The organism is Arthrobacter sp. NicSoilB11, from assembly GCF_019977375.1.
Lineage (GTDB): Bacteria > Actinomycetota > Actinomycetes > Actinomycetales > Micrococcaceae > Arthrobacter.
Map to the genome: position 1 here is coordinate 2,516,264 of NZ_AP024657.1, position 55,527 is coordinate 2,571,790.

A 55,527-nucleotide genomic window follows, 5' to 3' on the forward strand; every position below is an offset into this window, starting at 1 on the left:
GACCGCGATTTTTTCGATCCTGCGGACGTGGCGCTCGTCATTGCTGAACGGCTCGGACAGGAACGCCTCGACCAGCGCGGTGGCTTCTTCGAACGTGTGCTGCCGCCCACCCAGGGCAACCACGTTGGCGTTGTTGTGCTCGCGGGCCAGGGTGGCGGTGGAGAGGTTCCATGCGAGGGCCGCGCGGATGCCCTTGACCTTGTTGGCGGCGATCTGCTCGCCGTTGCCGGAGCCGCCCAGCACGATGCCAAGGGCGTGGACGCCTGCCTGCTGGTCGGCAACGACGGCAAGGGCAGCGTTGATGCAGAAGGACGGGTAGTCGTCCTGGGCGTCGTAGACCTGGGGCCCGTGGTCCACCACCTCGTATCCCTTGCCGGTCAGGTGGGACACCAGGTGGGCGCTGAGCTCCATGCCTGCGTGGTCGGTGGCGATGTGGACCCGCGGGTAGGCAGGGGAAGTGGTCACGTGCAAAGTCCGTTCGGTTGTGGGGCTGGCGGGTCGCCGGTGGAGGCCGGAATGACACCGATAAGGATACTAGGACTGCCCGCCCTCCGGGTGCTGGCCCCCGGCCGGCGGCCCTCCGCCGCGCCGGGCCCTCGCGGCCACGCGCGTGAGGACTTCGGCCAGCCGCGCCGCGGAGGCCTGGCTTCCGCCGCTGACGGCCAGGCGCTGGCCGTCAGTCTTGCTCACGACGACGGCGGGCCCGCTGCTGACCAGCATGGCCGCGGTTCCGCCGTGGTGCCGGTAGCCCCACCCGCCATAGTCGGCGGCTTTGACGTCCTCGGCGCTGGCATCGGAGATGGCGCCGGCCGGCACATTCATGACCGGCACCACCCCGGCCAGCAGGACCTTCAGCCCGCGCCGGTCCGCCCGGATGCGGGCAAAGAGGAACGCGGCACCCACGAGGGCCAGGACAACGAGCAGGATGCCCAGCCACGGCACCACCACGGCGATAAGGGCTGCCGGGAACAGGGAGGCGATGGCGATCATGACAAAGACCGAACTCCTGGCGTGGACCCAGAGCCGGACGGTGTCCAGGGCAAGGTCGGGGTCCAGTTCCCTGGTGATGGCGGCCTGCAGCGCACGGTCGTCATCGGGCGACCATTGCCGGTCGGCTTTGTACACCATGGCCATGGCGACGCCGAGCGACACTGCCGCACCGCTGCCGAGGGCAAGGACGGTCATGTCCACCCGCGACTGCCGGGCGTCGGCCAGCCCGGTTTGGCCGATGAGCCCCGCGGCCAGGGCGGAGGTGATGAAGAGGCTGAGGAACAGCCCGGCCCCCATCATGATCCTGCGCATCATCACCGGCCTGCTGAGGGGCACCGCCTGCAGCAGGACCAGCCATCCGGCGATGACGATGATCGCCGCGCCCACGCCCACGTAGGCGCCGAAAGGCGCAAAGGCGGCACCGCCGTCGTCCGTCCACCGGACGGCGACCGGCTCCGGAAGGTCCGGGCGCAGCAGCGACGCGCAGTAGGCGAAGGCAGCGGCCAGGACGACCGGGAACCCCACGGCGAACCTGAGTGCCTTGGTATCCACCGAATCCAGCAGCTTTCCCATGCAATTAACGCTACCCCTGCGGCCGCCCGGCCAACCGCCCAGGCGGCAACGGCCGGCCGCTGTGAGCTGCGCAACTTGCCAAGGATCCCAAGGATGGAAGAATGCAACACAGTGCCGGACCCGGGACCACCGGCCGGCAGCCGAAAACTTCTCTGGAGGACCTCCTTTGCCAGGCATGAACCTGACGCGCGCCGAAGCCCGTGAGCGCGCCGAACTGATCACCGTCGAGTCCTACGATGTCAGCCTGGACCTGACGCGCGGCGGAGAGGTCTTCGGCAGCACCACCACCGTGAAGTTCACGGCGTCGCCGGGATCGTCCAGCTTCATTGATGCGGTCACCCGCACCGTGCACAGCGTGACCCTGAACGGCCGCAGCCTTGACCCCGCCACCGTGTCCGACGGCGTCCGGATCCAGCTGCCGGACCTGCAGGAGCACAACGAACTGACCGTCGTGGCCGACCTGCCGTACATGAACACGGGTGAGGGCCTGCACCGGTTCGTGGACCCGGTGGACAGCGAGGTCTACCTGTACACGCAGTTCGAGGTTCCGGACTCGCGCAGGATGTTCGCCGTCTTCGAACAGCCGGACCTGAAGGCAACCTTCGCCTTCACCGTCACGGCGCCGTCCCACTGGGACGTTGTCTCCAACTCCCCCACCCCCCACCCCGTGGAGGCGCCTCCCGCGGAAGGCGGCACGGCCAGGTCCGTATGGGCGTTCGCGCCCACGCCGCGCCTGTCCTCCTACGTCACGGCCCTGATCGCGGGCCCTTACCAGTCCGTCCGCAGCGAGGTCACCAGCTCGGACGGCCGCATCATCCCCCTTGGTGTCTTCGCCCGGAAGTCGCTGATGCAGTACCTGGATGCGGACAACATCTTCGAACTGACGCGGCAGGGCTTCGGGTTCTTTGAGGCGCAGTTCGGCTGCCCGTACCCGTTCGAGAAATACGACCAGCTGTTCGTTCCGGAGTTCAACGCCGGTGCCATGGAGAATGCCGGTGCCGTGACCATCCTGGAAGGCTACGTCTTCCGCAGCAAGGTCACCGGGGCCCAGATCGAGCGGCGCGCCATCACGGTCCTCCATGAACTCGCCCACATGTGGTTCGGTGACCTGGTGACCATGCGCTGGTGGAACGATCTGTGGCTCAACGAGTCCTTCGCGGAGTACATGTCGCACCTGGCGGCGGTGGAGGCCACGTCCTTCACCAGCGCCTGGACCACGTTCGCTTCCGTGGAGAAGTCGTGGGCCTACCGCCAGGACCAGCTGCCCACCACGCATCCGATCTTCGCCGAGATCAACGACCTCCAGGACGTGGAGGTCAACTTCGACGGCATCACCTATGCCAAGGGCGCCTCGGTGCTGCGGCAGCTGGTGGCCTGGGTTGGCCCCGACCAGTTCATGGCCGGTGTCCGGGAGTATTTCGCCAAGCACTCCTGGCAGAACACTGAACTCCGCGACCTGCTGGTGGAGCTCGAAAAGGCCAGCGGCCGCGACCTGGATGACTGGGGCCGGCAGTGGCTGGAGACCGCAGGCGTCAACACACTGAGCCCGGAGCTGGACGTGGATGCGGACGGGAAGCTGCGTTCCTTCGCCATCCTGCAGTCCGCGGTCCCGGAATGGCCCACTATCCGCCCGCACCGCCTGGCCGTGGGCTTCTACAACCTGAACAGCGCCGGAAAGCTCGAGCGGGTGCACCGCGAAGAGCTGGATGTGGACGGTGACCGCACAGAGGTGCCGGGAGTGGCCGGCATGGACCAGCCGGACCTGATCCTTATCAATGACGACGACCTGGCGTATGCCAAGGTACGGCTGGATCCCAAGTCGCTGGCCACCGCCACCGCCCACCTCAAGGATTTTGGCGGCAGCCTGCCCCGGACCCTGGTCTGGAATTCCGCATGGGACGCTGCCCGTGACGGCGAAACGCCGGCCCGGAAGTACGTGGAGCTGATCCTGTCCAACGTCGCGGCGGAAACGGACTCCTCCGTGATCCTGGTCCAGCTCCGCCAGCTGGCCACCACCCTCAATTTCTATGTGGCCGAGGAACACCGCGAAGCCACAGCGGTTGCGGCGGTGGACCGGCTGTGGGACCTGGCCTCGGACGTCCCGGGCGGCTCCGATGCGCAGCTGCAGTTCATCAAGTCCTTTGCCCTCCTGGCCCGCAGTGCGTCCCAGCTGGACCGGGTGGCCGGCCTCCTGGACGGGTCGGTTGTCCTGGACGGGCTGGCGGTGGACCAGGACCTGCGCTGGGAGCTCGTGGAGTCCCTGGTGGCCGGAGGCCGGATGGGACAGGAAGGCATCGACGCCGAGCTGGAGCGGGACAACACCTCCAGCGGACAGAATGCTGCGGCCTTGGCCAAGGCCGCCATCCCCACCCCGGAGGCGAAGGCCGCGGCCTGGGAATCGATCGTGGTCAAGGGGGAGCTGTCCAATGCGCTGCAGGGATCGGCCGTAACGGGCTTCATGCGCGTGCTGGACCGTTCGCTGCTGGAACCGTACGCCGAAAAGTACTTCGCGGCTGTGCCGGGCATCGTGGCCACCCGGACCCACGCACTCGCCCAGCAGATCGTCGTCGGCCTCTACCCGGCGCTGCTGACCACGCAGGCCACCATTGACCGGACGGACGCATTCCTGGCGTCGCTGCCGGCGGAAAGCGCCGCGCTGCGGCGGATGATGCTGGAGAACCGCGACGGCGTTGCCCGCGCCCTGCGTGCCCGCGCCGCCGACGTGCTTCCGGACGGCAGTCCCCAGTGAGTCTTGATGAACACCGGTATTCACTGGCAGTCCAGTGGACCGGCAACCGGGGGGACGGCACCTCGTCCTACCGGGGCTACTCACGGGACCACGACGTGCTCATCCCCGGCCTGCCGGTCCTCAAAGGCTCGGCGGATCCGACGTTCCATGGGGACCGCGGGCGCTACAACCCCGAGCAGCTCCTGCTGGCCGCGCTGGCGCAGTGCCACATGCTGTCCTACCTGCACGTGGCGGTGAAGAACGGGGTGGTGGTCACGGACTACCGGGACGAGGCCACCGGGCTGATGCGGCTCAACAGGGACGGCAGCGGGCAGTTCGAGCGGGTGGTCCTGCACCCGCGCGTGACGGTGGCCGACGCCGGACAGGCCGAACTGGCGGCCGGCCTCCACCACGAGGCGAACCGGCTCTGCTTCATTGCCCGCAGCGTGAATTTTCCGGTGGAGCACCAGCCGGTGACGGTGGCGGGTTAGGCCCTGCCGGATCCGCGTCAGGCCCGGCTTTCGCCCTGGAGCATCGCCACCAGGCGCTGTTCCGTTGCCGGTGAGAGGCCTGCTTTCCGCTGCCGGTCCAGTCCGCGGAGGCGTTCATCGGCCAACGTGGCGGCCAGCGTTTCCTGCCAGGGCCGCAGGACCATTCCCGCGGCCCTGGCAGCCTGGTTGCTGCGGGCCATGAAGCCGTCGTGGCCGGGCGGAAGCCAGAGCGGAAGGGAGTCCGGCCCGGACCAGTAGTTCACGCCCTGGTCCACCAGCCACTCCCCGCCGGCGGTAATCGTGGTGCTGCTGGAGGCGGACGCTTCGTGGCAGGCGCTGATGAGTTCCGCAAACGGCACCTGGTCACCAAGGGCGTTCAAGGTTCCGCTGATCCCCTTCCCCGCGGCGAGCAGGATCCAGGCCGCAAGGTCCCGGACATCCATGACCTGCGTGGGGTTCTCCCCGATGTCCGGAACCAGCACAGGTCCGGAGTTCCTGGCAATGCGGGCGGGCCAATAGCCGTAGCGGTCGGTGGGGTCGCCGGGGCCGCTGAGCAGGCCTGCCCGGCACAGGTGGGCCTTGCCGGCAGCGGCCTCCAGGGTCGCTTCTTCGATGGCCACCTTTGACTCGCCGTAGGTTTCCGGCGTGGACTGCACCCCCGGCGGCAGCGCCGGCAGCAGCGCCGCGTCTTCCGCCGCTCCCGGGACGGAATGGCCGGCGTAGGCCGAGCAGCTGGAAACAAAGGTCCAGTGGCCGGCCCTGCCGGCAAGGCCGGCGAGAGCCTGCCGGGCGGGCCCGGGGTCCCGGGCCACCTCGATCACGGCATCCCAGTCGCCCACCAGGCCCGAATATGCAGCCGGTCCCGTCGCGCGGTCCGCCCTGACCCAGTGGGCGCCCGGCGGCGGCTCACCCGATATTCCCCGCGCCAGGCACGTCACGTCATGCCCCGCGGCAACCGCCTGCCCGGCGATTTCCCTGGAGAGGAAGGCGGTTCCGCCGAGGATGAGAATGCGCATGGCCCCACGCTACGGGGGCTAGTGTTGAAAGAGAACCAAGCAATATCCCAAGGAGCTACTTCCACCCATGGTCAGCATGTTGTCCATCCTTCCCAACGCCACAACACAGCCCGATGGCGTGAGCGTCCCGGGCATCGTCATCAGCCTGGGCATCGGCGTCGCCGTCTGGCTCGTGGCCACGTTCGTCATTTCGCGCATCACCAAACGGGTGGCGGCGGGAAGCAACTTTTTCAAGAAGCCCACGTTTAGGTGGGCGGCCCCGGCCTTCCGGGCCCTGGACCACGAACGGCGCGTGCAGCGCGCGGAAACCATCGGCTCGCTGCTGAACAGCATTGTGGGCGTGCTGGTGGTGGTCATCACCGGCATGTACGTCCTGCAGAACCTGGACATCAACATCGCCCCGCTGCTCACCAGCGTGGGTATCCTGGGTGTGGCCATCGGCTTCGGCGCCCAGCAGCTGATCCGCGACTTCCTGGCCGGGATTTTCATTACCATTGAAGACCAGTACGGAATCGGTGACGTCATCGAAACCAGCGAAGTGGTGGGCGTAGTGGAGTCCATGGGTCTGCGGATCACCCGCGTCCGCTCCGACGACGGCGCCATTTGGTACCTGCGCAACGGTGAGATCCTCCGCGTGGGCAACCGCTCGCAGGGACGGTACGTTCCGCTGCACGAGTCCGACGACGGGACCACCGACCAGGGGTCGGCCCATGTTGAGACGAAGAAGACTGACCAGAAAGCCGGGGAATAGCATGTCGCTTCCGATTGAACCGCGCCCTGTTGAGCCCCAACCTGCCAAAGCAGGACCCGACCGGCAGCAGCGGCCCCAGTTGATGCAGAACGATCCCTTCAGCAAGCCGGCCTACACAGACAGCTTTTACGATGCGGTGGGCGGCCACGAGACCTTCGTTAAGCTCATCGATGTCTTTTACGACGGCGTTGCCACCGATCCGCTGCTGCGGCCCATGTACCCCGAGGAGGACCTTGCCCCGGCAAAACGCCGGTTCCTGATGTTCCTTGAGCAGTACTGGGGCGGGCCCACAACGTATGGCGAGGAGCGCGGCCACCCGCGCCTGCGCATGCGGCACATGCCGTTCAAGGTGACCCACGAGGCGAAGGACCGGTGGTTGTTCCACATGCGCACCGCCGTAGACGCCCTGGAACTGCCGCCGCTCTACGAAGGCACGCTGTGGGAGTACATGGAGCGGGCGGCGCTGTCCATGGTGAACAGCGCTTCCGAGGCCTGACGCCTGCCGACCGGAACCTGGAAGGGGCCCGGGCCGCCTTCAGCTACAGCAGGCCGCTGCCGGTCCGCGCCAGCACATGGCCGCGCGGACCGGTCAGCCGGAACCAGCGGCCGGCGCGGTAGAGCTTCTGGTCGCCGTCGGCGAGGAAGCCCAGGGCGAACGCTGCGAAGGCCGCTCCGGCGGGCAGGCCTGACGCGTCCAGTTCCCGTCCCCAGACAGCCGCCCGGGCGTTGTTGACAATCAGGGCACCCGGTTTGTCCGGCACGATGCCCGCCACCTCCGCCATGCCTGCTTCGGCCGCGGCCTTCAGGCCGGCGTCGCTGACAGCGCCCAGCAGCTCCCATCCGCCCCTTGGGGCGCCCACTCCTGTCCAGGATTCGGTGACGGTGCTGGGCGGAACCGGCAATTCGACGTCGTCCTCCCCTGCGCGTGCCAGCCGGTCCAGGACGGCGGACAGGGCAACAGTGACATCTGTTCCGGACGGTTCGGCGAGCGCCATGGTCCGCAGGCCCAGGATGGTGGGGGTGGCTTCGCCCAGGAGCCTGGGCCGCAGGACGCACACGTACGCGGCCAGGACGGAACCGGCTGCCTGCAGCCGGATGGCGCCGTCATCGATGGCTTTGGCCCTGGTGGCAAACGTCTTCAGGTCGGCGAGATCCCGGGGATCGGCGAAACGGAAGGACGAGGTGAGAAGTTCAGACACACCTAAACACTACCGGCTGCGCTCCGGTTGAGTGGCTCCCCGGGCGCCGTCTAGAGTCGGACCATGACTGAAGCCGAAGCCGGACTCCTGGCCCCGCCAAGCGGAGACCCCACCTCATCACTGATCGAACTGCTGGACCTCGGTGAACTTGAGGGCGCCCGGACGGACGAGGACATCTTCCTGGGGCCCTCACAGCGGCAGCCACACCACAGGGTGTTCGGCGGACAGGTGCTGGCGCAGTCACTCGTGGCGTCCATTCGAACGGTGGATCCTGAACGGTTTGTGCATTCCATGCACGGCTACTTCCTGCGGCCCGGTGACGCCAACAAGCCCATTACCTTTGGTGTGCAGCGGCTGCGTGACGGCCGGTCGTTTTCCGCCCGGCGCGTCCACGCCTACCAGGACGGTGTTCCCATCCTGTCCATGATTGCCTCTTTCCAGGGTGAGGACGAAGGGATCGAGCACGCGTCGGCGATGCCGGCGGGCATCCCGGACCCCGAATCGCTGCCCAGCACGGCGGACCTGCTGAGCAAGTTCGACCATCCTGTGGCCCGGCACTGGGCGTATGAGCGGCCTTTCGACATCCGGCACGTCGATCCGCCGCTGTACGTTACCGCGACCGGCCCGCGGGAGGCCCGCAACGCGGTCTGGATGAAGACGTTCGGGCCGATGCCCGACAACTCCAACCTGCACCGCGCCGCCCTGGCCTACGCCAGCGACTACACCCTGCTCGAATCCATCCTTCGGCGGCACGGCCTCAGCTGGATCACCCCGGGCATGAATGTTGCCAGCCTTGACCACGCGATGTGGTGGCACCGCCCGGCGCGCGTGGATGAATGGCTGCTCTACGTCCAGGAGTCCCCCAGCGCGCAGGGCGCACGCGGCCTGGCCACCGGCAAAATCTTCAACCGGGACGGCCAGCACGTGGCTTCCGTGGCGCAGGAGGGCATGGTGCGCGTTCCCGCCGAGGCGTCGCACACGTAGGATCCGCACACGTCTGCGATCCGGCGCTGGTGCGCCGGGCATGGGAAAGGCCGGCATCCGGGGAGCAATTCAGCCCGGGTGCCGGCCTTCCGTTTTCCTGCAAACGGGCCCGCAGGCGTCCTGTTGACGAGCCCTTGGGCCCGGCAGGTCAGTCGCGGGTCAGGCGCCGGTGGGTGACGCGGTGCGGCTTGGCCGCGTCGGGGCCCAGCCGCTGGACCTTGTTCTCCTCGTAGGATTCGAAGTTGCCCTCGAACCAGTACCACTTGGAGGGGTTCTCGTCGTCACCTTCGTAGGCAAGGATGTGCGTGGCCACGCGGTCCAGGAACCAGCGGTCGTGCGAGACCACCACGGCGCAGCCGGGGAACTCGAGCAGCGCGTTTTCCAGGCTGCTGAGGGTTTCGACATCGAGGTCGTTGGTGGGCTCGTCGAGGAGCAGCAGGTTTCCACCCTGCTTCAGGGTCAGTGCCAGGTTCAGGCGGTTCCGCTCACCACCTGACAGGACACCTGCCTTCTTCTGCTGGTCCGGGCCCTTGAAACCGAAAGCGGCCACATAGGCACGGGACGGCATCTCAACATTGCCCACCTGGATGAAGTCGAGTCCGTCGGAGACAACCTCCCACAGGGTCTTGTTGGGGTCGATGCCGCCGCGGCTCTGGTCAGCGTAGGAAATCTTGACCGAGTCACCGATCTTGAGCTCGCCGCCGTCCAGCGGTTCCAGGCCGACGATGGTCTTGAAGAGGGTGGACTTGCCCACACCGTTGGGGCCGATGACCCCCACGATGCCGTTGCGGGGCAGGGTGAAGGACAGCCCATCGATCAGGACACGCTCATCGAAGCCCTTCTGGAGGTTCCTGGCCTCCAGGACCAGGCCACCCAGGCGGGGTCCCGGCGGGATCTGGATTTCCTCGAAGTCAAGCTTGCGGGTGCGGTCGGCCTCGGCGGCCATTTCCTCGTAACGGGCCAGGCGGGCTTTGGACTTGGTCTGGCGGCCCTTGGCGTTGGACCGGACCCACTCGAGTTCCTCGGAGAGGCGCTTGGCCTGCTTGGCGTCCTTCTTGCCCTGGATCTCGAGGCGGGCGCGCTTCTTCTCCAGGTAGGTGGAGTAGTTGCCTTCGTACGGGTAGAGGTGGCCGCGGTCCACTTCCGCGATCCATTCCGCCACGTGGTCCAGGAAGTACCGGTCGTGGGTGACGGCGAGGACGGCGCCGGGGTAGCTGGAGAGGTGCTGCTCGAGCCAAAGCACGCTTTCGGCGTCCAGGTGGTTGGTGGGTTCGTCGAGGAGCAGCAGGTCGGGCTTCTGCAGGAGGAGCTTGCAGAGTGCCACGCGGCGCCGCTCACCGCCGGAAAGGTTGGTGACATCGGCATCGGCCGGCGGGCACCGGAGGGCGTCCATGGCCTGTTCCAGCTGGGAATCGAGGTCCCAGGCGTCGGCGGCGTCGATGGCCTCCTGCAGCTTGCCCATCTCTTCGAGGAGGGTGTCATAGTCAGCATCGGGGCTGGCCATTTCCTCGGAGATTTCGTTGAAGCGCTGGATCTTGCCGTAGATCTCGCCAACGCCTTCCTGGACGTTGCCCAGGACAGTCTTTTCTTCGTTAAGCGGCGGTTCCTGGAGCAGGATGCCCACGCTGTAGCCGGGGCTGAGCCTGGCCTCGCCGTTGGAGGGCGTGTCCAGCCCGGCCATGATTTTGAGGATGGTGGACTTACCGGCACCGTTTGGGCCCACAACACCAATCTTGGCGCCCGGGAAGAAGGACATGCTTACGTCATCAAGAATGAGTTTTTCGCCAACGGCCTTGCGGGCCTTGGTCATTGTGTAGATAAATTCCGCCATGGTCTCAAATCTAGTGGGTTGGCGGGCAGATCTCACATTTGCGGCGGACAGCTCAGCCGGATCAGGAGCCCACGAAGCATTTGCCGCTGGCAAGTACCGGAAGGACTGTGACGGTCACCGCACCTTCGCGAACCTGCCCGATGACGCAGTCCTTGCCCTGCAGCACGGCGGCTTCGATGGCGTCCGCCTCCAGCCCGGTGGGTGTGCGGCTTTGCGAGACCTGAAGCGCGGCCGGCGCGATGCCGGCCCCGGTCAGGGCGTCGCTGACCTGGGCAGTGGCAGGTTTCGGCGTTCCCGTGGCCAGTTTGGTCAGGGTATCCGTAACCGTCCGTTTCACCGTTTCGGTGGCGGCGGCAGCTGCGGCCGAAACCGCGCCGCCGGACGTGTTGGCCAGCGGTTCCCCGCCGGCATTACTGCCCGGCGTCGCGGAGTCCTTGGCCTGGACCGGTTGTCCGTCCGCACCGGGACCGGCAGCCGGGGCCGCCGGTGAGGGCTGGTTGCCGCTGCCACCGGCTGCAGGTCCGGTTCCGGACGGAGCAGCGGTGCACCCGGACAGGAGGCAGGCCAGCACTGCACATGCCAGGGCTGCGCCGGCGCGGTTGTACTGCCGTTTACGGGGGATGGGACGCATGGTGTCATTCTGCCATGGGTGATGGGACGGCCCGGCCCGGAAAACGGGCAGTGCACCAGAGCTCCCCTGGGACGCAGTGTCCGTCAAGGGCCTGCGGATGTGGGATGTTGGCGGGCGGACGGGTGTTGGCGGGCGGACGGAGGGCGGCCGGGGGGTGCCGCCATTCCGTCCGCCCGGGACTGGATGGGCAACGCTGATACCTGATACGTGGTTCCTAGATTTCGGCGAGTTCCCCCGTTTCCAGGTCAAGGGAGGCGAGACCGCCGTCGCTGTCCTCAATGACGACGGCGGGGTGGCCGGGATCCCCGGGGTGTTCATCTTCGCGGTCCTCCGGCTCGTCCGGGTCCTGGTCCAGCCCGGGGACGTCATCGGGGGCCGGCGGCTGCTCCACGAGGGAGAGCGCCGGCCTGGAAGCGGTGCGGATAAAGTTTGCCGACCCAAAGGAGAGGTCGTGCCCCACGGCATCGGCGTCAATGATGGCGGAGTGGTACACCCGCCCGTCCTTTTCCCACGTGCGGATCTTCAGTTTGCCCACCACGATGACCGGCTGGCCCTTCCTGATGCTGCACCCCAGGGTTCCCGCCAGCTGGCGGTAGCCCTGCACGGTGAACCAGTTGGTGTGCCCGTCGCCCCAGGTCCTGGATTCGCGGTCGAAGCGGCGGGTGGTGGAACCGATGCGGAAGGAAGCTGTTGCCACTCCCCCTGGCGTGGTGGAACTGGTTATCTCGGTGGCCACGAAGCCCCGGATGGTGATGGTTTCGCTCATGTCTACGTCCTGTCTGGATGGTGGCGCCTTTAGCAGGCATGACCAGCATCGCGCCGGACCACGTCGGGCAGGAGGGACGGGTTTGCCTATGTGGACAACGTCCGGGGGAAAGGCCGGTGTGGAGGATGAGTGGCGGCTGGATGACACCGCCGGCAGCCGGGCAATGTAAACTTTTTGAGGCGCCGGCCTGCAGGCCGGAAGCCAACGCCTCAGTAGCTCAGGGGATAGAGCAGCGGCCTTCTAATCCGCCGGTCGGGGGTTCGATTCCCTCCTGGGGCACCGCAGTGGATGGCGCCCCGGTCTTCGGACCGGGGCGTTGTGCGTGGCGCTACGCGTGCAGCCGGTGCGGCGCTTCCATCAGGGAGCGGATCACGCTTCCGGCTGCCCCCAAAAGGGCGCCCGACTCGCCAACGGCGGACATCGTCACCTGGCTGGATGCATATTTCCCTGGCGCATATTTGTCCAGGCTCGCCAGCAACGGGGCACGCAGCCATGGTTCGAGGACCGCGAAGTGGCCCCCAAGGACCACAGATTCGATGTTGACCACCCGCGCCGTCGAGGCGAGTGCTATCCCCAGGCAGCGTCCCGCACGTTCGACGGCGGAAACAGTTCGGGGCTCCCCGGCCCGCAGCGCCTGCAGCAGGGCGGACATGTCCGCGGAGCGGGAACCCCGGTCCAGGGCCAGGCCGGCCGCGGCAAAAATGGCGTCCTGGCCGGCAACGGTCTCCAGGCAGCCGGTCCCGCCGCATGAACAATGCCCGCCGTCGGGGTCAACCACAATGTGCCCCACCTCGCCCGCGTGGCCGTGCGGACCGGTGAATAGCTCTGATCCGATGACTATCCCGCCACCGACGCCCACCTCGCCGGAGACGAAGAGGAAGTCCGACGCCCCGTCCGGCCGGTGCCGCAGTTCGGCGAGGGCTGCGGCGTTGGCTTCATTGAACAGCGCCACCCCAAGGGGAGCTTCGGGCAGCAGCGCCTCCAGGTCCAGGTCCGCATTGACCCAGCCCAGGTTCGGAGCGGTGAGCACCCGCGCCAGGGCCGGGTCAACGAGCCCGGGCACGGCAAGTCCGCCACCCAGGACCTCGACGCCGTGCTCCCCCGCCGTGCTCCTGACCCGGGCGGCCAGGGCTGCGAGCGCGGACAGCACCGGCCCGTCCGGGCTGTTGCGGTTGTCGCGTTCCTCTTCCTCCCGGACGAGGACGGTTCCGGCGAGGTCCACCACTGCCGCGGAGATGTAGTCGACGTTGATTTCCATCCCCATGACCGCCCGGCTGGGGCTGAGTTCCAGACCCACGCCGGGACGGCCCCGCCCCTGCGGGTTGAGGCCGATTTCGCGGACGATCCCTGCGTCAAGGAGGTCCAGCACCAGGCTGGACACTGATGCCTTGGTCAGTCCGGTGGCTCCGGCCAGCTGGGCGCGGCTGGGATGGACGCCTGGCGGAAACTCGGCGATTGCGCCAAGGACCAGTGCCAGGTTGCTGCGCCGGACATCCGCCACGCTTCCGGGGGCAGCGCCTCCGGGTCCCGCCACTGCAGGCGCCGGCATCACCATCACAAACCTCCCCGTCCAAGTTCCGACAGATTTTCCGGCTGTTTTCCAGCCGGGACTCTTGACCCAACCCTACGACGGCTCATATAGTTCAGGCAATAAACTAAAGCTTCGCACCTCCGCGGAGCCCGATCGCAAGGACGCATCATGACTCTTACGCCCACCCCCGCCGACAAATTCACTTTTGGTCTCTGGACCGTCGGCTGGACCGGCGCCGATCCGTTCGGCGTCGCCACCCGTGCCGCGCTGGACCCGGTGGAGGCCGTGCACCGCCTGGCAGAACTGGGCGCGTACGGCATCACGTTCCACGACAACGACCTTGTCCCGTTTGATGCCTCCGCCTCGGAGCGGGACCTGATCCTGAAGAACTTCCGCGCGGCCCTGTCCGAGACCGGGCTGAAAGTTCCCATGGTGACCACCAACCTGTTCAGCCACCCTGTCTTCAAGGACGGCGGCTTCACCTCGAATGACCGCTCGATCCGCCGCTTCGCCCTCTCCAAGGTCCTGCGCAACATCGACCTCGCCGCCGAACTCGGCGCCGAAACCTTTGTCATGTGGGGCGGCCGGGAAGGCAGCGAATACGACGGCTCCAAGGACCTGGCCGCCGCCCTGGACCGGATGAAGGAAGGCGTGGACACCGCCGCCGGCTACATCAAGGACAAGGGCTACAACCTGCGGATCGCGCTCGAGCCCAAGCCCAACGAACCCCGCGGCGACATCTTCCTGCCCACCGTGGGCCACGGCCTGGCCTTCATCGCCCAGCTCGAGCACGGCGACATCGTGGGCTTGAACCCCGAAACCGGCCACGAGCAGATGGCCGGGCTGAACTTCACCCACGGCATCGCCCAGGCCCTGTGGGCCGGCAAGCTCTTCCACATCGACCTCAACGGCCAGCGCGGCATCAAGTACGACCAGGACCTCGTCTTCGGACACGGGGACCTGACCAGCGCCTTCTTCACCGTGGACCTGCTCGAGAACGGCTTCCCCGGCGGCGGCCCTACCTATGACGGCCCCCGGCACTTCGACTACAAGCCCTCCCGCACCGATGGCTACGACGGCGTGTGGGAGTCGGCCAAGGCCAACATGTCCATGTACCTGCTGCTGAAGGAACGCGCCCTGGCCTTCCGCGCCGACCCGCAGGTACAGGAAGCCCTCAAGACCTCCGGCGTCTTCGAACTCGGCGAACCCACCCTCAACGCCGGCGAAACCACCGCCGACCTGCTGGCCGACGCCGCAGCATTCCAGGACTTCGACGCCGCCAAGGCAGCCGAACGCTCCTTTGCCTTCGTCCGCCTCAACCAGCTCGCCATCGAACACCTCCTCGGCGCCCACTAGGCCATGGTGCTCGTCGCAGGCATCGACAGCTCCACCCAGTCCTGCAAGGTGGTGATCCGCGACGCGGATACCGGAGCACTCGTCCGCCAGGGCCGGGCCACGCACCCTGCCGGCAGCGAGGTTCATCCGGACCATTGGTGGACTGCCCTTCAAAAGGCGGCGGCCGACGCCGGCGGGCTGGATGACGTCAGCGCCGTCTCGGTGGGCGGGCAGCAGCACGGCATGGTCTGCCTGGACAGCGACGGTGCCGTCATCCGCCCGGCGCTGCTGTGGAACGACACCCGCAGCGCCGGCGCGGCCGTGGAGCTCATCAAGGATGCCGGCGGCGGCGATCCCGCCGCCGGCGCCGAGTATTGGGCCCGCACCACCGGAACTGTCCCCGTTGCTTCCCTCACGGTGACCAAGCTGCACTGGCTGGCGGAAAACGAACCGGAGAATGCGGCAAAGGTGGCCGCTGTCTGCCTTCCGCACGACTGGCTGACGTGGCGGCTCGCCGGCTTCGGCCCGGGCAGCGGCGCCGAAGGGCTTGCCGCCTTGGCCACAGACCGCTCCGACGCATCAGGCACGGGGTACTACTCGACGGCGGAGGACAACTACCTTCCGGACGTCCTGTCCGCGGCGCTCGGCCACGTTCCTGCCGTCCCCAGGGTTCTTGGCCCGTTGGAGGCGGCCGGACGGACTCCCGCAGGCAGCGTCCTGGCAGCGGGTGCCGGGGACAACGCGGCCGCCGCGCTTGGCGCAGGGGCGGGGTTGGGCGACGTCGTGATGTCCCTGGGCACATCCGGCACCGTTTTCGCCGTCTCGGAAACACCGGCGGCAGATCCGTCCGGACTGGTGGCGGGGTTTGCCGACGCTGCCGGGCACTACCTGCCGCTGGTCTGCACCTTGAACGCCACCCGGGTCTTTGATGCCACGGCGGCGCTGCTGGGCGTGGACCTGCCGGAGTTCAACCGGCTGGCCCTGTCTGCCGGTTCCGGCGCCGGAGGGCTCACCCTGGTGCCCTACCTTGACGGGGAACGGACACCCAACCTGCCGGACGCCACGGGTACCCTGCACGGCATCACGCGTGCCAACTACACCCCGGCCAACCTGGCGCGCGCCGCCGTCGAAGGCGTGGTCTGCTCCCTGGCCGACGGCCTGGCGGCGCTGCAGGCCCAGGGCGTGTCTGCCCGCCGGATCCTCCTGGTGGGCGGGGGCGCCCAATCCACCGCCGTGCAGGAAGTCGCAGCGGCCCTGCTGGGAACACCCGTCACAGTGCCGGAGCCGGGTGAGTATGTTGCCGACGGCGCGGCACGCCAGGCAGCGGCGGCCCTCACCGGACGTTTCCCTGCATGGGCTGCTGGCGCCGTCGACCTTCCACTGGGGAAGGACGACGGCGGCGTGCTGGCCCGGTACCGGCGGTTCGCCTCGCTGTATACCCAGGGCAGCAACAGGTAACAAAGAAACAAAGGGACCCGGACCCGCGGTGGGCATCCACCGCCGGTCCGGGTCCTTTCCACGTGGGGCGCAGGCTCCTGCCAGTCATGTTGGGAACGTGGCAGGAGCCCGCGGTCTTGGGTCAGGTCAGGCGTACGGGAGGACGAGCTCCGCGTAGCGCTCCTTTACTGTGGCCAGGACGGTATTGCCGTCCGTGTCCCAGATCTCCTGATTGAAGATTTCCACTTCGATGTCGCCGGTGTACCCGGCATCCCGCACCCAGGTGCCGATGGTGGCAAAGTCCACCACGCCGTCGCCCATGTAGCCGCGGGACAGCAGCGGATCGGCGGCGATGGGCATGTTGAAGTCGCACACCTGGTAGGAGGCGATGCGGCTCTCCCGGCCGGCCCGCTCGATCTGCGCCTTCAGTTCCGGGTCCCACCAGACGTGGAAGGTATCGACGGCGACCCCCACCGTTGAGGCGTCGAAGGGCGCTGCGAGGTCCAGCGCCTGGCCCAGGGTGGAGATGAGCGCGCGGTCAGCCGCATACATCGGGTGCAGCGGTTCCAGGACCAGGCGTACGCCGTTTTCCTGCGCAAACGGAACCAGGTCGGCGAGCCGGTCGGCGACGCGCTGGCGGGCTGCCACCACGTCCTTCTCCCCCGGGGCCAGGCCGCCGACCACCAGGAAGAGCTCCCTGGTGTCCAGTGCCACGGCTTCCAGGATGGCTGCCTTGTTGTCCGCGAGCGCGGCCGCCTGGCCCTCTGGATCGGGGGCGGTGAGGAATCCGCCGCGGCACAGCGAGGAGACACGCAGCCCGGCGTCCTTGATCAGGCGGGCGGCCTTGTCCAGGCCGGCCTCCTCCACCCGGTCCCGCCACGGTCCGATGGCGGGCATCCCGGCGTTGACGCAGCCCTCGACGACCTGGGCGAGCGTCCACTTCTTGGTGGTGGCACTGTTGATGGAGAGGCGGGAGAAGTCGCTCATACTCCCACCCCGTTGATCCGCAGGTAGTCCGACATCCGAAAGGCTGCCAGCGCCGGGTCCCTGAGCAGGCCGGCCTGGTCGGCGAGTTCGAAGGTCCTGGCCAGGTGGCATACGGAGCGGCCGGAGTGCAGGCCGCCCACCATCTGGAAGCCGGGCTGCTTGCCGTTGAGCCAGGACATGAACGCGATGCCGGTCTTGTAGTAGAACGTGGGGGCGCTGAAGATGTGCTTGCCCAGTTCGCGGGTGGAGTCCAGGATCTCCCGCGCCTTCGCCGGGTTGCCGGCGTCATAGTTCTGCAGGGCCACCGAGGCGGCGGGATAGATCGCCGCGAAGATGCCCAGCAGGGCGTCCGAGTGGTGGCTGCCGTCGCCGTCGATCAGTTCGGGGTAGTTGAAGTCGTCCCCGGTGTAGAGGCGGACACCCTCGGGCAGTGCCGCCCGCAGGGCAATTTCGTGGCCGGCATCCAGCAGCGAGACCTTGACGCCGTCCACCTTGTCCGCGTGGTCCCTGATGAGGCCCAGGAAGGTTTCGGTGGCGGTTGCGACGTCGTCCGAGCCCCAGTAGCCGGCGAGCGCGGGATCGAACATGGTGCCCAGCCAGTGCAGGATGACCGGCTGGTCCACTTCCTGCAGCAGGGTGGAGTACACCCGCAGGTAGTCCTCCGGGCCGCCGGCGACCCTGGCCAGGGCCCGGGAGGCCATCAGGATGACCTTGGGTCCGGCCTCGGCAACCACGGCAATCTGCTCGCGGTAGGCCTCGAGCACCGCCTGGATGCCTGCTTCGCCGGTGGGCAGTGCAGCGGTGTCCAGCTGGTCGGTTCCGGCGCCGCAGGAGACGAGGTCACGGACGGACTTGCCGGCGGTGGCCGGGTTGTTGGCGGAAACCACGGATGCGGCTTCCACTCCCGTGCGCTTGATGAGCTGCTGCGTCGCTGCCCAGTCCAGGCCCATGCCGCGCTGGGCTGTGTCCATGGCATCGGCGACGCCCAGACCGTAGGACCACAGTTCGTGGCGGTACGCCATGGTGGCGTCCCAGTCCAGGCGGGCGGGGGCACCGGGCGTATTGTCCGCCAGCACCTCGGGGATGACGTGGGCGGCCGCATAGGCGCGCCGTGCAGTCAGGGGCGCAGTGGGCCGGGCCCAGGCGGCGCCGCCCTGAAGGCGGTACTCCCTGGTTCCGCCGTCTTCGGAGGGAAGGATGAGGGACGTCATTAGAGGGTGATCTCCGGGATATCGATGGTGCGGCGTTCGCCGCTGGACTGCAGGCCAAGTTCGGCGAGCTGGACGCCGCGGGCGGCGGACAGCAGGCCGAAGCGGTGCTCGCGGCGGGCCACGACGTCGCGGAGGAACTCTTCCCACTGCAGTTTGAAGCCGTTGTCCAGGTCGGCGTTGGCGGGAACTTCCTGCCACTGGTCCCGGAAGGATTCGGTGACGGGCAGGTCCGGGTTCCATACGGGCTTGGGGGTGTGTGCGCGCTGCTGGGCGACACACTTATTCAGGCCGGCGACGGCGGAACCGTGCGTGCCGTCCACCTGGAATTCCACCAGTTCGTCGCGGTACACGCGCACTGCCCAGGAGGAGTTGATCTGGCCGATGACTTCGTCTCCGGCCGGAGTCTCGAGTTCGAAGATGCCGTAGGAGGCGTCGTCGGCGGTGGCCTTGTATTCCTTGCCGGCCTCGTCCCAGCGGGTGGGGATGTGGGTGGCCGTCTTGGCGTTGACGCTCTTGACCTTGCCGATGATGCCCTCGAGGACGTAGTTCCAGTGGCAGAACATGTCCGTGGTCATGCCACCGCCGTCCTCCTGGCGGTAGTTCCAGGACGGACGCTGGGCTGACTGGATGTCGCCTTCGAAGACCCAGTAACCGAACTCGCCGCGGATGGAAAGGATGCGGCCGAAGAAGCCTTCATCCACCAGGCGGCGGAGCTTGACCAGGCCGGGCAGGTACAGCTTGTCGTGGACAACACCGGCAGTGACGCCGGCTTCCTTGCCGACGCGCGCCAGTTCAATGGCCTCCTCCAGCGTTTCCGCCGTGGGCTTCTCCGTGAAGATGTGCTTGCCGGCCAGCATGGCCTTCTTCAGGGTGGCGGCGCGGAGGCTGGTCATCGAGGCGTCGAACACGACGTCGACAGTGGGGTCGCTGATCACGGCGTCCAGGTCGGTGGACCATTCGGAGACCTTGTGCTTTTCCGCCAGCTCGCGGATCTTGGCCTCGTTGCGGCCCACCAGGATGGGTTCAACCTGGACCCTGGTTCCGTCCTCGAGGGTGAAGCCGCCGGCATCGCGGATGGGCAGGATGGAGCGCAGCAGGTGCTGGCGGTAGCCCATCCGGCCGGTAATGCCGTTCATGGCGATGCGGATCGTTTTGGTTTCGTAGCCCATGTGTCCTCCACGGTGAGTGAGCAATGTACTGAAGTTGTCTGGGAAAGCGCGTTCCCGCTGCTTCAATAATGCACGGCGCGCTTTCCGTTGGCAAGCGCTTTCCGGAAGTAGTTTGAACTGTCATAATGTGCTTAGCCTTTGAGCCCGTACCGACCACCAGGAGATGCAGTGGCTGCAAGTACCCTTACCGAGGTGGCCCGCCTGGCCGGCGTCTCGCCCGCCACCGCTTCCCGCGTGCTGAATGGCTCGGCCCGTAAACCGGGCAAGGACATTGCCGACCGCGTCCGGCAGGCAGCTGAATCGCTGGGCTATATCCCCAACGCCCAGGCGCAGGGCCTGGCGAAATCCAGCTCCGGCCTGATCGGCCTGATTGTGCATGACATTGCCGACCCCTATTTCGCGGCCATCGCCAGGGGCGTGCAGGAAGCCGCCCGGGAACAACGCAAAATGGTGCTGCTCGCCACCACCGGAGGCGGCCCGGCCGAAGAGAAGGAAGCAGTGGCCGCCTTCGCGGCGCGGCGCGCGGACTCCATTGTGATCGCCGGTTCCCGTTCCTGCCGGGAAGAGGACCGGGAGGGCAACGCCGAACTGGCTGCCGAACTTGACCGCTACTGCCGCAACGGCGGCCGGGTTGCCGTGGTGGGACATCCCGTCGTGGGTGCAACCGCTCCGGAGGGGTACCACGTGGTGAAAGTCCCCAACCAGGAGCTGGCCGGGCAGCTCGCCGCCGGGCTTGCGGAAGGCTGGGACGGCGACTTCGTAATCATCGGCGGCCCAGAGGGCCTCCTGACGTCCGATGACCGTGTCCGCGGCTTCCAGGAAGGGTTGGAGCGCGCCGGGCGGCGGCCGGCAGAGGTGCTCCGCACGGCCTTCAACCGGTCCGGTGGATATGAGGCAGGACTTCAACTGGCCGCCAGGATCAAAGCAGCCCAGTCCGGGGACGGGGCCGCACCCAGGCTGTGTATTTTTGCGGTCAATGACGTCATGGCCATCGGCGCCGCAGCAGCCCTGCGGTCCGAGGGGCTGCGGATCCCCCGCGACGCAGCCATCGCCGGCTTTGACGACATTGAAACCCTCCGCGACTTCCGCCCAGCCCTGTCCACTGTCCGGTTGCCCCTGGAAGACATCGGGCGCCTTGCCACCAGGGCCACTGGCCGGAATCCGGCCTACGGCGACGGCGGCGAGGTGGAGGCCGCCGCTCCCGGCGGCATCACCGGAGAGGTTACCCTGCGGCGCAGCACGGAAGCGGCAGCCTGATGGCACCGCGGGGACTTACCGCGGTGGCCGCCCCTTCCGGCGCCGCGGGCCCGCGTCCTGCCATCCTGGTCCTGCCGGGCGGGGGCTATGCCCGCCAGGCAGACCACGAAGCCGAGCCGGTGGCAGAATGGCTTGCCGCACTGGGGATCCACGCCTTCGTCCTCCGCTACCGGGTGGCCCCGGACCGGCACCCGGCCCCGCTGGAAGACGCCAAGGAAGCCATGCTCCACATCCGGAACGGGGAGCACGGGCTCCCCGTGGACGCGGAGCGCGTCGGCGTCCTGGGATTCTCCGCGGGCGGGCACCTGGCCGCCACCTTGTGCACGGCGGCTGCCACGGGGAAGCCGGACCTCGACAATCCCGCGGCGGTGCCGGATCTTTCGGTGCTGTGCTACCCCGTGGCGTCCCTGACCCACGAAGCCCACCAGGGCTCGGTGGCCAACCTCCTTGGCGACGCACCGCCGTCGGCCCTCCTCACGGCACTCTCGGCGGAGCTGAACGTCACGCCCCGCACACCGCCGGCATTCATTTGGCACACCGCCGACGACGAGGCCGTCCCGGTCAGCAACAGCCTGAACTATGCCAGGGCACTGATTGCTGCCGGCGTTCCGGCGGAACTGCATGTTTTCCCGGAAGGACGGCACGGGCTGGGACTCGCGGCCGGCGAACCAGGGCCCGGGCAATGGACGTCCCTGTGCGCGGCGTGGCTGCAGCGCGCCGGATGGGCCGGCTCCCCGACCGGCACGGCAGCAGGAAACTGAGACCGGCCCTGCCGGTGGCCGGAAGGGCGGCCTGCTAGGGCAGCGCCCGGATGGTCCAGTCCGCGGAATGTGATGCGCCGGGCTGCAGGTGCACCAGGTCCATGCCGGAATGCAGTGCATCCGGAGGGCACGTCATGGGCTCAACGGCCAGGCCGAGCCGGTCCGGGCCGGCAGGCTTGTCCCCCGTATGCACCTGGACCCAGGGCCACTCCGCCCCCCATTCCAGTTCCACGCCGGTCCCCGACGGATCCAGCACCCGGACGCGTGCCAGGCCGGCGGCGTCCCGGGAGATGTCCGTGAAGGCGTGGTCGATCTTCACCTCTCCCAGCCGGCGGGGCGAGCGGAAGTCAAAGGCACCTGCGCCCACCTCCCGCATCCCCACGGGAAGCAGCCGGTCCGGCGTGACCTCCAGGTAGGCAGCGGCCGGAAGTTCCAGCGACCAGTCATCCAGCGGGGAGGGCCCGGCCACCAGGTAGGGATGTGGGCACACCCCGTAGGGCGCGGCAACGGGGCCGGCATTGACGGCCAGGACGGTGCTGTGGAGCCCGTCAGCGGAAAGCGAGTAGGTGACGCTGAGGTCCAGGTCGGCCGGGTACTCCGGGCCTGACGGGATGCGGCAGCCCAGGACCGCCCGGTCCGCGGCCGCCTCCAGCACCTTCCACGCCTGATGGATGGCCAGGCCGTGCAGCGCGGCGCCGCGTTCGGGTTCGTTGACGGCGGCCGTGTACGGTTTCCCGGCATAGGTGTAGGTGCCGTCGGCCAGCCGGTTGGGCCAGGGCGCGCAGATGACGCCGCGGTAGTCAGGCACGGGGCCTTCGGGCCCGAAGCCCACCACCAGGTCCCGGTTCCCGTGGCGCAGTTCGCGGAGCGCCCCGCCGCGCCGGGTGACGACGGCGGAGTAGGGTCCGTGGGCGAGGTGGATCTCGGTGCCGGGCATGGATTCCCCCAGGTTCTGATTGTGTTAGCGCTCACCAGCGTACCCCACCCCGGCCCTTGGCGGGTGGCTAAAGTTGGCCCCATGGACACCGCCGCCGACCAGGAGCTCATCGCCGCCGTCAAAGGCGCGCTCCGGGAACTCGCCAACCCGGAGCGTGCCACCGGCGCCCAGGCCTACATGAGGTCAGCGATTCCCTCGCTGGGCGTCCGGGTTCCGGACGTGCGGCGGATCGCGGCCCGGGCTGCGGCTGACTTTCCGCCCGCCTCTGCCGGGCAACTGCGCGCCACCGTACTGGAGCTCTGGCGCACCTCCACCTTCCGGGAGGAACGGTATGCGGCCATAGACCTGACCGGGCACCGGCTGGTGGCCCGGGACCTGGACATGCTGCCCGTCTACGAGGAGATCATCCGCACCGGCGCCTGGTGGGATTTCGCGGATGGCGTGTCCGGCCGGATCTGCGGGCTGCTGCAGGCGCACCGGGCCCCGGTGTCGGCAACCCTGAGGCTGTGGAGCCACGACCCCGAGCTTTGGATCCGCAGGGCCTCCATCACGTCGCAACTGCGTGCGAAGAAGGACACTGACACCGCGTTGCTGGCGGCCGTCATTGAGCCGAACCTGGCGGACCGGGAGTTCTTCATCCGGAAGGCGATCGGCTGGGCCCTGCGCGAATATGGCAAGACGGCGCCGGAGTGGGTGGAAGCCTTCGTCGCCCGGCAGGGACCCGCCATGAGCGCGTTGTCACGCAGGGAGGCCCTGCGCGGGATCGCCGCCGTACCGGCGCCGCAGTAGTGCGCCTGGCAGATGGGCGTACGGCTAGATCACGGGACGTTCGACGACGGGCTCGTGCGTTTTGCGGAACAGCCTGCGGGTGCCGGGGTCCCAGAAGATCAGGTACAGGGCGAACAGGAGAGCCGTCAGCGCCGCGGCGATCCGTGCCAGGGCAAGGGCGAAGCCCAGATCCTGGGTCTGCAGGTAGGGGAAGACGTCCAGCTGGTCCGAAATGGCGTAGATCATGAAGAACGACACCACGAAGTACAGGGCCTTGACCTGCCAGTCGTTGCGGATCCCGGTCACGGCGAAGAGCGGGATCAGCCAGACGACATACCAGGACTGGATGATGGGGGCCAGCAGCACCACGGCGGCGAAACCGAGGGCCAGCCGGCGCATCAGCCGGTCGTAGTCCCCCTTGAGGATCTGCCAGGCGACGATGCCCACGGCAAGCAGCTTCCCGGCGTCGAACACCCAGCCCGCCGGCACCGACCCGTCCAGGCCGAACGCGTTGGCCAGCGATCCCACCACCATGCCGATCAGCCCCACCGGGGCATACCAGATGGAGATGCTGCCGGGAGCGGACAGCCCGTTGATCCAGCCGAAGCCGAATCCGTTGACCAGGCTCATCGCGGCCAGGAGCGCGAGGCTGATGCCGGCCGTCAACGCCCAGAAGGCAGCCTTCCGCAGCCAGCCAGCATTCTTCCCTGCCCAGAGGAGGCCGATGAACGGCAGGAAGACGATGGTGATGGGCTTGACGGCGATGGACAGGGTCACGATCACAATGCCGAGGATTTCCCGGCGGGTGGCGGAGTAGTACAGCCCCGCCAGGGCCAGCCCGATCATCAGGGAGTCGTTGTGCACGCTGGCGATGAAGTTGGTCAGGAAAAGCGGGTTCGCCACGGTCAGCCAGAGGGCACGGTGCGGGTTGACGCCGTGAAGTTCCGCGAGCCGGGGCACGTAGATGACGCACAGGACCACGCCGGCCACCGCCACCAGCCGGAACAGCATGACGCAGGCCTCCGGCTGGACGTTGGTGGCCCAGACGACGAATTGTTCAATCCACAGGAACAGCTGGCCGTAGGGAACCGGGGCTTCTGTCCACATCTTGTCCGCGCCGAGCTGGAAGTAGTTGGACAGGGCGGAGATGCCGTTTTCGTAGGGGTTGAAGCCCTCCACCATCAGCCGCCCCTGCCCGATATAGGCGTAGACGTCACGGCTGAAGAGCGGCACGCTGAACATCATGGGAAGCCCCCACGCCGCAAGCGCGGCCAGGGTGGCCCGCCGCGCCTGCGGTCCCCACACCCGGACCTTCTGGCCAAGGCGCAGCCAGGCGCGCACCAGCAGCATGCCCCCCACCGCCACCAGGACGATGGACAGGGCCACGCCGGGGGCTTCAGTGCGCATCCAGATAAACAGGGGCATGCGGCGCAGTTCCGATACCGGGGCCAGCCAGCCCACGCCGAAGGATCCGAACAGCATGAACACGGACCCCAGGAAACCGACAAGCAGTGGCGAGCGCGGATTGTCCACCTCGGCACTGCCCGTTCCAGCACTGCCGGCCGCCGCCATCTCCCCCGTTGCGGGCACAGGCGCCGTCATCTCAGGATTGTCCAATCTTCTTGCGTTTCCGCGGTTTGCCCGGCGCGCCGCACGGGCCGGCCAGGACATGGTTCAGGGCGGAAGGGCGACCCGCCGCGTACCCGAAATCCTAGCATCGGCAGGGGGTCCGGGAGTGTAACGGTAGGCTGGTCCGGTGCCTATATCTAACGAACGAATCGTCTGGATCGACTGCGAAATGACCGGTCTGGACATCAAGAACGACGCCCTCATCGAGGTGGCAGCCCTGGTCACCGATTCGGAACTGAACATCCTGGGTGACGGCGTTGACGTGGTCATCAAACCCGACGACGCCGCGGTTGCACAGATGTCCGACTTCGTCCGGGACATGCACACCAAGTCGGGGCTGCTGGCGGAACTTCCGCACGGCAAGACGATGGCAGAAGCCGAGGCCGCGGTAATGGAGTACATCTCCGCCTGGGTTCCGGATCCACGCAAGGCGCCGCTGGGCGGCAACTCGGTGGGCACGGACCGCGTGTTCCTGTCGCGGGACATGCCCGCCGTGGTGGAACATCTCCACTACCGGGTCATCGACGTCAGCACCATCAAGGAGTTGTCGCGCCGCTGGTACGCGCGTGCCTACTTCCAGTCACCGGCCAAAAAGGGTGGACACCGCGCACTCGGGGACATCAAGGATTCGATCGATGAACTGCGGTACTACCGCGAAGCCGTCTTCGTCCCCGCGCCCGGACCTGACAGCGCCACCGCCCAGAAGATCGCCCAGGGGATCACCACCGGCGGGTCCGCCGGGCAGGCCGGGGAGTAATCTGCGCCACGTTTCGGTGAAATTTGGCGAAAATCGCTAAAAGTGGACAAAGCACCCCTTCCGAACAGGTAAGCTATTTGAGTTGCGTTTCCAGGGAGCCGCTAAGGCGGATTTCACTTGAAGCACATGGTGGGCGTAGCTCAGTTGGCAGAGCGCCTGGTTGTGGTCCAGGAGGTCGCGGGTTCAACCCCCGTCGCTCACCCTCACGGGGCGGCACATGCAGCCGTCAACATGGGAGGCCGCACCGGATATCCGGTGCGGCCTCCTTTGTTGTGCCCCACCGGGGGTACGCGCAGGAAAACCGGGGACACCGCGAAAGCCGAGGGACAACTGATATGACCGTTCTGCCAATCACCATCTGGGGCGAGCCTGTCCTGCACCGGCGCGCGGCCGAGGTGGAGGTTTTCGACGACGAACTGCGCACCCTCATTGCCGACATGTTCGAAACCAACGAAGCCGCGCATGGCGTGGGCCTCGCCGCCCCGCAGATCGGCGTGGGCAAGAGAATCTTCGTTTACAAGTACGCCAACGACGATGGCGCTCCCCCAAGCGGTGTACTGGTGAATCCCGTGCTGACACTGTCCAAGGTCTCCGGCGCGGCGCCCGACCCCGACGAGGAGGAGGAGGGCTGCCTTTCCTTCCCCGGTGAGCAGTATCCGCTCAAGCGGGCCGAATGGGCCCGGGTGGAGGGGTTCGACGGCTTTGGAAACCCGGTGAAGTTTGAGGCAACGGGCTGGTTCGCCCGGGTAATCCAGCACGAATACGACCACCTGGACGGAAAGCTGTATGTCAACCGGCTGATTGACCGCTATTCCCGCAAAGCCAGGAAGCAGGCGAAGAAAAACGGGTGGGGCGTGCCGGGGTTGACGTGGATGCCCGGCGTGGACCCGGATCCGTTCGGCCACTGACAAGTTCGGCCACTCATCCCTTCCGGGCAGGTCCCCGTCAGCGGGCAGTGATGGTTTCCTGCCGGGGGCAGGAGCCGAGGACACGCTTCATGGCGTCCTTCTCGGCAGCCGTCACCCACAGGCCGTAGGCGGCCTTCACAGAGATCTGGCGGGCCACGTAATGGCAGCGCAGTGCGGTGTTCTTCGGCAGCCACGTGGCGGCGTCCGCTGCGCTCTTCTGCTGGTTGGCAGCGCCGTCCGCGGCAATCAGGTTCAGGGGGTCGTTGGCCAGGCTCTGGCGTTCCTTGGGCGCCAGGCCCTGGGCCCCCTTCTGCCAGGCATCCCCGAGCGCCACCACATGGTCGATCTGGACAGCCCGGCTGCTGTCTGAACCGCGCTGGAAGTCCACGTCCTGGCCTGTATAGGGTTCCCGGAAGTGACCGGCCGTTACCTTGCAGGTGGAGCCTTCGGCGAACATCACGCCGGCAAGGTCCCGTCGCAGGATGTCATTGCGGGTATCGCAGCCGTTCCTGTCGACATCCAGCCACGCCGGGCCGAAGGCCTCGCGGCTGTAGCCGGTGTTCGGTGCCCGGCCCTTCACGGCGAGGCCGTCGAGTGCAGAGAGGGCACTGCCCGCCGGTACAGGGTTTGGTTCCTGCACCGGTTTCATCCACGCGGCATCGAAGACCGGCGCCTCGGTCGGGCCCTCCGGCGCCGGCCCTGCGGCTGCAAACTGTCCTGCGGTGAAGAACCACGACAGGGCAGCGACGATGCATACTGTGGCCGTTGCCAGCAGCGCCCAGGCCTGCCGGGAACGGCGGCGTGCGCGGCGGTAGGCAGCCCAGTGGACGGTCAAGGCGTCGACGCCGGAAGGGGAAAGTCAGGCACCCCAAGAGCCTAGGACAAAGGGCACCCCAAGCCGGTGATATCCACACTGTTGAGGACGAGTGATGGCTCACACGGCCGGCGCGGCCGCCTTTGGGCTACTGCTCCCTGGTGACCCTTCGAAGGTCTTCCTCGGCAATGGCCAGCAGTCCCTCGAGCTGGCGCACGCGGTCCTGGCTGACATCCCCGGCCGCGTGTGCGGCGCGGGCGCGTTCAAGCAGCCGTACTGCTTCCTTGTGGTTCGCCTTGGCCACGTCCAGGGCGTGTTCGAGGGTGGTGTCGTGCTGAAGAGTCGATTCGTTGTCCATGCCACCAGTGTGGTCCCCTTTCCCGGCTGATTCCAGAGAACCAGCCGGGAATTCGCTGGACGTGGCGGACAGGGTCAGACCGCGATGGCGGCCAGGGCGGCGGCGCTTTCCTTGGCGGGGAACGACGGCGGATTCACGCCGGCCATTTCCTCCATAACGCGCACCACCTGGCAGCTGTAGCCAAATTCGTTGTCGTACCAGACGTAGAGGACCAGGTTCTTGTCCGTGGAGACCGTAGCGAGTCCATCAACAATGCCGGCGCGGCGGGAGCCGACAAAGTCGGTGGAGACAACCTCGGGTGAGTCGATGTAGTCGATCTGCTTGCGGAGGTCCGAGTGCAGCGACATTTCACGGAGGTAGTTGTTGACCTCGTCCTTGGTGGTGCCGTTTTCCAGGCTGAGGTTCAGGATGGCCAGCGATACGTCCGGGGTGGGGACGCGGATGGAGCTGCCGGTCAGCTTTCCGAGCAGTTCGGGCAGGGCTTTGGCCACTGCCTTGGCGGCGCCGGTTTCGGTGATGACCATGTTCAGGGCTGCAGAGCGGCCGCGGCGGTCGCCCTTGTGGAAGTTGTCGATCAGGTTCTGGTCGTTGGTGAAGGAGTGGACGGTTTCCACGTGCCCGTGCACCACGCCGAACTTGTCGTTGATGGCCTTCAGCACGGGGGTGATGGCGTTGGTGGTGCAGGACGCCGCGGAGACGATCCGGTCCGAGTCGGTGATGTCCCGGTGGTTGATGCCGTGGACGATGTTCTTCAGCTCGCCCTTGCCCGGTGCGGTCAGGAGGACCCGCGCCACACCCTTGCTCTGCAGGTGCTGGGAAAGTCCCTCGGCGTCGCGCCAGCGGCCGGTGTTATCCACCACCAGGGCATCCTTGATGCCGTAGGCGGTGTAATCGATGGTGGCGGGGTCGTTGGAGTAGATGACCTGGATCTGCACGCCGTTGGCGGTGATGGTGTTGGCGTCCTCGTCGATCCGGATGGTGCCCTCGAAGGACCCGTGGACGGAGTCGCGGCGCAGCAGGCTGGCGCGCTTGGAGAGGTCGTTGTCGGAGCCGCGGCGCACCACGATGGCGCGCAGGCGCAGTCCGTGGCCGCCACCGGCCTTTTCGATGAGGAGGCGGGCCAGGAGCCGGCCGATGCGGCCAAAGCCGTAGAGCACGACGTCGGTGCTGGTGCGGTCATCGCCGCCCCGCTTGCCAACGATTTCGGCGAGCTCAGCGCGGAGGAACTCCTCCAGGGTGGCGCCGTTGCCTTCTTCCTTGAACTTCTGGTTCAGGCGGGCGATGTCGATCGCGGCAGCGCCCAGCTCCAGTCCGGCCAGCGTGTTCAGCAGGGGCGCGGTGTCCTCGAGGAGCAGTTCGTCCTTGCTCATCCGGCGTGCAAAGCGGTGCGCCTTGAGGATGTTCATGGTGGACTTGTTGATCAGGCTCCGGCCGTGGATGCTGGTGACCACGTTGTTTTCGCGGTACAGCCTGCCGATCACCGGGATCATGGCCTCGGCGAGGGCCTCCCGGCCCATCCACGTATCAAGACAAGAATCAGACGTCTGGCTCACAGAAATACCTTCCTCGGTTCAGCCGTGTACGTCCTCGTACACAGATGTAGGCCACCTGATGATGTCCAGGGGCACCCGCGCCTGCAGGGATGGCCCCCAGGCGCCTGGATCGCGTGCAAAGAAAAACCGCCGGTTGCGAACGCAACTTTCGGCGGTAGAACTCCTGCGTCCGGGATCCATTCTAATTTGGCCCGCCGCCGGGAACACGCTTGCGCTGCGTGAAATCACTCACATGGCCGGGATGCCCCGCAGCCGTGGTGTTGCCGGACTCAGTTGTGGACGGCTGAGTAGAGGTTCAGGCTGGCGGAAAAGACAAGCCAGGAAAAGTACGGCAGCACCAGGAGGCCGGCGGCGGCGTCCACCGGCCCGAAGCGCAGGATCAGGAATACCAAGGTTCCGGCGAGTGCGCAGATAACCCCGAACGCAGCCCAGAGAGCGGCAGCTCCGAGCATTGGGTACAGGGCAAAAAAGGCCGCCGGCCACGCCGCGTTGAGCAGCAGCTGGACAATGTAGCCTGCACGGGTGCTCCCGGTCAGGCCGCCCTTGCGCCAGACCAGCCACGCGGCTGCCGCCACGCCGGTGTACAGCGCCATCCAGGTGCTCCGGAACATCCACGGCGGCGGCATCCACGGCGCCTTCACCGAACCGGCGTACCACCCGTTGGAATTCAGGATGATGGGAACCGAAGCGATGACCCACGCCGCGGCGGACAGCGCCAGGAACCCGCCAAGCGCAACGACCTGGGAACGGATGCCGGGGACGCCGGCCCGGGCGGCGGGACGGGGATCAGGAATAACGGGCACGGTCCAGCATCCCCAACGCATCGCCCTAGGTCAAACGCGGAATGTGGATGGGACAGCCGGTACGCCGGGTTCTGTTCTCCCCTGCCGTTACCGGAAAGGGAGCGACGGCCATCCATCTACGAGTACCGTTGCCGGCACCCTCCAGCGGCCTACCCGGACACTCGGGCGGGCAGCCCTCGAACGTGTCCTGTCTGGCCTTGCTCCGGGTGGGGTTTACCTAGCCTTCCCGGTCACCCGGGAAGCTGGTGGTCTCTTACACCACCGTTTCACCCTTACCTGCCCTTCCCGGCCAAAGCCGGCAATGCAGGCGGTCTGTTTTCTGTGGCACTGGCCTGCGGGTTACCCCGAGTGGGCGTTACCCACCACCCTGCCCTGCGGAGCCCGGACGTTCCTCGAGCCACTTGCGTGACGCGCGGCCGCCTGGCTGTCCCATCCGCCGTCCAGTCTACCGGCGCCGCCACCCGCTTTTGCGCCGGTAGGATCGGACGGTGCTGATTCTGCTTCCCCCTTCCGAAGGCAAGACACCCGCGCTCCGGGGACCCGCCGTCGACTGGTCCACGCTCGGCTTTCCGGAATTGAACCCCTACCGCGCCAAGGTCCTCGAAGCGCTGGGAACCGTCAGTGCCCACCAGGACGCCCTCGCCCTGCTGGGCGTGGGCGCATCACTGCGTGAGGACGTGGAACGCAATACGCGCCTGGGCGCCGAGCCGGCAGCGCCCGCACACAGCATCTATTCCGGCGTCCTGTACGACGCCCTTGGCTATCGGAGCCTGACACCGGCCCAGCGGCGCAAGGCGGACGCGTCCGTCCTGGTGATCTCGGCCCTGTGGGGTGCCCTTCGCTTCGGCGACAGCGTCCCGGCCTACCGGCTCTCCATGGGCACGGCACTGCCCGACGTCGGCAGGCTGGCCCCGTTCTGGAAGACGCAGCTTGGCGAAACCCTGGGCAGCGCCGCCCGGGGGCACCTGGTGGTGGACTGCCGGTCCAGCACCTATGCAGCCGCCTGGGCACCGCCGCAGGAACAGACCGTGGCGGTCAACGTCTTCACCGAAACAGGTGGGGTCCGCAAAGTGGTGAGCCACTTCGCCAAGCACACCCGGGGGGAACTGGCGCGGCACCTGCTGGTACGGCGCGGTAAAGCCCCGACGGCGCCGTCGGACCTTTTGAAGGCTGCCCGCGAGAAGTGGGACGCAGAACTGGTGCCGGGCACGGCCCGCAGGCCGCACGCCCTGAACATCATCCTGCCGGGCTGATCCGGCCGGTCAGGACCACTCGTCCGAGCGGACCAGGATGGCGCCGGAGTCCGGGCAGAACACGATGTCGTCCGCGGCCGAAGCCTTGATCTCCGCGAGGTCGCCGGGGCTGAGCTTCATGCCGGAGGCTTCGGAGGTGCCGTGGAACAGCCGGGCCGCGCCCACTCCGCGCTTGGCAAGCGTCTTTTCATAAACCGCCAGCATGCCCGCCTCCAGGCCTGCAGCGAACGCGGCGCGCTGGGCGCGAAGCCCTGCCGCTTCCGTTTCCACCTCCGCGAGGGCCGCGTCAAGCTCGGCCCGGATGGTGGCAAAGGAGCCCTGGATGTCGTCGACAATCTGCTGCTGCGCCGCCTGCCGTTCCCGCAGGCTGTCCAGCCGCTCCATGACCTCCAGCTCCACGTCCTCAAGGTCGGAGCGCCGCTTGTTGAGCGAGGCGATGTCCTTTTGCAGTGCAACCAGGTCCTTGGAAAGGCCGGTGCCGCTGTTGAGCCTGGCCTCGTCGCGTTCGATCCGTGAAGCAACTTGTTCGACGTCGGCTTCCGCCCGCTTAAGCGCGGCCTCGGCATCGTGCACAGCCACCTTGGCTGCTCCCAGTTCACCGTTGGCGACAGAGAGCGCGGCTTCGAGGTCCTTGATGCGGGGATCGTTTTCCAGCGTGCGGCGGCGGTTGGTGAGGCCCTTCAGCCGGGCGTCCAGCCCCTGCAGTTCAAGCAACTTCAACTGTTCCGCCGGTGCTGCCTTGGCCACTGTTACCTCCGATAAATCCCTTCCGGCCGTGGCCGGGCACCGAACCGGCGCTTCCTAGACTCTAGCGCGTGGCCCCGCTTCCCTGCCTCGCCGCATCCCGGGCTGCTGCCTAGCCCGGCGTGAGGATGAAGTCCCAGGGGTCGCTGTTGGTGGTGCTGACCTGGATCTCCACCTCATGTCCCTGGTCAGCCAGGACGTTGCCCAGGGCGGCCGCGGCCGCAGGCAGCCAAAGCCATTCACTGGCGAAGTGCGACACGTCCACCAGGTACGGCCGTCCGTTGAGGGCGGCTTCGCGCGCCTCGGATGCCGGGTGGTGGCGAAGGTCCGCGGTGACGTAGACGTCGGCGTTGCTGGCGCGCACCTCATTGAACAGCGAATCGCCGGCACCGCCGCACACCGCGATGCGCCGCACCAGTCCGTCCTTGTCGCCGGAGACCCGCACTCCCCCGGCCACTGACGGAAGAATTCCAAACACCCGGGCCGCGAAGTCGCCCAGGCTCATGGCATCCGCCAGGTCGCCCACGCGGCCAATGCCTTCCTCCGGGAGCCCGTTGGCGGCCACCGTGAGCGGGGCGACGTCCTGGAGCCCCAGGGCGTCGGCCAGGACATCGGAAACGCCTCCGACGGCGGAGTCGCCGTTGGTGTGCACGGTCAGCAGTGCCGTTCCCGACTCGATGAGCCGGTGGACTGCCCGGCCCTTCGCCGACGTGGCGGCGACCGACGTGACGCCCTTCAGCAGGAGGGGGTGGTGGGTGATGAGCAGTTCGGCTCCCCACTCAACGGCTTCCTCGATGACCTCCAGCGTGGGATCAACCGCAAACATCACCTTGGTGACGGCGGCGGACGGGTGGCCTGCCACGAGCCCTACCTCGTCCCAGTTTTCCGCCAGGGACTCCGGCCACAGTTCCTCAACTGCCAGGAGCAGTTCGGCCAAAGTGGGAGCGTCCGCGGAACCGGCCGGAGCCGGCGTGTCGGAGGAGGCTTCGCCGTCGTGATCTGCCTGGCCGGTAACGTCGGTGTCCACAGGTTCCATAGTCTTAGTTTTACCCCATCGGCTTGCGGCCGCCGCAGTTTGCGGCATGGCGCGGGGCCGGCAGGGAATGATCCCGGGCCGTCAACCATTGAAGAGGTCATGAAAACTTTTGTTCTTGGCGGAGGTTGCTTCTGGTGCCTTGACGCCGTCTACCAGAAGACACGGGGTGTCACCTCGGTGGTGTCCGGCTACACCGGCGGGCACGATCCCCATCCGGACTACTACTCGGTCTGCAGTGGAACCACTGGCCACGCGGAGGTGGTGGCGGTGACCTTCGACGAGGAGGTTATCCCCGCGGAAGTTGTCCTTGACATGTTCTTCGCCCTTCATGACCCCACCACGCTGAACCGGCAGGGATACGACGTGGGCACCCAGTACCGTTCCTCGATGTTCTACGAGACCACGGAGGAGAAGATCCTGTTCGAGGAAGCCATCGAACGCAACCAGGCGCTGTGGCCGCATCCCATTGTCACCGAGGTCAGCCGCCTGCCGCGGTTCCACGTGGCGGAGGAATTCCATCAGGATTACTACGCCAAACACCCGGAGCAGGGGTATTGCCAGGTGATCATCAACCCCAAGCTGGCCAAGGCCCGGAAATATTACTCTGCATGGCTTAACGCTTAGCCTCCGTTACGCGGCCTCGTTAGGCTGACCTCAGTATTCACCCCTTAGAGATAGGCGTATGTACATGGCACGGATCTATGACGATGTGACGCAACTGGTGGGCGGGACCCCACTGGTCCGGCTGAACCGGCTCAGCGAGGGGCTGGACGCCACCGTTGCCGTGAAGCTGGAGTTCTACAACCCGGCCAACAGCGTCAAGGACCGCATCGGCGTTGCCATCATCGACGCCGCGGAAAAATCGGGCGCCCTGAAGCCCGGCGGCACCATCGTCGAAGGCACCTCCGGCAACACGGGCATCGCCCTCGCCATGGTGGGTGCCGCCCGCGGGTACAAGGTCATCCTCACCATGCCTGAGACCATGTCCACCGAGCGCCGGGTCATGCTGCGCGCCTTCGGTGCCGAGATCGTCCTGACCCCGGGGTCCGAGGGCATGCGCGGAGCCGTGGAAAAGGCCCAGGAAATCGTGGCCAACACCGAGAACTCCATTTGGGCCCAGCAGTTCGCCAACGAAGCCAACCCGGAGATCCACCGCAGGACCACCGCCGAGGAAGTCTGGGAAGACACCGACGGAGGCGTGGACATCTTCGTGGCCGGCGTTGGCACCGGTGGAACCATCACCGGCGTCGGGCAGGTCCTGAAGGAACGCAAACCCGGCGTACAGATCGTGGCGGTGGAACCCAAGGACTCCCCCATCCTGAACGGCGGCGCCCCCGGCCCGCACAAGATCCAGGGACTGGGCGCCAACTTCATCCCGGAGCTGCTGGACACCAACGTCTACGACGAGGTTATTGACGCGAACCTGGAGGACTCGGTCCGCGTTGCGCGCGAACTGGGCATCAAGGAAGGCATCCTGGGCGGCATCTCCTCCGGCGCCATCGTCTGGGCCGCGCTGGAACTGGCCAAGCGTCCGGAAAATGCCGGCAAGCTGATCGTGGCGGTCGTTTGCGACTTCGGTGAGCGTTACATCTCCACCGTGCTCTATGACGACATCCGCGGCTGATCAGCCCGCCGTCCGCCCGTTTCCTGTAGAAAGAACTTTGTGGGCTTTTTCGCAAGACTGAAGGAAGACCTCGACGCCGCCCGGTCCCACGACCCGGCGGCTCGAGGTTCTTTTGAGAACTTTTTCGCCTATTCCGGCCTGCACGCCATCTGGATCCACCGGCTGACGCACCGCATGTGGCAGAACCCGTCGCTTCGCTTCCCGGCGCGCCTGCTGTCCCAGCTGGGCCGGTCCTGGACCGGTATTGAGATCCATCCGGGTGCCACGATCGGACGTCGTTTCTTCATTGACCATGGCATGGGTGTGGTCATTGGCGAGACAGCCGAGATCGGCGAGGACGTGATGATCTATCACGGCGTCACGCTCGGTGGGCGCTCACTTGCCCGGATCAAACGCCACCCCACCATCGGTGACCGGGTCACCATCGGTGCCGGAGCCAAAATCCTGGGACCCATCACCATCGGCCGGGACAGTGCCGTCGGCGCCAACGCCGTGGTGGTGAAGGATGCGCCGCCGGAATCGATCGTTACCGGTGTTCCGGCCAAATGGAGGCACCGGGACGCGCAGCGGGAAACCAAGCCCGCCGTCGATCCGGCCGAATACGACATCGAGTACCGGATCTAGAAGTACCAGGCACAGCAAAAGGCGGGCAGTTTCCCGGAGAACCGGGAAACTGCCCGCCTTTGTCCTGCGGCGGCAGCTGCTAGTGGGTGTCCACCGCTTCAACTTCGGACTTGTCCTCGCCCCAGAGGGTGTGGAAGGTTCCCTCGGTGTCGATGCGGCCGTAGGTGTGTGCACCGAAGAGGTCGCGCTGGCCCTGGATCAGGGCGGCGGCCACGCGCTTGCGGCGCAGGCCGTCGTAGTACGCCAGCGATGAGGAGAACACCGGCACCGGGATGCCGAGCTGGACGGCGGTGGCAACAACGCGGCGCCACGCCGGCAGGGCGTCTGCAATGGCCTTGGTGAATGCCGGGGCGAACAGCAGGTTGGCCGGCTTCTGGTCCGCGGCGTAGGCCTTGGTGATGTCCTTGAGGAGCTCGGCGCGGATGATGCAGCCGGCGCGCCACAGGGAGGCGATCTCGTCCAGCTTCAGTTCCCAGCCGTATTCCTTGGCGGCCGAGGTCAGCATGTCCAGGCCCTGGGCGTAGGAGACCAGCTTGGAGGCGTAGAGCGCCTGGCGGACGTCCTCAACGAAGCTTTCCGGGATCTCGACGTCGGCCTCGTTGCCTGCCAGCAGTTCCTGGCCCAGCCTGCGCTGCCCGGCCTGGGAGGAGAGGGCGCGGGCGAAGACGGATTCGGCGATGCCGGACACCGGCGAGCCGAGTTCCAGGGCGGAAATGACGGTCCAGCGGCCCGTACCCTTCTGGCCGGCGGCGTCGACGACGACGTCAACGAACGGCTTGCCGGTCTTGGCGTCCACGTGGCCCAGGACCTCGGCGGAAATCTCGATCAGGAAGGATGAAAGCTCCCCCTTGTTCCATTCGGTGAAGATCTTGGCCTGTTCGGCGGGCTCGATGCCGGCACCGGAGCGGAGCAGGTCGAAGGCCTCGCCGATAACCTGCATGTCGGCGTATTCGATGCCGTTGTGGACCATCTTGACGAAGTGGCCGGCGCCGTCGGTGCCGATCCAGGCGCAGCAGGGCTCGCCGTCGACCTTCGCGGAAATCTTCTCCAGCAGCGGGCCGAGGGCCTTGTAGGACTCCTTGGAACCGCCGGGCATGATGGACGGGCCGTTCAGTGCACCCTCTTCGCCGCCGGACACACCGACGCCCACGAAGTGCAGGTCCTTCTTGGCCAGTGCGGCTTCCCGGCGGCGGGTGTCCTCGTAGTGGGAGTTGCCGGCGTCGATGATGATGTCGCCCGGCTCCAGGAGCGGCTCCAGCTGCTCAATGACGGAATCGACCGGCTTGCCGGCCTTGACCATGATGAGCACCCGGCGGGGCTTTTCCAGGGAATCAACAAGTTCCTGGAGGGTCTCGGTCCGGACGAAGTCGCCTTCGGAGCCGTGCTTCTCCAGCAGCGCGTCGGTCTTCTCCACCGACCTGTTGTGCAGGGCAACCGTGAACCCGTTGCGGGCCAGGTTGCGGGCCAGGTTGGCGCCCATGACGGCGAGGCCGGTGACACCGATGTGTGCTGCAGACATCAATAACTCCAATTCATTGTTTGCCCCGGTTGCCGGCTTCCGCAGGCGGGAAGACACCGGGGCAGATCAGGGGGTCGGAATAAAGCATATATATTCTCGCTGTGACGCGAAAGTAACAGCTGCGTAATGGAACCATTGTTTCGGTGCCGGTTCAGGTTGGCCACCCTGCGAACCACCGCGGCACCGGGCGCACGCACAACCGGGCGTCGGCCAGCAACTAGGCTTAGCAGCATGACCAGCAGCCTCCACCACCGTGCCATCGACAACCTGGGCACCCGGATTATCTCGGGGGATCTTCCGGCGGGCCACGTCATGCTGGCGGAGCAGTTGGAGGATGAGCTGAAAGTGTCCCGCTCGGTGATCCGGGAAGCGGTGCGGGTCCTGCAGTCGCTGGGGCTGGTGGAAACCACCAAGCGGGTGGGCATCCGTGTGCTGCCGGCAAGCCGTTGGAATCCTTTCGATCCCCAGGTGATCCGGTGGCGGCTGGCAAGCGACGCACGCGGCGCGCAGCTCCGCTCCCTCGCCGAACTGCGCGCCGCGGTGGAACCCGCGGCCGCCGAACTGGCGGCACAGAATGCCCCTGCACCGCTGCGGATGGAGCTCGTGGACGTTGCCCGTGCAATGCGGGAGGCCGGCAACAACGGCGAAGTTGCACGCTTCCTGGAACTGGACATCCGGTTCCACTCCCTGCTGCTCTCCGGCTCGGGCAACGAGATGTTCGCCAACCTCATGGGCCAGGTGGCCGAGACCCTGACAGGCCGCACCGTTCATGGCCTGATGCCCGACCACCCGCACCAGGCCGCCCTCCAGTGGCACGAGGATGTGGCGCAAGCGATTGCCAGGGGCGATGCCGCGTCCGCGCGCGAAGCCTCTGACCGGATCATGCGGCGCACCATGTCCCAGATGGCCGACACCTGGACGGAACAGCCACGGGTGTTTATCCCCGTTCGACAGTAGCTTCGCTCCGGGGGCCGAAGCTGAGGAGGACTTTTCCGGATTCGGCGGAGTTGCGGGCCATGGTGAAGGCTTCCAGTGCGTTGTCCACGGGGTATTCGTGGGTGATGACGGGCTCGATGTGCAGGGTCCTGTCGGTGAGGGCGGCGATGACGTTATCGATCTCGTCGTTGAACCGGAAGGAGCCTTTGAGGTCGAGTTCGCGGGTGATGGCCAGGGAGATCAGTACCGGCTGCGGCCCGGTGGGCAGCAGGCCCACCATCACCACGGTGCCGCCGCGGGCCGCGCCCTGGATGGCGGAGTCCAGGCCGTGGTGGGTGCCGGAGGATTCAATCACGACGTCGGCCTCCACGGCGGCGATCGCCTCCGCATCGCCGCCGGTGATCACCTGGTCCGCTCCCACGGCTTGGGCGATTTCCAGTGGTGTGGGGTGCACGTCGACGGCGGTGATCCGGGCCGCGCCGGCGCGTTTCAGGACGGCGACGGCGAGGGCCCCGATGGGCCCGGACCCGATCACGAGCGCCGATTTGCCGGCCACGTCCCCGGCCCGGGAGACGGCGTGCCAGGCCACGGCGGCCGGCTCGATCAACGCGGCGGTCCGCAGGCCAACACCGTTGGGCAGGGGCCGGAGCATCCGGGTGGGGAAGTTCACGTACCGGCTGAACGCCCCGTCCGTGTGCGGGAACCGCGCGGCACTGCCCAGGTAGGTGCAGCCCGGGGACAGGTTGGGCCGGTCCGCCGGGTAACGTGCGGCACCCGGGCCCGGGGTGGCCGGATGGACCGCCACCGCAGTGCCCGCGGCCGGGCCGGTCCCGTCAGCCGCGGCCCGGACCACCGTCCCGGAAATTTCATGGCCCAGCACCAGCGGCGCCCTCAGGATCGACTCCCCGGCCGCGCCGTGCAGCCAGTAGTGCAGGTCCGACCCGCAAATCCCGCCGAACGCCACCTCGACCACCGCCTCATCCGCGGCCGGAGCGGTAAGGGCCAGCTCGTCGATCCGCAGATCGTTGGCGGCGTGCGCCACCACGGCCGGGCCGGACACGGGCAGTGCTGTATCCAGTGCCATCAGACCACCACCGTCATTCCGCCATCGATAAAAATAGTCTGCCCGTTCACGAAATCAGACCCGTCCGAGGCCAGCCACACGGCCGGCCCGGCCAGGTCCTGCACGGTCCCCCACCGGTTGGCCGGGGTCCGGCCCAGGATCCAGGAGTTGAACTGCTCATCATCCACCAGGTTCTGCGTCATCTCCGTATGGATATAGCCCGGCGCGATCCCGTTGATCTGCAACCCGGACCCGGCCCACTCCGCCGTCATCGCCCGGGTCAGGTTCCGCAGCCCGCCCTTCGCCGCAATGTACGGCGCGATCGTGGGGCGGGCCAGGTCCGTCTGCACCGAGCAGATGTTGATGATCTTCCCCCGCCCCCGCGGGATCATGTACCGCGCTGCTTCCCGGCCCACCAGGAACGCGCTGGTCAGGTCCGTGGAAATCACCCGTTCCCAATCCTTCACGTCCAAATCCAGCATCGGCACCCGGTGCTGGATCCCTGCATTGTTCACCAGGATCTCCAACGGCCCCACATGCTCCTCCACCCATGCCACCCCGCGCGCCGCCCCGGCGTCACTCGTCACGTCAAAAGCGACACTGTGAACCCGGCCCGGAGCGTAGTCGGCGGCCATCGCCGCCGCGGCATCCTTGAGCCGCTCCCCGTTGATACCGTTCAACACCACCGTTGCCCCGGCGTCGGCCAGTGCCCGCGCCAACGCGTTGCCAATCCCCCGGCTGGACCCCGTCACCAAGGCAACCCGGCCGGTCAAATCAAACAAAGAACTCATGGTGCAACTGTTCCTTCCGCCGCTCCCGCGGCTCCTTGACTGAGGTTGGAGACCACCTGCCGCACGACGGCAAGGTCCTGGTCGCCGTGGCCCTGGCGCCTTAGCTCCGCGTAGAGCTCGATGCCGGCCGCTGCCATTGGGGTTGCCACGCCCGCCGCCTCGGCGGCATCCAGCACAAACCCAAGGTCCTTGTGCATGAATTTGGCCGGGCCGGTGGGGGTGTAATCCTTGGTGACCAGGCGCGGGCCCACGATCTCCAGGACCCTGCTCGCGGCCAAGCCGCCGGACAGGACCTCGAACAGTGCCGCCGGATCCAGCCCGGAGCGTTCGGCAAGTTCGGCAGCCTCGGCAAGCGCCGCCGTCGTGGTCCCCACCACCAACTGGTTGCAGGCCTTGGCAAGTGAGCCCGCGCCCAGTGGGCCAAGGTGGCGCACTGTGGTACCCATGGTCAGCAGCAGGGGCTCAACGCGGCGGAAGGACTGTTCGTCGTCCGCTCCTGCCATGATGGCGAGGGTGCCGTCCGCCGCACCCTTGGTGCCTCCGCTCACGGGTGCATCCACGACCCGTGCGTTGCCGGAACTGAACTCCCGGACGCGCCGCCCGAATTCCTGTACGCCGGTGGGCGAAACGCTGCTCATGACCAGCAGGACGGTATTCGGTGCCGGCGGGTTCTGCTTCCAGCTCTCCAGCAGGTCATGTGCTGTTTCCTCTATGTGTGGCAGGTCAGGCAGCATGAACACGATGGCGGGGAGGTTCCGCATCTCCACGACCCGCTCAACGGCACACCCGCCGAGGTCCTGCAGCCGGGTGAGCGCTTCAGGCGACCGGTTCCAGCCGCTGATCTGCCAGCCCCCGGCGATGGCATTGGAAGCCATCAAATTACCCATATGCCCCAGGCCCACGAAGCCTGCCCGCTTGTCCTCCATGATCTGCCTCACATCGTCGCACTGGAAAGAGTCGTTCAATATCCTAGTCACAATTCAGCATAATGAACTCCACAGTGCCTGGAACTACGTTTCCGCTGCTGTCCGGGTTGAGGCAGGTTTTATGGACCTCACTGGTGGGCGACTGATCCTCAAGGACCTTCCCGTGAACCTAGGGATCCCACAAATCCTCCACGTCCAACCCGCCGCCCGGCGGTGCCATAGTGTCCATTCATGTGAACAACAACCACCATGACGGCCTGTGAACGGCGGTTTTCGTGGCCCTGATCCAACGTGAAGCAGCCGAACGGCGCATGACTTTTTGTTTCCAGCAGTTCACGGTATATTCATCCCAAGCCCTCCACCGCGGCATCCCCCAATAGCCGCGGTGGAGGGTTTTCCAATGCCGGAAAGTCAACGCCGGCGTGATGCCTGCGTATCCAGGCATTGATACGTCAAGCTGCGTCCGCTGCCGTCTCCCGTAGCCTCCAGCCTCCGCCGATCCCATCGCGCTGGAGGTACATGGTGGTCAGCGCTGACTTGCTGTTGTTGCCCAGCCGCACCTGCAGCTGCAGGACTTCGACGTCCACACCACTGTTGCCCTTCGGCATCCGCCGGCTGGTTTCCCACCAGTTGATGCGCTCGAACCACCTGACCGGCTCGGCACCAACCGCCCATTCCCTGCCCCGGCTCAGCACCGTCGTCGGTATTCCGTTGCTGTCTGTGTGCACCATGACATGTTCCATTCCTGCAACGTATGGCAAGGGTCCGACAATGACGGCAGGAGGGCGGGCAGCAAAAAACCCGCCGCCCGCCGGTAAGGCGGGGACAGCGGGTTTGTAGTTTGGTGGGTCCTACCGGGATCGAACCGATGACATCCACGGTGTAAACGTGGCGCTCTACCAGCTGAGCTAAAGACCCAAATCAGGCGGTTTCCGGCCGGACTGCCGCAACCAACGAACATAAACTCTACCCGACAGGGGGCCGGAAACGCGAATCCGCGCACCGAACCGCCTGAGGTGTCCCTACAGGGCGGGGAGTTCGGCCGCGAGGTAGCCCAGCGCCTGGCTGACGCCGGCTTCAAGCTTGACGGTCGCCTTGTCATCACCCCGGGTGGCGCCCCTGTTGATGATTACCACCGGCTTGGATTCCTTGGCGGCATGCCGCACAAACCGAAGTCCGCTCATGACCGTCAGGGATGAACCGGCAACCACCAGCGCGGCTGCCCCGTCCACCATGGCGTACGAACGTTCCACCCGGTCCTTGGGCACATTTTCCCCAAAGTAGACGAAGTCCGGCTTCAGGGTACCGCCGCAGGCAGGACAGACCGGCACCACGAAGCTGCTGATGAGGGCCTGGTCCTCCACGGTGGCGTCAGCATCCGGCGCCATCTCCACCAACCCGGACGCCGCTGCCCGTTCCAGGAATCCGGGGTTGAGTTCCTCGAAAACACCGGCCAGGAGGCGCCGGGTGTAGGTCCGCCCGCAGTCGAGGCATATCACCTGGTCATACCGGCCGTGCAGATCGACGACGTTGGAGCTGCCGGCGTCCTGGTGCAGGCGGTCAACGTTCTGGGTAATGAGGCCCGTGAGGTAACCGCGGCGTTCCAGCTCCGCTGCTGAATAGTGGCCCACGTTCGGGTCCGCGTGCCGCATGTGGGACCACCCGATGTGGTTCCGGGCCCAGTAGCGGCGCCGGTTGGCCGCGTCCCGGACAAACTCCTGGTAGGTCATGGGCTGCCGCGGCGGCGAGTCCGGGCCACGGTAGTCCGGAATGCCGGAGTCGGTGCTCAGGCCCGCGCCCGTCAGCAGGGCGAACGGGGCACCGGCAAGCAGGTCGCGGATCCTGGCCAGCACCTCGAGGTCATCGGCTGACAGCGGAGCAGGGGCTACCGGCGGCATGCTGGCAAAGCCGGTAAGGCCCGTCCCCCGCCGATGTTCCGCCATGGTCGATCAGGCCTGTTTCAGATCCGCCAGGGCCGCGCGGTATTCGGCGAAGTCCCGGGCCTGTCCGCGGGGATTCACAACGCTGTAACGGATCCTGCCGTCGGCGTCGATGATGAAGGTGGCGCGCTTGGCCATGCCACTGACGTCGTCGAACACACCGTAAGCACTGGCCACGGCCCCATGCGGCCAGAAGTCGGCAAGGAGGTCGAAGCTGTAGCCTTCCTGCGCCGCATAGGCCCGGAGGCTGAACTTGCTGTCCACGGACACTGCAAGGACCACCGCGTTCGAATCCTCGAATGTGGCCAGGTTGTCCCGTATCTCGCACAGTTCACCCGTGCAGATCCCCGAGAATGCAAACGGGTAGAAGACCAGGGCCACGTTCTGCCCCCGGAAGGATGACAGCGTCACGGGCTCGCCGTACTGGTTGGCAAGCTCGAAGTCGGGCGCTTCCGCGCCCAGTGCAGGAACAGCTGCGGAAGCGGCCTCAACCGCTGACGTCATTTGTTCTTCCTGCTGACAAGGCGGGTTGCACTCCAGTCCTTCGAGACTCCCGCTGAGGTGGTGACGTGCAGGCCGGCGGTGGGTGCGGCTTCCTGGATGTCTGCTGGCGAGACGTAGCCGTCCCTGCCTGACTTGGGGGTGAGGACCCAGACAACACCGTTTTCGCTCAGGGTAGTGAGGGAATCCATCAGGCTGTCCACCAGGTCCCCGTCGCCGTCGCGCCACCACAGGATGACGGCGTCCGCCACCTCATGGTCGTCCTCGTCCAGCAACTCGGAACCGGTGAGGTCCTCAATATCGTCACGCAAGTCGAAATCGACATCGTCGTCGTAACCGAACTCCTGAATCAGATCCCCGTTCTTGAAACCCAATTTTTCCGCCACATTTACCGAAGTGGCGGCGTCGGCCTCGCTCACGTGTTCCTCCAATACCTCATATATGCAGTGTGCATAGTGATTTCCATTACTCCCCAAGCCAACACCCTTTGTGCCTGCGCTTCAAGCTGCCGCCCCCGGGACTGCGCATATTCTGCGTCACATCCGGCTGCAGCCTCCCCGTCACAAGGGCTTTTTGTCACACAACCAGTATGACGAACGAAATACAACCGCAGCACCTGACCCGCGGCTACGCATCGCGTTGCGGTCAGGGCTAGAGTGGCTGGTGACAACTATGGCTGCGGGACGACAACCTTGTGACTCCGTGCAGACATAGGAGCGCTAGGAAGCTGCCCGGCACACATGCCCGGGCTGTTGTAACCGATACGTCGCACACGGCGTATGTACGCCGGGCAGTCACCCTGCCTGGCCTGAGTGCGCCGATTCATGCGCGCAAAGAGAGGTTGGACGTGGCTGCAGGAGAAGATACCTCCCATATCCTCAGCGGGTTGACTAACCAGCTGCCTGATCGTGATCCGGAAGAGACTGCCGAGTGGGTTGAGTCCCTGGATGCGTTGATCAGGGAACAGGGCACCGAGCGTGCCCAATACATCATGCGGAGCCTGCTGCAGCGCGCCGGCGCGCAGAGCGTCGGGGTGCCGATGGTGACCACCACCGATTACGTGAACACGATCCCGGTGGACCAGGAAGCCCAGTTCCCGGGCAACGAGGAGTACGAGCGCCGGTACCGGGCCTACATGCGGTGGAACGCCGCGGTCATGGTCCACCGGGCGCAGCGGCCCGATATCGGCGTCGGCGGGCACATCTCCACCTACGCCGGTGCCGCGACCCTGTACGAGGTCGGGTTCAACCACTTCTTCCGCGGCAAGGACCACCCCGGCGGCGGGGACCAGGTCTTCTTCCAGGGCCACGCCTCCCCCGGCATGTACGCCCGGGCGTTCATGGAAGGACGCCTCTCCGAGGAGGACCTGGACGGGTTCCGGCAGGAAAAGTCCCGCGAGGGCCACGCCCTGTCCTCCTACCCGCATCCGCGCCTGATGCCGCACTTCTGGGAATTCCCCACCGTGTCCATGGGCATCGGCCCGATGAACGCGATCTACCAGGCCCAGAACAACCGGTACCTGCACAACCGTGGCCTGAAAGACACCTCCGACCAGCAGGTCTGGGCGTTCCTGGGCGACGGCGAAATGGACGAACCCGAATCCCGCGGCCTGCTGCAGCTGGCGGCGAACGAAAACCTGGACAACCTGAACTTCGTGATCAACTGCAACCTCCAGCGCCTGGACGGCCCGGTGCGCGGCAACGGCAAGATCATGCAGGAACTCGAAGCGTTCTTCCGCGGCGCGGGCTGGAACGTGATCAAGGTCGTCTGGGGCCGGGAATGGGATGACCTGCTCACCCGCGACACCGACGGGTCCCTGGTGAAAATCATGAACGAAACCGTCGACGGGGACTACCAGACCTACAAAGCCGAATCCGGCGGGTTCGTCCGCGAACACTTCTTCGGCAAAACCCCGCAGACCAAAGACCTCGTCGCGGACCTCACCGACGACCAGATCTGGAACCTCAAACGCGGCGGCCACGACTACCGCAAGGTCTACGCAGCCTACAAAGCCGCCACCGAATTCAAGGGCAAACCCACCGTCATCCTCGCCCACACCGTCAAGGGCTACGGCCTGGGACCGCACTTCGAGGGCCGCAACGCGACCCACCAGATGAAGAAGCTGACCCTGGATGACCTGAAGAAGTTCCGCGACCACCTGCGGATCCCCGTCAGTGACGAACAGCTCGAGAAGGACTCGTACCGGCCGCCGTACTACCACCCCGGTAACGACGCCCCGGAAATCAAGTACATGATGGAGCGCCGCGCTGCCCTGGGCGGAGCCGTCCCGGAACGCCGGAATACCCACGCCGAGATCGTGCTGCCCGACGCGAAGTCCTACGAGGTGGCAAAGCGCGGTTCTGGCAAGCAGCAGGCCGCCACCACCATGGCCTTCGTCCGGCTCCTCAAGGACCTGATGCGGGATAAGAACTTCGGCAAGCACATCGCCCCGATCATCCCCGACGAAGCCCGCACGTTCGGCATGGATGCGTTCTTCCCCACCGCGAAGATCTACAACCCCAAGGGCCAGAACTACCTCTCCGTGGACCGCGACCTGGTCCTGGCCTACAAGGAATCCCCCGCCGGGCAACTGATCCACCCCGGCATCAACGAAGCCGGCGCCGTGGCAGCCTTCACCGCCGCCGGGACCTCCTACGCCACCCACGGCGTGCCCCTGGTCCCGGTCTACGTGTTCTACTCCATGTTCGGCTTCCAGCGCACCGGCGACGCCTTCTGGGCCGCAGCAGACCAAATGACCCGCGGCTTCATCATCGGCGCCACCGCAGGCCGGACCACCCTCACCGGCGAAGGCCTCCAGCACGCCGACGGCCACTCCCCCCTGCTCGCCTCCACCAACCCCGCCGTGCTCACCTACGACCCCGCCTACGGCTACGAAATCGGCCACATCATCCGCTCCGGCCTCGAACGCATGTACGGGCCGGACTCAACGGACAAGAACGTCATGTACTACCTCACCGTGTACAACGAACCCATCGTCCAGCCCGCCGAACCCGAAAACCTCGACATCGAAGGCGTCATCAAGGGCATCTACCTGCTCGCACCGGCAAAGATCGACGGCCCCCGCACCCAGATCCTCGCCTCCGGCGTCTCCGTGCCCTGGGCCATCGAAGCCCAGCGCGTCCTGGCCGACGACTGGAACGTCTCCGCCGACGTCTGGTCCGTCACCTCCTGGAACGAACTGCGCCGCGACGGCCTCGCCGCCGAAGAAGAAGCCTTCCTCAACCCCGGCCAACCCGCCCGCACCCCGTTCGTCACCCAGCAACTCGAAGGCGCCACCGGCCCCATCGTCGCCGTCTCCGACTACATGAAAGCCGTCCCCGACCAGATCCGGCAGTTCGTCCCCAACGAATTCGCCACCCTCGGCGCCGACGGCTTCGGCTTCTCCGACACCCGCGCAGCAGCCCGCCGCTACTTCAAGAACGACACCCACTCCATCGTGGTGCGTGCCCTTGAAATGCTGGCGCGCCGTGGCGAGGTGGATGTTGACGCCCCGGTCAAGGCCATCGAGAAGTACAAGCTGCTCAACGTCAATGCCGGCACCACCGGCAATGCCGGAGGCGAAGCCTAGCCTTCCGGCTGGACAGCGTATCAAGCAGCATCACGACGACGGCGGCCCCCACCTACCAAGGTGGGGGCCGCCGTCGTCGTGTCTGTAGTGTGCGGCACCGGACGGGGCCGGACGTCTTGTGATCCGTGACAAGGCGGATTGTAGCCTTCGCACAAATGGAGCTTGCGCGACGGTGGCCGTATGCTCAAAGAATGCCAGCACCAGCCAGCCCGTCCTCCAAGCGGAAACCGACCCCGCCGAAGGTCACGCCGGAGAAGTCCGAAACCCTCAAGCAGCTCCGCGCCAACGTCGGCCAGCTCTCTACCAGCACCATGCGCAAGCTGGAGCAGTCGCTCCCCTGGTACAGCCGGCTCAGTGCGGATGAGCGGTCGGCACTGGGAATGGTGGCACAGAACGGCATCGCCGCTTTCGTGACCTGGTACGAACGGCCGAGCTCGCCGTCGTGGATCCTCACGGATGTCTTTGGGACAGCCCCCACGGAACTCACGCGGTCGATCAGCCTGCAGAAGGCGTTGCAGCTGATCAGGATCGTGGTGGAGGTGGTGGAGGACCAGGTTCCGGTCATCGCGCCGGAAGCCGACCAGCCGTCCCTGCGCGAAGCAGTCCTGCGCTATTCGCGGGAGGTGGCCTTCGCCGCCGCCGACGTGTACGCCCGCGCTGCCGAATCCCGCGGCTCCTGGGATACCCGGTTGGAAGCCCTGATCGTGGATGCGATCCTCCGCGGCGAAAACACGGACGCCCTGCGCTCACGCATCGCAGCGCTTGGCTGGAAGGCGCAGGAGAGGTTCACCGTGATGGTGGGCAATTCGCCCTCCGAACCCAGCGCCAGCTACGTCAGCGAGTTGCGGCGGATGGCCGGGCGCTATGCCGAGGACGCGCTGGTGGGCATCCAGGGCGACCGGCTGATCCTCATCCTTGGCGGCGTGCAGGACCGCGAAACAGCCTATGTGAAGCTCAGCGACATGTTCGCCCCCGGACCCGTGGTTTACGGGCCCGAGGCCAGCTCGCTGCTGGAAGCCAGCGGTTCCGCGCAGTCGGCCTTTGCGGGGCTGACCGCCGCGCGCGCCTGGCCCTCCGCTCCGCGGCCGGTAGCCGCGGACGACCTTCTGCCCGAACGCGTTATTTCCGGCGATGATGCGGCGCGCCGCTCGCTGGTGAAGAACATTTACCGGCCCCTCCTGGCGGCGTCCAACGGCCTGGTGGAAACGCTGGGAACGTACCTGGAACTGGGCCACTCGCTGGAGGCGACAGCCCGGGAACTCTTCGTCCACGCCAATACTGTTCGGTACCGGCTGAAGCGCGTCTGCGACGTCACAGGCTGGGATCCGTTGCTGCCGCGGGAGGCGTTCGTCCTGCAGGCCGCGCTGGTGGTGGGCCGGCTGTCGGCCCCGCCCAAGGCCGCCACGGAGCGGCAACCGTCCCGTAACCAGTCGTGAGGCATTGTAGACTTCCTACAACCTGACCCCGTGAGCTTGGTGCGGTGAAACACCGCTGGATCACACAGTAATTTGGAAAGCTGGTTACGTGCTTGCAATAGTCTGCCCTGGACAGGGCTCACAGACCCCGGGTTTTCTGGCCCCCTGGCTGGAACTTCCCTCGGTGGCAGGCCAGCTGGCCTCCCTGAGTGACATCGCAGGCATTGACCTGATAGCCCACGGGACCACCTCCGACGAGGAAACCATCAAGGACACTGCGGTTGCGCAGCCCCTGATCGTTGCCGCGGGGCTGGTCACCGCCGCCTCCCTCTTCGATGTCGAACTCAACTCCCTTCCGGTGATCCTCGCGGGCCACTCCGTGGGTGAAATCACCGCCTCCGCCCTGGCTGGAGTGCTGACGGAGCAGGAAGCCATGACCTTCGTCCGCGAACGCGCCAACAGCATGGCCGCCGCGGCAGCCGTCACCCCCACAGGCATGAGCGCCGTCGTAGGCGGTGACCCGGCCGAGGTGCTGGCAGCCATCGAGGCGGCCGGCGCCGCCCCCGCCAACGTCAACGGGGCAGGCCAGACAGTGGCGGCCGGAACCTTTGAACAGCTGAAGGCCCTGGCCGAGAACCCTCCCGCCAAGGCCCGCGTCATCCCGCTCAAGGTGGCCGGCGCCTTCCACACCAGCCATATGTCGCCCGCTGTCAGCGCGCTTGAGAAACTGAAGCCGCAGCTGAACCCGGTGGCGCCCAAGGTGCCGCTGCTGTCGAATTTCGACGGCGGTGAAGTCACGGACGGTGATGCCGCCGTCGAAAGCCTGATTGCCCAGGTGTCCCGCCCGGTCCGGTGGGACCTCTGCATGGAGAGCATGGTCAAGCGCGGTGTGACCGGCGTGATCGAACTCGCCCCTGCCGGCACGCTGGCCGGACTGGCCAAGCGCGGCATGCCCGGCGTCAAGACCGTTGCGGTGAAGACTCCTGATGACCTCTCCGCGGCCCTGGCGCTCTTTGCAGAACTGGAGGGCAACGCATGAGCGTTCCCACACTGAAACAGGTTCCCATCCACGAGCACAGCCGCATCCTTGGCCTGGGGGCCTACCGGCCGGACGTCATCGTCACCAACGAGGACGTGTGCCAGTGGATTGATTCCTCGGACGAGTGGATCCGCCAGCGCACCGGCATCGTCACCCGCCACCGCGCGGCTGCCGACGTCAGCGTGATCGACATGGCAGAGGGCGCTGCCCGCGAAGCCATGGAGAAGGCCGGTATTGACGCCTCGGAGCTCGGGGCCGTCATTGTTTCCACCGTGACACACCCCTACGCGACGCCTTCCGCCGCAGCCAGCCTGGCCGACAGGATCGGCGCCACGCCCGCACCTGCCTTTGATATTTCCGCCGCTTGCGCCGGCTACTGCTACGGGATTGCCCAGGCCGACGCCCTGGTCCGCTCCGGTACCGCAAAGTATGTCCTGGTGGTGGGGGCCGAAAAGCTTTCCGACGTCATCGACAACCGGGAACGCACCATCTCCTTCCTGCTCGGTGATGGTGCCGGCGCCGTCGTGATCGGCCCCTCCGACACCCCGGGCATCGCCCCCTCGGTATGGGGCTCAGACGGCAGCAAGTGGGACGCCATTGGCATGACCCGCTCCCTGCTTGACGTCCGCGACCTCGGCCTCGCCGCCCGGCAGTCCGACTCCACGGGCGACCTCGCCCTCCTGGAGGAAGCCCAGGAGCTCTATCCCACCCTCCGCCAGGACGGCCAGACGGTGTTCCGCTGGGCGGTGTGGGAAATGGCCAAGGTGGCCCAGCAGGCACTCGATGCTGCCGGCATCCAGGCTGAAGACCTGGTTGCCTTCATCCCCCACCAGGCCAACATGCGCATCATCGACGAGATGGTGAAGAAGCTGAAGCTGCCCGAGACGGTTACAGTGGCACGGGACATTGCCGAGGCCGGCAACACGTCCGCTGCCTCGATCCCGCTGGCAACGCACCGGCTCCTGCAGGAGAACCCCGGACTGAGCGGCGGGCTGGCCCTGCAGATCGGTTTCGGTGCCGGGCTGGTCTTCGGCGCACAGGTAGTTGTCCTTCCCTAGATACGCCCAAGGGTCGCAACCGCGGCCCGGACCGTTTCCGGCAGTCCCTGCCGGCAATACAAGAAAAGGAGCCACCAATGGCTAGCAACGAAGAGATCCTGGCCGGCTTGGCTGAAATCGTCAACGAGGAAACCGGCCTGGCCCCGGAGGCCGTCGAGTTGGACAAGTCCTTCACCGAGGACCTGGACATCGACTCCATCTCCATGATGACCATCGTGGTCAACGCCGAGGAAAAGTTCGGCGTCCGCATCCCGGACGAAGAGGTCAAGAACCTCAAGACTGTTGGCGACGCCGTCAGCTTCATCGCCGGAGCACAGGCCTAGCCAAGGGCTTTCGCCGTCCTACGGCTTGGCGGGGCTGCCGGTCCGGACTGACCGGACCGGCAGCCCGCCGCATTTATCCGGCACAGTACCCCCCGACCGGGACTGGCCGATCATCAAACTGTGCGGGACCCTGCGGCAGCCGCAGGCGGATACCCCCACCGACGAAAGAGTGATCCCATGACACGCAAAGTAGTCATTACCGGTCTGGGCGCCACTACGCCCATCGGCGGCGATGTGCCCACAATGTGGAGCAACGCCCTCAAGGGGGTCTCCGGTGCCCGCACCCTGGAGGACGACTGGGTAGCCAAGTACGAACTCCCTGTCCACTTCGCCGCACGGTGCAGCACGCCGGCCCTTGATGTCCTCAGCCGCGTCGAGGCCAAGCGGATGGACCCGTCCACCCAGTTCGGCGTCATCGCTGCACGGGAAGCCTGGGCCGATTCGGGCATCACGGAATTCGACCAGGACCGGCTGGCTGTTGCCTTTGCCACCGGCATCGGTGGCGTCTGGACGCTGCTGGACGCCTGGGACACCCTGAAGGAAAAGGGCCCGCGCCGCGTCCTGCCCATGACGGTGCCCATGCTCATGCCCAATGGTGTTGCCGCGGCCGTGAGCCTGGACCTCGGTGCCCGCGCCGGCGCCCACACCCCCGTCTCCGCCTGCGCCTCCGGCACGGAGGCCATGCACCTTGGCCTGGAGCTCATCCGCTCGGGCAAGGCCGACGTCGTCATGTGCGGCGGCGCCGAGGCAGCCATCCACCCCATGCCGCTGGCAGCATTTGCCTCAATGCAGGCCCTGTCCCGCCGGAACGATGATCCCCAGGGCGCCTCACGCCCGTACGACACCGGCCGTGACGGCTTCGTCATGGGCGAAGGTGCCGGCGCCCTGGTCCTCGAGGCCGAGGAACACGCCCTGGCCCGCGGAGCCCGCATCTATGCCGAGCTCGCCGGTACGTCCGTCACCGCTGACGCCTACCACATCACTGCCCCGGATCCCCAGGGGCTTGGTGCCACCCGCGCTCTGAAGGCGGCCATGTTCGACGGCCGGATCCAGGCTGAGGACGTGGTTCACGTCAACGCCCACGCCACCTCCACCCCTGTCGGCGACAAGCCCGAGTACACGGCCCTGCGTGCTGCCCTGGGCAGCCACGTGGACGACGTGGCGGTCTCTGCCACCAAGTCGCAGATGGGCCACCTCCTGGGCGCTTCGGGGGCGGTTGAGGCTGTCCTCACCGTACTGGCCGTCCATGACCGCAAGGCGCCGGTGACCATCAACCTGGAAAACCAGGATCCGGAGATCCCGCTCGACGTGGTCACCTCCGCCCGCGACCTCCCTGCAGGGAACATCGTGGCACTGAGCAACTCCTTTGGCTTCGGCGGCCACAACGCCGTCGTGGCTATCCGCAGCATCTAGGCGCTGCCCGGGGAAGTCGCCCCGGACGGCAAAGGAGGCCCCGCCGCTTGGCGGGGCCTCCTTTGCGCTATGGAGGTGTTGTGGTGTCGTCGAGGTAAAAGTGGACGACGGCGGTCAGCCCACCTGGTGCAGCCAGCGGACGGGAGCGCCTTCGGCAGCGTGGCGGAACGGTTCAAGTTCTTCGTCCCACGCCTCGCCGAGGGCGAGGGACAGCTCGTGGTAGACGGCGGCGGGGTCGCCGGCTCCGGACTCGTAGGCGTACCGGATGCGGTCCTCGGACACCATGATGTTGCCGTGGACGTCTGTGACGGCATGAAAGATCCCCAGTTCGGGGGTGTGCGACCACCGGCCACCATCCACGCCCTGGCTGGGCTCCTCCGTCACCTCATAGCGGAGATGCGCCCAACCGCGCAGGCAGGACGCCAGTTTCGATCCCGTTCCGGGGGTTCCGGTCCAGGACAGTTCGGCCCGGAACATTCCGGGCGCAGCAGGCTGCGGGGTCCACTCAAGGTCCGTCCGCTTGTCCACCACGGCGCCGACTGCCCACTCAACGTGGGGGCACAGCGCCGTAGGGGCCGAGTGAACGAACAGCACACCGCGGGTCATTGCAACAGACATTCCATCCTCCATAGCTCTAGGTACGTCTTCCCCAACGACCTCGGCCTGGATGGAACTGCTGCGCCCTGCACTGCGGCGATGGTTCCCTGCCTGTATTCAGATGTATCAGATTAAGCTGTGTCCGGGCTTGCCGCGCGGTCCGAAGCCGTGAGAGCTTCAAGCCGCACTTGAAAGTTGCCGGACGTGACTCTTATTGTGCCGTACGCCATTGAATTACGCCAGTGCGATTACCTCGGCGATCAGGCCCTGGGATGCGCCTGCTGGTAACTCTTCCGGAGCCGGTCAACCGAAACGTGTGTGTAGATCTGGGTGGTGGCCAGGCTGCTGTGGCCAAGAATCTCCTGCACTGCCCGGAGGTCCGCGCCGCCGTCGAGCAGATGAGTGGCCGCCGAGTGGCGCAGGGCGTGGGGCCCGGACGCGGAGGTATCACCGAGCGCCTCAAACAGGGCGTTGACCAGGGCGCGCACCTGCCGCTGGTCGACCCGTCCACCGCGGGCACCGAGGAAGAGGGCGGGCCCGCTGGTGTCCTTCACCAGTCCCGGGCGCCCGCGCCGGAGCCAGTCGTCCACGGCCACCGCGGCCGGGACTCCAAACGGAACCGTGCGTTCCTTGTTGCCCTTGCCGATGACCCGCAGCGTCCGGCGGTCCGGGTCAAGGTCGTCGACGTCCAGTCCGGCGAGTTCGCCTACCCGGATACCTGTGGCGTAAAGGAGTTCCACGATGGCGCGGTTGCGTACAGCCAGCGGTTCGCCTTCCGCGGCCGCCCTTTCCAGGCCATCCAGTATGCGCGCGAGCTGGGAGGCCTGCAGGACCCCCGGCAGGGACCCCTCGCGTTTGGGTGCCTTCAGCCGCAGGGCCGGGTCTGCGGTGATGAGTTCCTCCCGTACGGCCCAGGCGGTGAAGGCCCGTGCCGTGGCAGACCGGCGTGCCAGCGTCGCCCGCGAGGCGCCCGCCGAACTTTGGCTGCCAAGCCAGCGGCGGAATGTCCCCAGTTCAAGCTCCTTCAGCCCTGCCACGCCTTCCGATGCAGCATGGGCCAGGAGGCTGCGCAGGTCGCCCAGGTACGCACGCATGGTATGGGCGGACATCCCGCGCTCCCCTGACAGGTACCCGGCGAACGCGTCCAGTGCCTTGGCCAGTTCCCCGGGCAGTTCTTCATTGTCCACTCCTCTACTTTCCCAGTTGCCCGGCCGGTACCGCCGGTGGACACGGTCATGCCTTGCCGCGTTTCCAGCCGCCCCGCTCCGATACGGCGAGTCCCAGCAGCCCCAGCCTCCCAAGTCCTGCCCGGACGGAGTCCTGGCCAAGCCCGGCCACGGCTGAGAGCTTTTCCACGGACGCAGTGGAGCGGAGCGGAAGCGCGTCCAGCAGGATCAGGTCCTCCAGGGTCAGCCCGTCCTGCACTGCAACGTCTGCGGTGGGCTGATCGGGAAGGGCAGCTCCACTCGGCGAGGCGAGTTCGGCCACTTCAGCCGCGTCGGTGACGCAGACGGCTCCCCCGTCCCGGAGGAGTCGGTGGCAACCGGCGGAGTTGGCACTGTGGACGGATCCGGGTACGGCCCCGACGGCTCGGCCCAGGGTCTCTGCGTGATGGGCGGTATTAAGCGCCCCAGACCGCCAGCGCGCCTCCACCACCACTGTCACCGCGGAGAGGGCAGCAATGAGGCGGTTCCTCTGGAGGAAGCGGTAGCGGGTAGGGGCCGACCCCGGTGGTACCTCGGCCAGCACCGCACCCTGGTTTGCCACGGCCCGCAGCAGGTCGTCATTACCGGATGGATAGAAGCGGTCCACTCCCCCGGCCATGACGGCGATGGTGGGGACGGCGGAGGAACTGCCGGCGAGGGCGGCTCTGTGGGCATGAGCGTCGATACCGTAAGCTCCGCCGGAGACCACCGTGAAACCCCGCTGCGCCAGCGAGTAAGCGATGTCCCCTGTCACGGACGCACCATAGCTGGTGCTGTCCCGCGATCCCACGAGGGCGATGGATTTGTCCGCACCCGGCAACGGTTGTTCCTGCCCGCGCCACCAAAGGCAGATGGGCTCCTGGATTCCCAAGTCGGCAAGTTGGGCCGGCCACAGCTCATCACCGGGAATGATGAGGCGTCCGCCGAGCCGGGCCATAGTGGCCAGGTCGCGTTCGGGCGCAAGGTCGGGCAGCCGTGGCCGCCAACGCTTCAACGCGGCTGCCAGTCCGGCCCAACTGCCGGCAGCCCCGCTGTCAGCCAGCAGCGATGTCATCCCGCGCTCCAGGTCGGGCCCGGGTGCCACCTCACCGGCAGCGATGCGCAGCGCGTCCGTTGCCCCTGCCATCTGGACAAGGGCCAGGCCCGCGGTGTCCTGGGGCTCCATGAGCCGTGACAGGGCGGCCCGGGCCAGCCGTTCGGCATCCCTGGGTGTCATGCCGCGGCCGCCGAAGCCTGCCGCAGGCCCAGGGCCTGTCCGATGTCGTTCGGGTCCGGCGTATCGCGGTGCCCCAGGTCCGCCAGCGTCCACGCGAGCCGAAGGACACGGTCATACCCGCGGGCGGTAAGTACCCCCCGCTCCAGGGACTGGTCAAGGATCCGGGTCGCGGCCGCGGGGAGACGCAGTTCACCGCGGAGGATGCGCCCCGGCACCTGGGAATTGGTCTCCAGGCCGAAGCACCGTAACCGTTCCGCCTGCCGGGCACGCGCGTCCAGGACCCGGCCTGCCACTGATGCAGTGCCCTCTTCCGCGCCCGCTTGGCCAAACTCGGCCAGGGATACGCGCTCCACCTGCAGTTGGATGTCCACCCGGTCCAGCAGGGGCCCGGACATCCTGGCCAGATAGCGGCGGCGCATCACGGGTGTGCAGGTGCAGTCCAGCCCCTTGCCCGATGCCTTGCCGCAGGGGCAGGGGTTGGCGGCGAGCACCAGCTGGAAACGGGCCGGATAGGCGGCTGTTCCGGCTGACCGGTGGATA

54 protein-coding genes, 3 tRNA genes and 1 other RNA gene (2 of these 58 only partly in view) are annotated in these 55,527 nt (G+C 66.9%); 25 read left to right on the top strand and 33 right to left on the bottom strand.

Annotated features, from left to right (window positions below):
* Both LDO14_RS11670 and LDO14_RS11675 read right to left on the bottom strand, forming a co-directional pair.
* On the bottom strand, positions 1 to 465 hold the 5' portion of the coding sequence (locus LDO14_RS11670) for a ribose-5-phosphate isomerase (protein WP_018769480.1). 30 nt of this gene lie to the left of the window's left edge; only the first 465 of its 495 coding nucleotides appear in the window; its start codon is at positions 463 to 465; the stop codon falls past the left edge of the window.
* Positions 466 to 534: 69 nt separating this feature from the next.
* On the bottom strand, positions 535 to 1,563 hold the full coding sequence (locus LDO14_RS11675; protein ID WP_018769481.1) for a hypothetical protein: 1,029 nt from the start codon (positions 1,561 to 1,563) through the stop codon (positions 535 to 537).
* 175 nt (positions 1,564 to 1,738) lie between these two features.
* On the opposite strand from LDO14_RS11675, the gene pepN reads away from it, so the two are divergent.
* Both pepN and LDO14_RS11685 read left to right on the top strand, forming a co-directional pair.
* A complete protein-coding gene (gene pepN, locus LDO14_RS11680; protein ID WP_223991884.1) occupies positions 1,739 to 4,312 on the top strand; it encodes an aminopeptidase N in 2,574 nt (857 codons plus the stop codon).
* Positions 4,309 to 4,782 carry an OsmC family protein gene (locus LDO14_RS11685; protein ID WP_134164652.1) on the top strand — a complete coding sequence of 158 codons (474 nt, stop codon included), beginning with the start codon at positions 4,309 to 4,311 and terminating at the stop codon, positions 4,780 to 4,782. The genes pepN and LDO14_RS11685 overlap by 4 nt, the downstream gene beginning before the upstream one ends.
* 17 nt (positions 4,783 to 4,799) lie before the next feature.
* On the opposite strand, the gene LDO14_RS11690 is transcribed toward LDO14_RS11685, so the two are convergent.
* Positions 4,800 to 5,798 carry an NAD-dependent epimerase/dehydratase family protein gene (locus LDO14_RS11690; protein WP_018769484.1) on the bottom strand — a complete coding sequence of 333 codons (999 nt, stop codon included), beginning with the start codon at positions 5,796 to 5,798 and terminating at the stop codon, positions 4,800 to 4,802.
* Positions 5,799 to 5,865: 67 nt separating this feature from the next.
* Here LDO14_RS11690 and LDO14_RS11695 point away from each other — a divergent pair, with 67 nt between their 5' ends.
* A complete protein-coding gene (locus tag LDO14_RS11695) occupies positions 5,866 to 6,549 on the top strand; it encodes a mechanosensitive ion channel domain-containing protein (protein WP_018769485.1) in 684 nt (227 codons plus the stop codon).
* Between the two features lie 82 nt (positions 6,550 to 6,631).
* Positions 6,632 to 7,045 (top strand): globin, encoded by a 414-nt coding sequence (locus LDO14_RS11700; RefSeq protein WP_134164761.1) that lies wholly within the window; start codon positions 6,632 to 6,634, stop codon positions 7,043 to 7,045.
* 43 nt (positions 7,046 to 7,088) lie between these two features.
* On the opposite strand, the gene LDO14_RS11705 is transcribed toward LDO14_RS11700, so the two are convergent.
* Entirely contained in the window at positions 7,089 to 7,748 is a 660-nt protein-coding gene (locus LDO14_RS11705; protein WP_018769487.1) for a hypothetical protein, read from the bottom strand.
* 63 nt (positions 7,749 to 7,811) lie between these two features.
* Between LDO14_RS11705 and LDO14_RS11710 the strand changes: the two genes are divergently transcribed.
* Entirely contained in the window at positions 7,812 to 8,732 is a 921-nt protein-coding gene (locus LDO14_RS11710; protein ID WP_223991888.1) for an acyl-CoA thioesterase II, read from the top strand.
* Between the two features lie 148 nt (positions 8,733 to 8,880).
* Here LDO14_RS11710 and ettA read toward each other — a convergent pair whose 3' ends face one another.
* The 3 genes from ettA to LDO14_RS11725 all read right to left on the bottom strand — a co-directional run bounded on the left by ettA (position 8,881) and on the right by LDO14_RS11725 (position 11,960).
* Positions 8,881 to 10,563 carry an energy-dependent translational throttle protein EttA gene (gene ettA, locus LDO14_RS11715; RefSeq protein WP_018769489.1) on the bottom strand — a complete coding sequence of 561 codons (1,683 nt, stop codon included), beginning with the start codon at positions 10,561 to 10,563 and terminating at the stop codon, positions 8,881 to 8,883.
* A gap of 61 nt (positions 10,564 to 10,624) precedes the next feature.
* Positions 10,625 to 11,194: a hypothetical protein gene (locus LDO14_RS11720; protein ID WP_018769490.1), complete on the bottom strand. Its 570-nt coding sequence runs from the start codon at positions 11,192 to 11,194 to the stop codon at positions 10,625 to 10,627.
* A 214-nt stretch (positions 11,195 to 11,408) separates the two neighbouring features.
* Positions 11,409 to 11,960: a single-stranded DNA-binding protein gene (locus LDO14_RS11725; protein WP_018769491.1), complete on the bottom strand. Its 552-nt coding sequence runs from the start codon at positions 11,958 to 11,960 to the stop codon at positions 11,409 to 11,411.
* A 206-nt stretch (positions 11,961 to 12,166) separates the two neighbouring features.
* On the opposite strand from LDO14_RS11725, the gene LDO14_RS11730 reads away from it, so the two are divergent.
* Positions 12,167 to 12,239, top strand: a tRNA-Arg gene (locus LDO14_RS11730).
* 49 nt (positions 12,240 to 12,288) lie between these two features.
* Here the strand turns inward: LDO14_RS11730 and LDO14_RS11735 are convergent.
* Positions 12,289 to 13,515 carry an ROK family protein gene (locus tag LDO14_RS11735; RefSeq protein ID WP_223991896.1) on the bottom strand — a complete coding sequence of 409 codons (1,227 nt, stop codon included), beginning with the start codon at positions 13,513 to 13,515 and terminating at the stop codon, positions 12,289 to 12,291.
* Between the two features lie 144 nt (positions 13,516 to 13,659).
* Here LDO14_RS11735 and xylA point away from each other — a divergent pair, with 144 nt between their 5' ends.
* Complete coding sequence (xylA, locus tag LDO14_RS11740; RefSeq protein ID WP_223991900.1) at positions 13,660 to 14,847, top strand: xylose isomerase; 1,188 nt, start codon at positions 13,660 to 13,662, stop codon at positions 14,845 to 14,847.
* 3 nt (positions 14,848 to 14,850) lie between these two features.
* Positions 14,851 to 16,284, top strand: a complete 1,434-nt coding sequence (gene xylB, locus LDO14_RS11745; protein ID WP_223991901.1) for a xylulokinase — start codon at positions 14,851 to 14,853, stop codon at positions 16,282 to 16,284.
* Between the two features lie 126 nt (positions 16,285 to 16,410).
* On the opposite strand, the gene LDO14_RS11750 is transcribed toward xylB, so the two are convergent.
* Genes LDO14_RS11750 through LDO14_RS11760 form a run of 3 tightly spaced genes read right to left on the bottom strand, consistent with a single transcriptional unit; the run spans position 16,411 to position 19,630 of the window.
* A complete protein-coding gene (locus tag LDO14_RS11750) occupies positions 16,411 to 17,250 on the bottom strand; it encodes a sugar phosphate isomerase/epimerase family protein (RefSeq protein ID WP_223991904.1) in 840 nt (279 codons plus the stop codon).
* Positions 17,247 to 18,461: a dihydrodipicolinate synthase family protein gene (locus LDO14_RS11755; protein WP_018769496.1), complete on the bottom strand. Its 1,215-nt coding sequence runs from the start codon at positions 18,459 to 18,461 to the stop codon at positions 17,247 to 17,249. Before LDO14_RS11755 ends, LDO14_RS11750 begins: the two co-directional genes overlap by 4 nt.
* Positions 18,461 to 19,630 (bottom strand): Gfo/Idh/MocA family oxidoreductase, encoded by a 1,170-nt coding sequence (locus tag LDO14_RS11760; protein ID WP_223991905.1) that lies wholly within the window; start codon positions 19,628 to 19,630, stop codon positions 18,461 to 18,463. The genes LDO14_RS11755 and LDO14_RS11760 overlap by 1 nt, the downstream gene beginning before the upstream one ends.
* Positions 19,631 to 19,798: 168 nt before the next feature.
* Between LDO14_RS11760 and LDO14_RS11765 the strand changes: the two genes are divergently transcribed.
* Entirely contained in the window at positions 19,799 to 20,887 is a 1,089-nt protein-coding gene (locus LDO14_RS11765) for a LacI family DNA-binding transcriptional regulator (protein WP_223991906.1), read from the top strand.
* Positions 20,887 to 21,648 carry an alpha/beta hydrolase gene (locus LDO14_RS11770; RefSeq protein ID WP_223991910.1) on the top strand — a complete coding sequence of 254 codons (762 nt, stop codon included), beginning with the start codon at positions 20,887 to 20,889 and terminating at the stop codon, positions 21,646 to 21,648. The genes LDO14_RS11765 and LDO14_RS11770 overlap by 1 nt, the downstream gene beginning before the upstream one ends.
* Before the next feature lie 34 nt (positions 21,649 to 21,682).
* On the opposite strand, the gene LDO14_RS11775 is transcribed toward LDO14_RS11770, so the two are convergent.
* Entirely contained in the window at positions 21,683 to 22,585 is a 903-nt protein-coding gene (locus LDO14_RS11775) for an aldose 1-epimerase family protein (protein WP_018769500.1), read from the bottom strand.
* Between the two features lie 81 nt (positions 22,586 to 22,666).
* Between LDO14_RS11775 and LDO14_RS11780 the strand changes: the two genes are divergently transcribed.
* Positions 22,667 to 23,374: a DNA alkylation repair protein gene (locus tag LDO14_RS11780; RefSeq protein WP_018769501.1), complete on the top strand. Its 708-nt coding sequence runs from the start codon at positions 22,667 to 22,669 to the stop codon at positions 23,372 to 23,374.
* Between the two features lie 24 nt (positions 23,375 to 23,398).
* Here the strand turns inward: LDO14_RS11780 and mptB are convergent, their stop codons facing one another.
* A complete protein-coding gene (mptB, locus tag LDO14_RS11785; RefSeq protein WP_018769502.1) occupies positions 23,399 to 24,955 on the bottom strand; it encodes a polyprenol phosphomannose-dependent alpha 1,6 mannosyltransferase MptB in 1,557 nt (518 codons plus the stop codon).
* Positions 24,956 to 25,151: 196 nt separating this feature from the next.
* Between mptB and orn the strand changes: the two genes are divergently transcribed.
* The 3 genes from orn (at position 25,152) to def (ending at position 26,647) form a co-directional block, all read left to right on the top strand.
* A complete protein-coding gene (gene orn / locus LDO14_RS11790) occupies positions 25,152 to 25,739 on the top strand; it encodes an oligoribonuclease (RefSeq protein ID WP_263422506.1) in 588 nt (195 codons plus the stop codon).
* A gap of 129 nt (positions 25,740 to 25,868) precedes the next feature.
* Positions 25,869 to 25,941: transfer RNA gene (locus LDO14_RS11795), tRNA-His, on the top strand.
* Positions 25,942 to 26,074: 133 nt separating this feature from the next.
* Positions 26,075 to 26,647, top strand: coding sequence for a peptide deformylase (gene def / locus LDO14_RS11800; RefSeq protein WP_018769504.1), 573 nt, complete (start codon positions 26,075 to 26,077; stop codon positions 26,645 to 26,647).
* 37 nt (positions 26,648 to 26,684) lie between these two features.
* Here def and LDO14_RS11805 read toward each other — a convergent pair whose 3' ends face one another.
* The 5 genes from LDO14_RS11805 to rnpB all read right to left on the bottom strand — a co-directional run bounded on the left by LDO14_RS11805 (position 26,685) and on the right by rnpB (position 30,607).
* Complete coding sequence (locus LDO14_RS11805; protein WP_018769505.1) at positions 26,685 to 27,482, bottom strand: HNH endonuclease family protein; 798 nt, start codon at positions 27,480 to 27,482, stop codon at positions 26,685 to 26,687.
* Between the two features lie 127 nt (positions 27,483 to 27,609).
* Entirely contained in the window at positions 27,610 to 27,819 is a 210-nt protein-coding gene (locus tag LDO14_RS11810; protein ID WP_018769506.1) for a hypothetical protein, read from the bottom strand.
* Positions 27,820 to 27,893: 74 nt separating this feature from the next.
* On the bottom strand, positions 27,894 to 29,336 hold the full coding sequence (locus LDO14_RS11815; protein WP_018769507.1) for a glyceraldehyde-3-phosphate dehydrogenase: 1,443 nt from the start codon (positions 29,334 to 29,336) through the stop codon (positions 27,894 to 27,896).
* A gap of 305 nt (positions 29,337 to 29,641) precedes the next feature.
* Entirely contained in the window at positions 29,642 to 30,175 is a 534-nt protein-coding gene (locus tag LDO14_RS11820; protein ID WP_223991914.1) for a TspO/MBR family protein, read from the bottom strand.
* A gap of 44 nt (positions 30,176 to 30,219) precedes the next feature.
* Positions 30,220 to 30,607: RNase P RNA component class A (rnpB, locus tag LDO14_RS11825), an RNA gene on the bottom strand.
* Positions 30,608 to 30,663: 56 nt separating this feature from the next.
* On the opposite strand from rnpB, the gene LDO14_RS11830 reads away from it, so the two are divergent.
* A complete protein-coding gene (locus LDO14_RS11830) occupies positions 30,664 to 31,428 on the top strand; it encodes a peroxide stress protein YaaA (protein ID WP_223991917.1) in 765 nt (254 codons plus the stop codon).
* A gap of 9 nt (positions 31,429 to 31,437) precedes the next feature.
* Here LDO14_RS11830 and LDO14_RS11835 read toward each other — a convergent pair whose 3' ends face one another.
* Together LDO14_RS11835 and LDO14_RS11840 are read right to left on the bottom strand one after the other, a co-directional pair.
* Entirely contained in the window at positions 31,438 to 32,175 is a 738-nt protein-coding gene (locus LDO14_RS11835; RefSeq protein ID WP_056390741.1) for a C4-type zinc ribbon domain-containing protein, read from the bottom strand.
* 109 nt (positions 32,176 to 32,284) lie between these two features.
* Positions 32,285 to 33,208: a Nif3-like dinuclear metal center hexameric protein gene (locus LDO14_RS11840; protein ID WP_200831090.1), complete on the bottom strand. Its 924-nt coding sequence runs from the start codon at positions 33,206 to 33,208 to the stop codon at positions 32,285 to 32,287.
* Between the two features lie 99 nt (positions 33,209 to 33,307).
* Here LDO14_RS11840 and msrA point away from each other — a divergent pair, with 99 nt between their 5' ends.
* The 3 genes from msrA to epsC all read left to right on the top strand — a co-directional run bounded on the left by msrA (position 33,308) and on the right by epsC (position 35,456).
* Positions 33,308 to 33,832: a peptide-methionine (S)-S-oxide reductase MsrA gene (msrA, locus tag LDO14_RS11845; RefSeq protein ID WP_018769512.1), complete on the top strand. Its 525-nt coding sequence runs from the start codon at positions 33,308 to 33,310 to the stop codon at positions 33,830 to 33,832.
* A gap of 64 nt (positions 33,833 to 33,896) precedes the next feature.
* Positions 33,897 to 34,832, top strand: coding sequence for a cysteine synthase A (cysK, locus tag LDO14_RS11850; protein WP_026265806.1), 936 nt, complete (start codon positions 33,897 to 33,899; stop codon positions 34,830 to 34,832).
* Between the two features lie 39 nt (positions 34,833 to 34,871).
* Entirely contained in the window at positions 34,872 to 35,456 is a 585-nt protein-coding gene (gene epsC, locus LDO14_RS11855) for a serine O-acetyltransferase EpsC (protein WP_018769514.1), read from the top strand.
* A 79-nt stretch (positions 35,457 to 35,535) separates the two neighbouring features.
* Here the strand turns inward: epsC and gndA are convergent, their stop codons facing one another.
* Positions 35,536 to 36,975 (bottom strand): NADP-dependent phosphogluconate dehydrogenase, encoded by a 1,440-nt coding sequence (gene gndA, locus LDO14_RS11860; RefSeq protein ID WP_018769515.1) that lies wholly within the window; start codon positions 36,973 to 36,975, stop codon positions 35,536 to 35,538.
* A 231-nt stretch (positions 36,976 to 37,206) separates the two neighbouring features.
* On the opposite strand from gndA, the gene LDO14_RS11865 reads away from it, so the two are divergent.
* Positions 37,207 to 37,932: an FCD domain-containing protein gene (locus tag LDO14_RS11865; protein ID WP_018769516.1), complete on the top strand. Its 726-nt coding sequence runs from the start codon at positions 37,207 to 37,209 to the stop codon at positions 37,930 to 37,932.
* Here the strand turns inward: LDO14_RS11865 and LDO14_RS11870 are convergent.
* The 8 genes from LDO14_RS11870 to LDO14_RS11905 form a co-directional block, all read right to left on the bottom strand.
* Complete coding sequence (locus tag LDO14_RS11870) at positions 37,913 to 38,995, bottom strand: L-idonate 5-dehydrogenase (RefSeq protein ID WP_223991919.1); 1,083 nt, start codon at positions 38,993 to 38,995, stop codon at positions 37,913 to 37,915. The genes LDO14_RS11865 and LDO14_RS11870 overlap by 20 nt on opposite strands.
* Positions 38,995 to 39,765, bottom strand: coding sequence for an SDR family oxidoreductase (locus tag LDO14_RS11875; protein ID WP_018769518.1), 771 nt, complete (start codon positions 39,763 to 39,765; stop codon positions 38,995 to 38,997). The genes LDO14_RS11870 and LDO14_RS11875 overlap by 1 nt, the downstream gene beginning before the upstream one ends.
* Positions 39,762 to 40,691, bottom strand: a complete 930-nt coding sequence (locus LDO14_RS11880) for an NAD(P)-dependent oxidoreductase (protein WP_223995205.1) — start codon at positions 40,689 to 40,691, stop codon at positions 39,762 to 39,764. Before LDO14_RS11880 ends, LDO14_RS11875 begins: the two co-directional genes overlap by 4 nt.
* A gap of 452 nt (positions 40,692 to 41,143) precedes the next feature.
* On the bottom strand, positions 41,144 to 41,422 hold the full coding sequence (locus LDO14_RS11885; protein ID WP_223991921.1) for a hypothetical protein: 279 nt from the start codon (positions 41,420 to 41,422) through the stop codon (positions 41,144 to 41,146).
* 111 nt (positions 41,423 to 41,533) lie between these two features.
* Positions 41,534 to 41,609: transfer RNA gene (locus LDO14_RS11890), tRNA-Val, on the bottom strand.
* Positions 41,610 to 41,713: 104 nt separating this feature from the next.
* Positions 41,714 to 42,634, bottom strand: a complete 921-nt coding sequence (locus LDO14_RS11895; protein ID WP_018769521.1) for an NAD-dependent protein deacetylase — start codon at positions 42,632 to 42,634, stop codon at positions 41,714 to 41,716.
* A gap of 6 nt (positions 42,635 to 42,640) precedes the next feature.
* Positions 42,641 to 43,135 (bottom strand): peroxiredoxin, encoded by a 495-nt coding sequence (locus LDO14_RS11900; protein ID WP_223991923.1) that lies wholly within the window; start codon positions 43,133 to 43,135, stop codon positions 42,641 to 42,643.
* The gene (locus LDO14_RS11905) at positions 43,132 to 43,551 is read right to left on the bottom strand and encodes a DUF3052 domain-containing protein (protein WP_026265808.1); all 420 of its coding nucleotides are present in this window, start codon (positions 43,549 to 43,551) and stop codon (positions 43,132 to 43,134) included. Before LDO14_RS11905 ends, LDO14_RS11900 begins: the two co-directional genes overlap by 4 nt.
* 428 nt (positions 43,552 to 43,979) lie before the next feature.
* On the opposite strand from LDO14_RS11905, the gene aceE reads away from it, so the two are divergent.
* The 6 genes from aceE to LDO14_RS11935 all read left to right on the top strand — a co-directional run bounded on the left by aceE (position 43,980) and on the right by LDO14_RS11935 (position 51,969).
* Positions 43,980 to 46,721, top strand: coding sequence for a pyruvate dehydrogenase (acetyl-transferring), homodimeric type (gene aceE / locus LDO14_RS11910; protein WP_223991926.1), 2,742 nt, complete (start codon positions 43,980 to 43,982; stop codon positions 46,719 to 46,721).
* A 191-nt stretch (positions 46,722 to 46,912) separates the two neighbouring features.
* Positions 46,913 to 48,157: a helix-turn-helix domain-containing protein gene (locus LDO14_RS11915; protein ID WP_018768270.1), complete on the top strand. Its 1,245-nt coding sequence runs from the start codon at positions 46,913 to 46,915 to the stop codon at positions 48,155 to 48,157.
* An 88-nt stretch (positions 48,158 to 48,245) separates the two neighbouring features.
* Positions 48,246 to 49,175: an ACP S-malonyltransferase gene (locus LDO14_RS11920; protein ID WP_186447725.1), complete on the top strand. Its 930-nt coding sequence runs from the start codon at positions 48,246 to 48,248 to the stop codon at positions 49,173 to 49,175.
* Positions 49,172 to 50,233, top strand: coding sequence for a beta-ketoacyl-ACP synthase III (locus tag LDO14_RS11925; protein WP_056387340.1), 1,062 nt, complete (start codon positions 49,172 to 49,174; stop codon positions 50,231 to 50,233). Before LDO14_RS11920 ends, LDO14_RS11925 begins: the two co-directional genes overlap by 4 nt.
* Before the next feature lie 77 nt (positions 50,234 to 50,310).
* Positions 50,311 to 50,556, top strand: a complete 246-nt coding sequence (locus LDO14_RS11930; RefSeq protein ID WP_009359314.1) for an acyl carrier protein — start codon at positions 50,311 to 50,313, stop codon at positions 50,554 to 50,556.
* Positions 50,557 to 50,733: 177 nt separating this feature from the next.
* A complete protein-coding gene (locus LDO14_RS11935; RefSeq protein ID WP_018768273.1) occupies positions 50,734 to 51,969 on the top strand; it encodes a beta-ketoacyl-[acyl-carrier-protein] synthase II in 1,236 nt (411 codons plus the stop codon).
* 114 nt (positions 51,970 to 52,083) lie between these two features.
* Here LDO14_RS11935 and LDO14_RS11940 read toward each other — a convergent pair whose 3' ends face one another.
* The 4 genes from LDO14_RS11940 to LDO14_RS11955 form a co-directional block, all read right to left on the bottom strand.
* Positions 52,084 to 52,587 carry a DUF3145 domain-containing protein gene (locus LDO14_RS11940; RefSeq protein WP_026265612.1) on the bottom strand — a complete coding sequence of 168 codons (504 nt, stop codon included), beginning with the start codon at positions 52,585 to 52,587 and terminating at the stop codon, positions 52,084 to 52,086.
* A gap of 239 nt (positions 52,588 to 52,826) precedes the next feature.
* Positions 52,827 to 53,753: a tyrosine recombinase XerC gene (locus tag LDO14_RS11945; protein ID WP_223991928.1), complete on the bottom strand. Its 927-nt coding sequence runs from the start codon at positions 53,751 to 53,753 to the stop codon at positions 52,827 to 52,829.
* Between the two features lie 46 nt (positions 53,754 to 53,799).
* Complete coding sequence (gene dprA, locus LDO14_RS11950; protein WP_223991931.1) at positions 53,800 to 54,987, bottom strand: DNA-processing protein DprA; 1,188 nt, start codon at positions 54,985 to 54,987, stop codon at positions 53,800 to 53,802.
* Positions 54,984 to 55,527 carry the final stretch of a YifB family Mg chelatase-like AAA ATPase gene (locus LDO14_RS11955; RefSeq protein ID WP_223991932.1) on the bottom strand. Its footprint extends 1,001 nt past the window's final position, so only the last 544 of its 1,545 coding nucleotides appear in the window; its start codon lies beyond the right edge, outside the window; it ends in the stop codon at positions 54,984 to 54,986. The genes dprA and LDO14_RS11955 overlap by 4 nt, the downstream gene beginning before the upstream one ends.

Coding starts and splice junctions, on each gene's coding strand:
- LDO14_RS11840 (WP_200831090.1), bottom strand. CDS start 33,208: ATGGAACCTGTGGACACCGACGTTACCGGCCAGGCAGATCACGACGGC.
- LDO14_RS11815 (WP_018769507.1), bottom strand. CDS start 29,336: ATGGGCCGGGAGGCCCTCGCCGAGGCCATGATCCCGGTGATCGGCAGG.
- LDO14_RS11770 (WP_223991910.1), top strand. CDS start 20,887: ATGGCACCGCGGGGACTTACCGCGGTGGCCGCCCCTTCCGGCGCCGCG.
- LDO14_RS11755 (WP_018769496.1), bottom strand. CDS start 18,461: ATGACGTCCCTCATCCTTCCCTCCGAAGACGGCGGAACCAGGGAGTAC.
- LDO14_RS11735 (WP_223991896.1), bottom strand. CDS start 13,515: ATGGTGATGCCGGCGCCTGCAGTGGCGGGACCCGGAGGCGCTGCCCCC.
- LDO14_RS11775 (WP_018769500.1), bottom strand. CDS start 22,585: ATGCCCGGCACCGAGATCCACCTCGCCCACGGACCCTACTCCGCCGTC.
- pepN (WP_223991884.1), top strand. CDS start 1,739: ATGAACCTGACGCGCGCCGAAGCCCGTGAGCGCGCCGAACTGATCACC.
- LDO14_RS11935 (WP_018768273.1), top strand. CDS start 50,734: ATGACACGCAAAGTAGTCATTACCGGTCTGGGCGCCACTACGCCCATC.
- LDO14_RS11925 (WP_056387340.1), top strand. CDS start 49,172: ATGAGCGTTCCCACACTGAAACAGGTTCCCATCCACGAGCACAGCCGC.
- xylB (WP_223991901.1), top strand. CDS start 14,851: ATGGTGCTCGTCGCAGGCATCGACAGCTCCACCCAGTCCTGCAAGGTG.
- LDO14_RS11695 (WP_018769485.1), top strand. CDS start 5,866: ATGGTCAGCATGTTGTCCATCCTTCCCAACGCCACAACACAGCCCGAT.
- LDO14_RS11870 (WP_223991919.1), bottom strand. CDS start 38,995: ATGGCACTGGATACAGCACTGCCCGTGTCCGGCCCGGCCGTGGTGGCG.
- orn (WP_263422506.1), top strand. CDS start 25,152: ATGACCGGTCTGGACATCAAGAACGACGCCCTCATCGAGGTGGCAGCC.
- msrA (WP_018769512.1), top strand. CDS start 33,308: ATGAAAACTTTTGTTCTTGGCGGAGGTTGCTTCTGGTGCCTTGACGCC.
- LDO14_RS11720 (WP_018769490.1), bottom strand. CDS start 11,194: ATGCGTCCCATCCCCCGTAAACGGCAGTACAACCGCGCCGGCGCAGCC.
- LDO14_RS11760 (WP_223991905.1), bottom strand. CDS start 19,630: ATGGGCTACGAAACCAAAACGATCCGCATCGCCATGAACGGCATTACC.
- mptB (WP_018769502.1), bottom strand. CDS start 24,955: ATGACGGCGCCTGTGCCCGCAACGGGGGAGATGGCGGCGGCCGGCAGT.
- LDO14_RS11940 (WP_026265612.1), bottom strand. CDS start 52,587: ATGTCTGTTGCAATGACCCGCGGTGTGCTGTTCGTTCACTCGGCCCCT.
- gndA (WP_018769515.1), bottom strand. CDS start 36,975: ATGTCTGCAGCACACATCGGTGTCACCGGCCTCGCCGTCATGGGCGCC.
- LDO14_RS11710 (WP_223991888.1), top strand. CDS start 7,812: ATGACTGAAGCCGAAGCCGGACTCCTGGCCCCGCCAAGCGGAGACCCC.
- LDO14_RS11750 (WP_223991904.1), bottom strand. CDS start 17,250: ATGAGCGACTTCTCCCGCCTCTCCATCAACAGTGCCACCACCAAGAAG.
- xylA (WP_223991900.1), top strand. CDS start 13,660: ATGACTCTTACGCCCACCCCCGCCGACAAATTCACTTTTGGTCTCTGG.
- ettA (WP_018769489.1), bottom strand. CDS start 10,563: ATGGCGGAATTTATCTACACAATGACCAAGGCCCGCAAGGCCGTTGGC.
- def (WP_018769504.1), top strand. CDS start 26,075: ATGACCGTTCTGCCAATCACCATCTGGGGCGAGCCTGTCCTGCACCGG.
- LDO14_RS11780 (WP_018769501.1), top strand. CDS start 22,667: ATGGACACCGCCGCCGACCAGGAGCTCATCGCCGCCGTCAAAGGCGCG.
- LDO14_RS11865 (WP_018769516.1), top strand. CDS start 37,207: ATGACCAGCAGCCTCCACCACCGTGCCATCGACAACCTGGGCACCCGG.
- LDO14_RS11885 (WP_223991921.1), bottom strand. CDS start 41,422: ATGGTGCACACAGACAGCAACGGAATACCGACGACGGTGCTGAGCCGG.
- LDO14_RS11725 (WP_018769491.1), bottom strand. CDS start 11,960: ATGAGCGAAACCATCACCATCCGGGGCTTCGTGGCCACCGAGATAACC.
- LDO14_RS11875 (WP_018769518.1), bottom strand. CDS start 39,765: ATGAGTTCTTTGTTTGATTTGACCGGCCGGGTTGCCTTGGTGACGGGG.
- LDO14_RS11880 (WP_223995205.1), bottom strand. CDS start 40,691: ATGGAGGACAAGCGGGCAGGCTTCGTGGGCCTGGGGCATATGGGTAAT.
- LDO14_RS11690 (WP_018769484.1), bottom strand. CDS start 5,798: ATGCGCATTCTCATCCTCGGCGGAACCGCCTTCCTCTCCAGGGAAATC.
- LDO14_RS11930 (WP_009359314.1), top strand. CDS start 50,311: ATGGCTAGCAACGAAGAGATCCTGGCCGGCTTGGCTGAAATCGTCAAC.
- dprA (WP_223991931.1), bottom strand. CDS start 54,987: ATGACACCCAGGGATGCCGAACGGCTGGCCCGGGCCGCCCTGTCACGG.
- LDO14_RS11675 (WP_018769481.1), bottom strand. CDS start 1,563: ATGGGAAAGCTGCTGGATTCGGTGGATACCAAGGCACTCAGGTTCGCC.
- LDO14_RS11900 (WP_223991923.1), bottom strand. CDS start 43,135: ATGACGTCAGCGGTTGAGGCCGCTTCCGCAGCTGTTCCTGCACTGGGC.
- LDO14_RS11700 (WP_134164761.1), top strand. CDS start 6,632: ATGCAGAACGATCCCTTCAGCAAGCCGGCCTACACAGACAGCTTTTAC.
- LDO14_RS11915 (WP_018768270.1), top strand. CDS start 46,913: ATGCCAGCACCAGCCAGCCCGTCCTCCAAGCGGAAACCGACCCCGCCG.
- LDO14_RS11810 (WP_018769506.1), bottom strand. CDS start 27,819: ATGGACAACGAATCGACTCTTCAGCACGACACCACCCTCGAACACGCC.
- cysK (WP_026265806.1), top strand. CDS start 33,897: ATGGCACGGATCTATGACGATGTGACGCAACTGGTGGGCGGGACCCCA.
- LDO14_RS11895 (WP_018769521.1), bottom strand. CDS start 42,634: ATGGCGGAACATCGGCGGGGGACGGGCCTTACCGGCTTTGCCAGCATG.